The sequence below is a fragment of the Streptomyces sp. NPDC045956 genome (assembly GCF_056430705.1).
The window spans coordinates 1-55,446 of the sequence record NZ_JBWKKZ010000002.1 but is presented as its reverse complement, the minus strand read 5'-3'; the positions used below and the strand labels follow the sequence as shown (position 1 = coordinate 55,446).

Genomic DNA, 55,446 nt, shown 5'->3' with positions numbered 1-55,446 from the left:
GAACCGCTCCCAGGGCACCTGCCGGTCGTCGTCCGGGAACCAGACGCCCCAGGAGTCCGGAGCCGAGCCGACACGGATGCGGTCCAGGGCAGCGGTCATGTCAGGCCTTCCCTTCGGCGGATGCGGTGGAGTCGGCGGCCTCGGTGGAGCCGGCGGCCGCCGCGGAACGGGGGGCTGCCGCGGGACCGGCGGCATCGTGCGCCGCGCCGCCGGGCGCGGGTACCTCCGGCGCCGCCCCCGGCAGCGCGTCGACGTCGACGCCGCCGTCCTGCGCCAGCTCGTGCTTGAGGGCGGCGAGTTCGGCGCCGCCCGCCATGTGGTGGGTGAGCTGTTCGAGGGTGATGTCGGCGCGGGCGGCGCTGAGTTCGAGGGTGCCCAGGCGCAGCACGCCGAAGTGGTCGCCGACCAGGTAGGCGTGGTGGGGGTTGTGGGTGATGAAGATGACGCCGAGGCCGCGTTCGCGGGCGGCGGCGACGTACTTGAGGACCACGCCGGACTGCTTGACGCCCAGGGCGGCGGTGGGCTCGTCGAGGATGAGGACGCGGGCGCCGAAGTGGACGGCCCGGGCGATGGCGACGCACTGGCGCTGTCCGCCGGAGAGGGTGCCGATGGGCTGTTCCAGGTCGTCGAGGACGATGCCCATGGCGCGCAGTTCCTCGTCGGCGGTCCGCTTCATGCGGGCGATGTCGAGGCGGCGGACGGGCCAGGGGCCCTTCGTCATCTCGGAGCCGAGGAAGAAGTTGCGCCACACCGGCATCAGGGGCACCGTCGCGAGGTCCTGGTAGACGGTGGCGATGCCCCGGGCGAGGGCGTCGCGGGGCGTGGCGAAGCGCACCGGTTCGCCGTCGACGAGGAGCTCTCCCTCGGTGTGCTGGTGCAGTCCTGAGATGATCTTGATGAGGGTGGACTTGCCGGCCCCGTTGTCGCCGAGTACGCAGGTCACCCGGCCGGCGTGGACGGCGAGGTCGACGCCGTGCAGCGCGCGGATGTTGCCGTAGGCCTTGCCGGCGCCGCGCAGTTCGACGATCGGCCGGTCCCGCTCGGGCGGGGTGTCCGCGAGGACGGCTCCGTGGGTGCCGGTGGTCTTGCTGGTCATTTCCGATCACCTCCGGGTCGCCGCGCGGCGGACCCACAGATTGATGAGGACGGCGCCGATGAGCATCACGCCGAGGAAGGCCTTGAACCAGTCGGGGTTCCAGCCGGCGTAGACGATGCCCTGGTTCACCATGCCGAACATGAAGGCGCCGAAGACCGGGCCGACGGCGGAGCCGTAGCCGCCGGTGAGCAGGCAGCCGCCGATCACCGCCGCGGCGATGTAGATCAGTTCCTGGCCGACGCCCTCGCCGGACTGCACGGTGTTGAAGGAGAACAGCTGGTGCATGCCGACGAACCAGGCGCCGAAGCCGACCAGCATGAACAGCGTGATCTTGGTGAACCTGACGGGAACGCCCACCGCGCGGGCGGACTCCTGGTTGCCGCCGACCGCGAAGATCCAGTTGCCGTACTTGGTGCGCAGCAGCACCCAGGTGGCCAGCGCGGCGAAGACCAGCCACCACACCACCGTGATCTTCACCTGGACGCCGCCGACCTCGAAGGAGGAGGCGAAGACCGCCTCGGCCTGGTCGAAGCCGTCCATGTCGCTGATGTCGTCGGTGGCGACGTTCCCGGTGACCAGCTTGGTGACCGCGAGGTTGACGCCCTGGAGGATCAGGAACGTGCCGAGCGTGACGAGGAAGCTCGGCAGTCCGGTCTTCATCAGCACCCAGCCGTTGAAGGCGCCGACCGCGAGCGAGACCACGAGGGCGACGATCACGCCCATCCACACGTTCATGGTCAGCTGGTAGCTGAGCATGCCCGCGGTGAGCGCCGAGGCGACCACGGCGACGCCGGCCGACAGGTCGAACTCGCCGCCGATCATCAGCAGGGCCACCGGCAGCGCCATGATGCCGATGGTGGACGACTGGTACAGGACCGTCGCCATGGAGCTGCCCTCGCGGACCGAGGGGGCGGCGATCAGGAAGAAGACGAAGACGGCGACGGCGCCGAGGAAGACCCCGACCTCCGGCCGGGCGAGCAGGCGCAGCGCCATGGAGCGCTGCCGGGTCCGCCCGTCGGCCTCCTGGGGGCCGGGGGCCGGCGGTGGGGTCACCGCCGGCTCGGCCTGCTGGGCCGTGCTCATCACCGGGTGCCCTTCGCGGCGAACTCGGCGACGGCCTTGACGTTGGTCTTGTCGACGAAGGCCGGTCCGGTCAGCACCGGCTGCTCGCCGCCGCCGCTGTAGTTGCCGTTGTTCTTGTAGAGCCACAGGCCGTCGACGGCCAGGTAGCCCTGGAGGTAGGGCTGCTGGTCGACGGCGAACTCGATGTCGCCCTTCTCGATGGCGCCGGTCAGTTCCTTGTTGAGGTCGAAGGTGGCGACCTCGGCCTCGCTGCCGCCCTCGTCCACCGACTGCACGGCGGTCATGGCGAAGGGCGCGCCGAGGGTGACGAGGTGGTCGATGTCGCCGTCCTGCTTGAGCTTGGCGGTGATGGTCGACTTCACCGAGGGCATGTCGGTGCCGTTGACGTAGAGGTTCTCGATCGCGCCCTCGAAGGTGTTCTTCACGCCCTCGCAGCGCTGGGTCAGGCCGACGTTGCCCTGCTCGTGGATCACGCAGACGGCCTTCTTCGCGCCGTCCTCGTTCAGCCGCTTGCCGAGCGCCTCGCCCGCCACGGTCTCGTCCTGGCCGAAGAACTCCATCAGGCCGAGCTTCTTCCAGTCCGCGAGGCCCGAGTTGAGCCCCACGACGGGTATCCCCGCCTTCTCCGCCTTGTCGAGGACGCCGCGCAGGGCGTCCGGCTTGGCGAGGGTGACGGCGATGCCGTCGACCTTCTGGTCGATCGCGTTCTGCACCAGGTTGGCCTGGTTGCCCGCGTTCGGGTCGGCGGAGTAGACGAGCTTGACGTTGTCCTTGGCGGCGGCGGCCTCCGCACCCTTGCGGACGATGTCCCAGAAGGTGTCGCCCGGCGCCTGATGGGTGACCAGGGCGACGGTCATGCGCGGGGTGTTCGCCTTCCCGGCGGAGCCGCCCGAGCCGCCCTCCTCGTCGGCCTTCTTCCCTCCCGAGCTGCTGGAGCAGCCGGCGAGGGTCAGGGCCGCGGCGGCGGCCAGGGCCACGGCCGGGGCGAATCCACGGGAGCGGGCGTGCGAAGAGCGGTCCATCTTTCCTGCACCTCACTGTGCGACTGTGCGACGGGAAGCCGTGTGCCGGGTCAGGCGACGACGTCGGTCGCGCTGGGACGACGTCTGTTGCGCTGGTCCCGGATACAAGCCCTTGAGACGCCCGCTGTCAATACTTTGTCAAGACATCATTTCACGAACAGGTCCGAATGTAAGTACAAACTATTGACACGGTCGCCTCGGAGTCCTACACCTGGGAGGCGGCAGGCCCCCGCCCAGCCCGAGGAGCGTCGCACATGGCCGAGTCAGTCCCGCGTTTCGATCTGATCACGATGGGCCGCATCGGGGTCGATCTCTATCCTCTGCAAACGGGTGTACCCCTGGCGGAGGTGGAGAGCTTCGGGAAGTTCCTCGGCGGTTCGGCCAGCAACGTGGCGGTCGCCGCCGCCCGTCTCGGCCGTGCCGCGGCCGTCGTCACCCGCACGGGCGACGACCCGTTCGGCGCCTACCTGCACCGGGCGTTGCGGGAGTTCGGCGTCGACGACCGCTGGGTCACCCCGGTCGCCGCGTACCCCACCCCCGTCACCTTCTGCGAGATCTTCCCGCCCGACGACTTCCCGCTGTACTTCTACCGCCACCCCAAGGCCCCCGACCTGGAGATCCACCCCGGGGAGCTGGACCTCGACGCGATCCGTGCGGCCCGGGTCTTCTGGGTCACCGGCACCGGGCTCAGCGAGGAACCGAGCCGCACCGCCACCCTGACCGCCCTCGCCGACCGCGCCAAGTCCGGCACCACGGTCTTCGACCTGGACTGGCGCCCCATGTTCTGGGCCGACCCCGACCAGGCCCGCCCGCACTACGCCGAGGCGCTGCGGCACGCGACCGTCGCGGTGGGCAACCTCGACGAGTGCGAGGTCGCCACGGGCCTGCGCGAGCCGCAGGCCTGCGCCGAGGCGCTGCTCGCGGCCGGCGTGGAGCTGGCCGTGGTCAAGCAGGGCCCGAAGGGCGTGCTCGCCGTGCACCGCGACGGCCGCCGGGCCGAGGTGGATCCCGTACCGGTCGAGGTGGTCAACGGGCTGGGCGCCGGCGACGCGTTCGGCGGCGCCCTCTGCCACGGTCTGCTCTCCGGCTGGGAGCTGGAACGGACCGTGCGGTACGCCAACGCGGCCGGCGCCCTGGTCGCCTCCCGTCTCGCCTGCTCCTCCGCGATGCCCACCGAGGCGGAGGTCGACGACCTCCTCGCGCGAGCCACTCCCTGAACGGAGCCACGTCTTGTCCCTCAGCATTCCCGACCTCACCGCGGTCAGAGCCCGGCATCCGGAGGCCATCGCGGAGGCGGCGGCCCGCCGGACGCGCCGCCCGCTGATCGGCGGTTCCGGCCGCCTGATGATCGTGGCCGCCGACCACCCGGCACGCGGCGCGCTCGGTGTCGGCGACCGCGGGCTCGCCATGGCCAACCGGGCCGACCTGCTCGAACGGCTGTGCACCGCGCTGTCCCGGCCGGGCGTCGACGGGGTGCTCGCCACCGCCGACGTGCTGGAGGACCTGCTGCTGCTCGGGGTGCTGGAGAACAAGGTCGTCATGGGGTCGATGAACCGCGGCGGACTCGCGGGCGCGGCCTTCGAGATGGACGACCGCTTCACCGGCCACCGCGCCGAGGACCTCGCCCGGCTGCGCTTCGACGCGGGGAAACTGCTGCTGCGCATCGACTACGACGACCCGGGCTCCCTGGCCACCATGGAGACGGGTGCCCGTGCGGTCGACGCCATGGCCGAGCGGCGGCTGCCGCTCTTCGTGGAGCCGTTCATCTCCCGCCGCGTCGGGGGCCGGGTCCGCAACGACCTGTCCGCCGAGGCCGTCACCCGGTCCGTCGCCATCGCCTCGGGCCTGGGCGGGACCTCCGCCTACACCTGGCTGAAACTGCCCGTCACCCACGACCCCGACGACATGGGCGAGGTCCTGGAGACCTCCACGCTGCCCGCCGTCCTGCTCGGCGGCGACATAGGAGGCTCGCCCGCCGACCAGGCCGCCGCCTACGAACGCTGGCGCAAGGCGCTCAGGTTGCCCACCGTGCAGGGCATGGTGGTCGGCCGCTCACTGCTCTACCCGGCCGAGGGCAGCGTGGAGCAAGCGGTGGACACCGCCGTGGGGCTGCTGTGACGAACCGGGACTTCGGCGGCCGAGGAGACCGAGGGGGCCGGGACAACCGAGGGGGCCGGGACAACCGACGAGAGGACGCGGAGATGACGTACCACCTGCCGGCCGGCCGGGCCGCGAGCGCCGACTGCGCCGTGGACCTGACGCCCGAGAGGGCCGGCTGGGACCACGCCGGTCTGCGCGTGCTGCACCTGCCGCCCGGTGGCGCCCACACCTTCGACAGCGGCGACAGCGAGTGGATCGTGCTCCCCCTGAGCGGCGGCTGCACGGTCGCCACGGCCGACGACTTCGGTCAGGAGACCTTCGAACTCACCGGCCGCACGGACGTGTTCAGCGGCGTGAGCGACTTCGCCTACGTGCCGCGGGACGCCCGTACGACCGTGACCTCCACGGGCGGTGGCCGGTTCGCGCTCACCGGAGCCCGCTGCACGCGCCGTCTGCCCGCGCGGTACGGCCCGGCCTCGTCGGTGCCGGTCGAGCTGCGGGGCACCGGGAACTGCTCGCGGCAGGTCAACAACTTCGGCGCGGCCGGGGTGTTCGAGTGCGACCGGCTGATCGCGGTCGAGGTGCTCACGCCCGGCGGCAACTGGTCCTCCTTCCCCCCGCACAAGCACGACGAGCACCGCCCCGGCGAGGAGTCGGTGCTGGAGGAGATCTACTACTTCGAGTTCGCCGGCCACGACGGCATCCCGGGCCTCGGCTACCAGCGGGTCTCCCCGTCAGGGCGGGGGCGGGGCACGGACGTGCTGGCCGAGGTCCGCGACGGGGACGTGGTCCTCATCCCCGACGGATGGCACGGACCGTCGATGGCCGTCCCCGGTCACGACATGTACTACCTCAACGTCATGGCGGGTCCGGAGCCCGAACGGGCCTGGCTGATCCGCGACCACCCCGACCACGCCTGGATCCGCGACACCTGGCCGGACCGCCCCGTCGACCCCCGGCTCCCCCTCTACACCGCACCGGAGAGGTCCGCATGAGCGCCCCCACCCGCCGACTGACCACCGCCCAGGCCCTGGTGCGCTTCCTGGCCGCCCAGTACACCGAGCGCGACGGCGAGCGGCACCGCCTGATCGCGGGTTGCTGGGGCATCTTCGGCCACGGCAACGTGGCGGGTCTGGGCCAGGCCCTCGTCGAGCACGCCACCGTGCCCGGCGGGGGGACGGCGCCCGCGATGCCGTACCACCAGGGCCGCAACGAGCAGGCCATGGTGCACGCTGCCGTCGGGTACGCCCGGCACCTCGACCGCCTGTCCGCGCAGGCGGTGACGACGTCGATCGGACCCGGCGCCACCAACCTGGTCACCGGCGCCGCCCTCGCCACGATCAACCGCATCCCGGTCCTCCTGCTCCCCGGCGACTACTTCGCCTCGCACGCCGCCGATCCCCTCCTCCAGCAGCTGGAGCACCCCACCGAGGCGGACGTGTCCGTCAACGACACCCTGCGCCCCGTCTCCCGGTACTTCGACCGGATCAGCCGCCCCGAGGCCCTGATCGCCTCGGCGCTGCGGGCGATGCGGGTGCTCGCCGACCCGGCGGAGACCGGCGCGGTCACCCTCGCCCTGCCCCAGGACGTGCAGGTGGAGGCGTACGACTGGCCGGAGGAGTTCTTCGCGGACCGGGTCTGGCCGGTGCGGCGCCCGGCGCCCGACCCGGTGGAGCTGGCCGGGGCGGTACGGGCGGTCCGTGCCGCCGGGCGCCCGCTGATCGTCGCGGGCGGCGGCGTCCACCACAGCCGGGCCGAGGAGGCGCTGCGGGCGCTGGTCGACGCCACCGGCATCCCGGTCGCCTCCACCCAGGCCGGCAAGGGCGCGCTGCCCCACGACCACCCGGCCGACCTGGGCGGCATCGGCCACACCGGCACCGCCGTCAGCGACGACCTCGCCCGCACCGCCGACCTCGTGATCGGCGTCGGCACCCGCTACTCCGACTTCACCACGGCCTCGGGCACCCTCTTCCGGCGACCGGACGTGCGTTTCCTGAACCTCAACATCACGGCCTTCGACGCCCACAAGCTCGCCGCCGCCACCCTGGTCTGCGACGCGAGGGCGGGGCTCACGGCGCTGGCCGGGGAGCTGGCCGCGTACCGGGTCGACGCGGCGTACGAGGCCGAGTACCGGGCGGGGAAGGACCGTTGGGACCAGACGGTCGAGGCGGCCTTCCGCGCGGACGACGACGGCGCCGTACCGACCCAGACGCAGGTGCTGGGCGCGCTGGACGCGGTGGTCGGCGACACGGACGTGGTGATCAACGCGGCCGGTTCGCTCCCGGGCGACCTGCACAAGCTGTGGCGCGCCCGGTCCCCGCGCCAGTACCACCTGGAGTACGGCTACTCGTGCATGGGCTACGAGATCCCGGCCGCGCTGGGCGTCCAGCAGGCCGCGCCCGGCACCCCCGTGTGGGCCCTGGTCGGCGACGGCACGTACCTGATGAACCCGACGGAGATCGTGACAGCCGTCCAGGAGAACCTGCCGGTCAAGCTGGTCCTGGTCCAGAACCACGGCTACGCCTCCATCGGCGGCCTCTCCGAGTCGGTCGGCGCCGAGCGCTTCGGCACCGACTACCGCCACCGCGCCGCCGACGGCACCTTCACCGGCGCCCCGCTCCCCGTCGACCTGGCCGCCAACGCGGCCAGCCTGGGCATGGAGGTGCTGCGCGCCAAGACGGTCCGCGAGCTGCGCGAGGCGCTGGCGGCGGCCCGTGCGGCGACCCGCCCGACCTGCGTCCACGTCGAGACCGATCCGACGCCGACCGCTCCCCCGGCCGAGGCCTGGTGGGACGTACCGGTGGCCGAGGTGTCCGCCCGCGGGCCGGCCACCGACGCCCGCGCGCAGTACGAGCGGGCCGTCGCCGACCGCCGCCACCACCTCTGACCGCCCGTCACCCACTCCTGGGAGGTACGTCCATGGCGAGAACCGGCGACCGCGCGCGAGCCGCGACCGCCTCCGCGCTCGGCGCCCTGGACTTCGCCCTGGACCGCGGCAGCCCCGTGCCGCTCTACCACCAGCTCGCCCAGCAGCTGGAGGCGGCGATAGCGCACGGCGCCCTCGCCCCGGGCGACCTCCTGGGCAACGAGGTCGACCTGTCCGTCCGCCTCGGCCTGTCCAGGCCGACCGTCCGCCAGGCCATCCAGTCCCTGGTCGACAAGGGGCTCCTGGTGCGGCGGCGCGGCGTCGGCACCCAGGTGGTGCACAGCCAGGTCAAGCGGCCACTGGAGCTGAGCAGCCTCTACGACGACCTGTCGGCGGCCGGTCAGGGGCCCTCCACGCGGGTGCTGCGCAACGAGGGTGTCCCGGCCGGCCCCGACGTGGCGGCGGCCCTCGGCGTCCCGGAGGGCACCGAGGTCACCGTGGTGGAGCGGCTGCGCCTCACCCACGGCCGGCCGGTGGCCCTGCTCCGCAACCACCTGCCGTCCGGGCTGCTGGACCTGGACACCGCCCGGCTGGAGTCGACCGGCCTGTACCGGATGATGCGCGCCCGAGGCATCACCCTGCACAGCGCCCGCCAGACCGTCGGCGCCCGCACCGCCGGCCGGGAGGAGGCGGAACGTCTCGACGAGGAGGAGGGCGCCGCGCTGCTGACCATGCGGCGTACGGCGTACGACGACACCGGGCGGCCGGTCGAGTACGGCGATCACCTCTACCGCGCGTCGCGCTACTCGTTCGACTTCCAGCTGCTGGTGCGCGGTTAGCCGGTCCCGTACACCACGGCGGGCTCAGCTTCCCGTGTGCCATCGGTGGTCGGGCAGGAAGGTCACGTCGTACTGCCGCGGCACGTCGGCGAACCGGTGCGGTTCGGGTACGAACGGGCGCCGCGGGAGGCCGAGTTCCCCGGTGTCGGTGCCGAGTGTCTCGAAGAACCGCTCGAAGGTGCCGCCGGGACCGGCCGCGACACCGACGATCTGGCTGTGGTGGCGCTCGATGCGGTAGGCGTGCGGGCAGTTCTTCGGCACGAAGCCGAAGTCGCCGGCGGTGAGCAGCCTCTCCTCCTGCTCGCCCCGCAGGTCCTCCACGAACAGGCGGACCGCACCCTGCGTGACGAAGAAGACCTCGTAGGTGTCGGGATGCGAGTGGGCCGGGATGATGTCGCCCTTGGGGCCTTCGCAGGTGAAGAAGTTGAAGGTGTTCTCGGTCTGCGGGCCGCCCGCGTAGACGGTGACGAGGTCGCCGAAGAGGTGGGCGCGGTCGCCCATGCCCTTCTCGATGAAGTACGGCGTGCCCGGTTCGGCGGGAATGAGGGAGGAGGAGCGCCTGGCGAATTCGATGGTCATGGAAGCCTCCGGCTCGACGCGGCACAGGACAGAAGCGTCAGGCAGGCTGACGCTTCAATGTCAGGTTACCTGACGACTGAGAGGTCGACCGGTCCCCGCACGAAAAGGCCGAGGGCACCGCGCGGCCGCGTCGTAAGCTCATGGCCGAGAAGCCCGAAAAGCCCGAGGAGCCATGACGCGAGCCGAGCGAGCCGAGCGAGCCGCACAACCCGACGCACCCGAGGAAGCGGTGCGGAACCTCCCCCTGCTGCTGGCCGGAGCCAGGCGCTGGTTCGACGACGCCCTGACGGCGAGCATGCGGGCGGCCGGCGAGCAGCCGCTGAGCAGCGCCCAGGGTCAGGTCTTCGCCCTCCTGGACGCCCAGGGCACCACGGTCGCCGAACTGGCCCGGCGCCTCGGCGTCACCCGCCAGACCGCCCACCAGGCCGTACACGGTCTGCTCGCGCTGGGGCTGCTCGAACAGGTCCCCGACCCGGCCTCCGCACGCAACCGTCTGATCCGCATCACCGCGGAGGGGGCCCGCGTCCACCGGCGCGCGCAGGCGACCCTCGCCGTCGTCGAGGAGGTCCTGGCCGACCGCATCGGCTCCCGGGAGGCCTCCGCGCTGCGCGCCGCCCTGACCCTGCCCCGCGGCGAACCGCCGGTCGTGGTGGCCCCGTGACCCGGCGACGCCACAAGAAACTGTCCCGGCGGCTCGTCATCGCCGCGCTGGTCGGCGACCTCGCGGGGGTGCGGGCGGCGCTGCGGGCCGGGGCTCCGGCCGAGACGGCCGACACCGCGGGCTCCACACCGCTGTACCTGGCCTCCGTGAACGGCACCGCCGACATCGTCCGCGTGCTGCTGACGGCGGGCGCCTTCCCCGACACGGAGAGCGGGATCGGCTCGGAGGGCACGCCCCTGTGCGGGGCGGCCGCCTGGGGCCACACCGAAGCCGTACGCGCGCTCCTGGAAGGCGGCGCCGACCCGAATCTCCGGGAGGACCACGGCACCGGCCGCGCGCCGCTCGACTGGGCGTCGAGAGGGCCGTACCCCGAGACGGTCGACCTGCTCGTGGCCGCCGGGGCGCACCCCAGCCGGTGAGCGGCGGGGCACCGGCCCCGCAAACGGCCGAGAGGCCGGTCCAGATTTCTCCGGACCGGCCTCCCACGGCGACTCTTTCGAGTCGGGACGACAGGATTTGAACCTGCGACCCCTTGACCCCCAGTCAAGTGCGCTACCAAGCTGCGCCACGTCCCGGTGTGCTCACGCACGGCGAACCGCGCGATCACGCGGACTGCACTTTACCCCACACTCCGGGGCACGCCTAAGCGGGCCGGACCGGGGGACAATCGGACCCATGAACAGTCCTGCCGACAGCCCCATGGACAGCACGGCCCCGGACCGGCCGCTGGGCGCCCGGGACCGCGACGACGAGGGCCGCGCGCGCAACGCGAGGCCGCGGGACGGGCTGGGACGCCCGCTGCCGTACGGCGCGGACGGCGTCCCCCGCCAGCCCGAGGGGGTGGTACGGCCGCCCGAGGAGACGGTCGCGCAGGCGCAGCGGCTGCTGGACGAGGGGAAGCCGTTCCACGCGCACGAGGTCTTCGAGGACGCCTGGAAGTCGGGGCCCGAGACGGAGCGGGAGCTGTGGCGGGGGCTGGCCCAGCTGGCCGTCGGGCTCACGCACGCGGCCCGCGGCAATGCCACCGGCGGGGCCAGGCTGCTGCGCCGCGGCGCCGGGGCGGTGACGGACTGGTCGGCCTCGGCGGCCGGGCAGCGGCGGCCGTACGGGATCGACCTCGGCGAAGTCGCCGACTGGGCCCGACGGCTGGCGGGGGACGTGGAGGGCGGCGGCGCCGTGGACGCGGGCGCGCGGGCGCCCCGGCTGCGGGGCTGAGCGGGCGGCCGGCGCGAGCGGCACAGGACCCGGCCCGGGCGGCCGGGGCGTCGCGGACGGCCTACGGCAGACTCGTGGCGTGCGGACCATTCATGTGATCGGTATCGGCGCGGGCGACCCCGACCAGCTGACCCTCCAGGCGGTCAGGGCGCTGCGGGCCACGGACGTCTTCTTCCTCCTGGACAAGGGCGAGGTGAAGGCCGGCCTGGTGCGGTCGCGCCGGAACATGCTGGAGACGCACCTGGCGCCGGGGACGTACCGGATCGTCGAGGCACGCGACCCCGAGCGGGACCGGGAGGCGGGCGGCACGGCCTACTCCCCGGCCGTCGGGGACTGGCGCGGCGCCCGGGCCGACGTCTACGAGCGGCTGATCGCCGAGGAGCTGGGCGAGGACGAGAGCGGCGCGTTCCTGGTCTGGGGCGACCCCGCGCTGTACGACAGCACGCTGGGCGTCCTGGAGGAGATCCTGGAGCGCGGCGAGGTCGCCTTCGCGTACGACGTCGTGCCGGGCATCAGCAGCGTCTCCTCACTCGCCGCCCGGCACCGGACCGGGCTGAACCGGGTGGCGCGGCCGGTGCAGATCACCACCGGGCGGCGGCTCGCGGAGGGCCTCCCGGAGGGCGTGGACGACGTGGTCGTGATGCTCGACGCCCACCAGGCCTTCCGGCGGTACGCGGACCAGGACATCGACATCTACTGGGGCGCTTACCTGGGAACCCCGGACGAGATCCTGGCCTCCGGTCCGATCGCCGAGGCCGGACCCCGCATCGAGCGGCTGCGGGCCGAGGCCCGGGAGCGCAAGGGCTGGATCATGGACACGTACCTGCTGCGCCGCAACCCGGGCGACGGCTAGCCGGGTGGCCGGTCCCCGGCGGAGCCGCGCACCCGGGCGGACCGTCCCCGCATGCGTGGCCGCTGCACCGGTGTGATCGTGACCGTGTGACAGTCGCCGAGGGAACGCCACCGACCGCCACCGCCCAGCCGCCCGTGCTGGACCGGCGCCGCCGCAACGTCGTCTTCGTCACGATCATGCTGGGCATGCTGCTCGCGGCCCTGGACCAGACGATCGTCGGCACCGCGCTGCCGACGATCGTGTCGGACCTGGGCGGCGGCGAGCACATGTCGTGGGTGGTGACCTCGTACCTGCTCGCGGAGACCGTGGCGACGGTACTGGTCGGCAAGTTCGGTGACATGTTCGGCCGCAAGGTCGTCTTCCAGGTCTCGGCGGTCGTGTTCATCACGGGCTCGTTCCTGTGCGGGCTGGCGACGAGCATGCCGCTGCTCATCCTCTGGCGCGCGATGCAGGGTGTCGGCGCGGGCGGGCTCATGGTGACGTCGATGGCGCTGATCGCCGACGTCATCCCGCTGCGGGAGCGCGGCAAGTACCAGGGCGCCATCGGCGCGGTGTTCGGCGTGGCCACGGTGGTCGGCCCCCTGCTGGGCGGGCTCTTCACCGACCACCTCTCCTGGCGCTGGGCCTTCTACGTGAACGTGCCCATCGCGATCGTCGTGGTCATCGCCGCCGCCCGCACCATCCCGGTCGTGAAGTCGGCCGCCCGGCCCGTCATCGACTACCTGGGCATCGCGCTGGTGGCGGTCGGCGCGAGCGCGCTGATCCTGGCGACCAGCTGGGGCGGCAACGAGTACGGGTGGGGCTCGGTCGTGATCATCGGCCTGTTCGCGGGCGGGCTGCTCGCGCTGGGGCTGTTCTGCTGGGCGGAGACCCGGGCGGCCGAGCCGATGCTGCCGATGCGGCTGTTCGGCAATCCGGTGTTCCGGGTCTGCTCGATCCTCAGCTTCATCGTGGGCTTCGCGATGCTCGGCGCGCTGACGTACCTGCCGACCTACCTCCAGTACGTCGACGGCGACTCGGCCACCGTCTCGGGCGTGCGGACCCTGCCCATGGTGGCCGGGCTCCTGATCGCGTCGGTCTTCAGCGGGAGCGTGGTCAGCAGGACCGGGCGGTACCGGCTGTTCCCGATCGCGGGAACGCTGGTGATGGGCGTCGGCCTGTACCTGATGTCGCTGATGGGGCCGTCCACGGGTGCCTGGCTGGAGTCGCTGTTCATGTTCGTGCTGGGCACGGGCATCGGCCTGTCCATGCAGGTGCTGACCATCGCCGTGCAGAACACCGTCGACTACTCCGACCTCGGCACCGCGACCTCCGGCGTCACCTTCTTCCGCACGCTGGGCAGTTCCTTCGGCACTGCCGTCTTCGGCACGATCTACGCCAACGCGCTCGGCCCCAACCTGCGCGACGGCGTGTCGGAGGCGGCGCGGACCGGGGCCGCGGATCCGGCGGTGATCAGCGGGGCGGCGAGCAGTCCGGAAGGCGTGCACCGGCTGCCGTCGGAGGCGTCGGCGCCGATCGTCGGCGCGTACGCGGACACCATCCAGACCGTGTTCCTGTGGACGGTCCCGGTCGCGGCCCTCGGTCTCCTCGTCGCCCTGTTCCTCAAGCAGGTCCAGTTGCGCGACAGTGCCCGCGCGGGCTCCACCGACCTGGGCGAGGGCTTCGCCCCACCGCACGACGCCAGCAGCAGGCGGGCGCTGGAGGCCGCCGTCGGGAAGATCATCGGCCGTACGGAGCTGGACACCGCCCTCCGGATCGTGGCCGGCAGCGACACCCGGCTGGACGTCGCCGGCGCCTGGGCCGTCATGCAGGTCGAGCTGTTCACGCGGCTGGTCGGGCACGCGAGCCTCGGTCTGATCGCGGCCCGTCGGCGGATGCCGCCGGAGGTGCTGCTGCCGGTCTTCGACCGCATGGTCGAGGAGGGTTTCCTGACCCGCCACGGCTCGCTCCTCTCCCACACCGACGCGGGTGCCCGCGAGGCCCTGGTGATCGGCCGGGCCTGGTCGACCTGGCTGGAGGACCGGGTGGAGCAGGACATCGGCCGCCCCTCGGACGCGGAGCTGCGGGCGGCGCTCGACGCGATCGCCAAGCGCCTGCTGGTCGAGGACCTCGGCAACGGCTTCCCCGAGCGGGTCCGGCAGGCGGTCGCGACCGGAGCCCGCTGACACGACGCGCCCGGCCGCACCGACGGTCAGCGGTCAGCCCAGCAGCAGTTGGAGGCCGCCCAGCACGGTCGCCGCGATCACCAGGCGCTCGAACAGGACCTGGTCGATCCGGCCCACGGCCCAGGTCCCGAGGAGGGCACCGGGCACCACGAACACCAGGAGCGCCGCGTCGAGCAGCAGCGAACGGCCGTCGATCAGGCCGAGGCCTGCGCTGAAGGGCAGTTTGGCGACATTGACGATCAGGAAGAAGATCGCCGACGTGCCCAGGAAGCCGAGCTTCCTGAAGCCCGCGGAGAGCAGATACATCGACATCACCGGCCCGCCCGCGTTGGCCACCATGGTGGTGAAGCCGCCCAGGACGCCGTAGGCGCGGGCTTTGGCGCGGCCCGCCCTTGAGGTGACCTCCCCCGGTTGCCCGGCCTGGTCCGCCCGCCGCCGGCGCCACAGCGTCACGGCGGCCATCAGCAGCAGGATGGCGCCGATGGACGTGCGTACGATCGCGTCGTCCGCCCACACGAGGAAGACGGTGCCGACGACCACGCCGGCCCCGACCGCCGGGAACAGCCGCCACAGCGTGGGCCAGTGCGCGTGCCGCCGGTAGGTGAGGACCGCCAGGAGGTCGCCCGCGATCAGGACCGGCAGCAGGATGCCGGTCGAGGCGCGGGCGGGCAGGACCATCGCGAAGATCGCGAGGCTGACGGTGTTGGCTCCGCTCACGGCGGTCTTGGAGAAGCCGACGAGCAGCGCCGCGAAGGCGAGCGCGGCGAACTCCCAGCCGGTCAGGTTCCACAGTGTCATCGTGTTCATGGCGAAGATCGATGCTATGCGCACCCGGCCGGTGCCCGGCCCCGGCCCACGCCGAGGGCCCGGCCGGGGCGTCCGGCGACGGTGGGCCACGGCGCGGTGCGACCGATCCGGTGAATTGCGGCGACACACCGACGCCGGTCACTCGGCGTGGCTATATACGTATTATCTGGCACCCCTTCGCCCCTTCTGACTGCATTGCGGCAGATCGGCACACCGGAGGCCGCAGTGAGTACGTTCACCAGGATCGAGCAACGTTTCGAGTCTCTGATCAACGGCACTTTCGCCAAAGTTTTCAAGTCCGCGGTTCAGCCCATGGAGTTCATCGGCGCGCTCCGGCGCGAATGCGACGTCAACGCCAGGATCTGGAACCGGGATTCCACCATCGCGCCCAACAGCTTCATCGTGGAGCTCAGCCCGGGCGACCACGAGCTGTACCGCGCGTGCCTCGTCATGATCGGTGAGGACCTGGTCCAGAGGCTGCGCGAGTACGCCGAGCAGCAGAACTACGCGTTCGTAGGCCCGTTGAAGGTGCAGTTGCAGCGGTCGGAGAGCCTTCGGGCCGGCCAGTTCCGCGTGCGCAGCCGGCTCGAGGTGCCGCCGGACGTCCAGTACACCGTGCGGGCCGGCCGGCTCCACGGCGCGGCGTACTCGATGCCGGTCGGGCTCCGCCCCGACGAGGCCGTGGCCGTGCCCGCGGCGGCGCTCGTCCGGCGCGGGGACAAGCAGGTCCTGACGGCGGCGCAGTTCATATCCATGGGGCTGACGTTCGCCGCGGACGGCACGCTCGTCCGCGCCGACCCGCCGATCGCCCTGACCACGCCGCCCGGGCCGTCGCGGCCCGTCCACCCCGCGGCGGGCCCCGCGGCCCCGGCCGCCCTGTGCCGCGGGGAGCACGAGCCGCTCGCCCTCGCCGCGGGACCGGTCGCGCCTCCCGCGCTCACCCCCCGGGGACACCGGACCCACCGGTTCGGACCCGGTCCCGGCCGCCCGCTGACCGTCGGCTCGCCCGAACCTCCGGTCGCGGACCCGGCCTCGGCCCGCCCCTCGCTCACTCCCGTTCCGGCCGGCGGTCTGCGCCGCGCCGAGGACCCAGGCATCCGGACCGGCGTCCGCACCGGACCGCCGGCCGGCCGGCACGACCCTCGGCGCGTCACCGACCCGGTGCCCGTCGGCTTCACCTTCTTCTCGAAAGGACTCATCGTGACCACCGATCGCGACATCTCCGTCGACAACGCTCCGCCGCCCGGGGCGGAGACGGCGCCGACGGACCCGGCCGCGCACCGGCCGGCCCCCGGCCCGTACACCGCCGACGGTTCCCAGCCGGCCGCACCTGCCGCACCCGGCCCCGGCGTCCCGGCCGCCCACCAGGCCGTGCCGCACCACGGTGCGACGGAGTACCACCCCGCGGCGCCCGTCATGCCCGGACCCGCCGTGCAGCCCCTGTCCACGCCCTACGCACGGCGGGCGCACCTGCCGCAGGGCGCCTCCGCGGCGCCGCACCTGCGTCCGCCGGCGCCCCACAACCCCGCGCTCTGGCCGCCCGCGGACTCCGGCCGCATCGGTCACAGCGCCTCGGTCGAGCTCTCCTCAGAGCGCCTGCTGCGCGGCCGGGCGGGCGAGCGCCGGGGGCTCAGCCGGCTGAAGATCCTCGGCAGGTCCGCGGAGCGGGAACGCGAGCAGAAGCTGGCCATCCTCCGCACGCCGGTGATGAAGTGCCACAAGATCGCCGTCATCAGCCTCAAGGGCGGTGTGGGCAAGACGACCACCACGACCGCCCTCGGTGCCATGCTCGCCACCGAGCGCCAGGACCGGGTGGTCGCCATCGACGCGAACCCGGACGCGGGCACGCTCAGCCGCCGGGTGCGCCGGGAGAGCGGCGCCACGATCCGCGACCTGGTGGCCGAGCTGCCGGCCATCGACAACTACATGGCCGTCCGCCGGTTCACCTCCCAGTCCCCGAGCGGCCTGGAGATCCTCGCCAACGAGGCCGACCCCACCCTGTCCACCGCGTTCAACGACGAGGACTACCGGCAGGTGGTCGGCTGCCTCGGGCAGCACTACCCGATCATCCTGACCGACTCGGGGACCGGCCTGCTGCACAGCGCGATGCGCGCCGTCCTGGACCACGCCGACCAGCTGATCGTCGTCGCCACACCGAGCGTGGACGGCGCCACCAGCGCCAGCACCACCCTGGACTGGCTCAACGCGCACCACTACGAGGACCTGGTGCAGCGGAGCATCACGGTGATCTCCGAGGCCCGCAACAAGAGCAAGATGGTCAAGGTGAACGACGTCCTGGACCACTTCCGGGCCCGCTGCCGGGGCGTGGTCATGATCCCGTTCGACGAGCACCTCGCCACGGGCGCCGAGGTCGACCTGGAGCGGATGAAGCCGCGCACCCGTGAGGCCTACTTCGACCTGGCGACGCTGGTGGCCGCCGACTTCCCCCGCAGCCAGCCCGAGGCCGTGAGCTGGGGCGCCACCTACCCGCACTCGGGATACAACGCGGCCAGCATGTTCGCCGCTCCGGCCTGGGGCTGACCGCCGCGCGCCACGGAGCACCCCGCCCCGCCCCGGCCCCCCGACGGGTCCGGGGCGGGGCGTCCCCGTCTAGCCCGCCGCGTACCGCACGCGCAGTTCCCGCTTGAGCACCTTCATGCTGGGGCCGAGCGGCAGCTCGTCCGCGAACTCCACGCGGCGCGGGTACTTGTACCTGCCGAGGTACCGCTTGGACCACTCGGTGATCCCGTCGGCGTCCCGGGCGGCGTCCGGCGCGGGGACGACCACGGCGCACACCTCCTCGCCGTGCAGCTCGTCCGGCAGCCCGATGACGGCGACCTGCGCGATGCCGGGGTGGCGCATCAGCACCTCCTCGACCTCCCGCGGGTAGACGTTGTATCCGCCCCGGATGATGACGTCCTTCTTGCGGTCGACGATCCTGAGGAACCCCTCGTCGTCCTTGGTGCCGAGGTCCCCGGTGCGGAACCAGCCGTCGACGAGCGCCTCGGCGGTGGCCTCGGGGCGGCCCAGGTAGCCGGAGAACACGTTGTGGCCGCGGACGACGACCTCGCCCAGCTCCCCGGGCGGCAGCAGTTCGACCCGCCCCTCGACCTCGGCCCGGGCGATTTCCACGTCCACGCCCCACAGGGGGTGGCCGATGGTGCCGGGCCGGGCGCCGAACACGGGCTGGTTCACGGCCGCCGCCGGGGAGGTCTCCGACAGCCCGTACCCCTCGTAGATCTTCGCCCCGAACGCCCCCTCGAAGCGCTCCAGCACGGCGACGGGCAGGGAGGCGCCACCGGAGACGCACACCCGCAGGTCGGGCAGGGCGTCGGCACCGCCCGCCGCGGCGGCTAGGGCGACGAACATGGTCGGCACACCGTGGAAGGTGTTGACCTTCTCCTTCACCATCAGCTCGATCGCCCGCGCGGCGTCGAAGCGCGGCAGCAGGACGAGGGTGGCTCCGGCGCGCCAGGTGGAGTTCAGGGAGACCGTCTGCCCGAAGGCGTGGAAGAGCGGCAGCGCGCCGAGCGCGACGTCGTCGGGCCTGATGTCGTTGGCGTCGAAGGCGTTGACGGTCGCGTTCATGACCAGGTTGAAGTGACTGAGCACCGCGCCCTTGGGCACGCCGGTGGTGCCGCTCGTGTAGAAGACGACGGCCGGGTCGTCGGCGTCCCGGGTGACGTACGAGGGCAGCGGCTCGGCGTCCGCCGCCAGCTTCCCGAACTCGTCGCCGAGGGCAACCATCCGTACGCCCGCCTCGCGCGCGGCGGCCGCCCCGGTCTCCGCCTGGGCGGGGTGGCACAGCAGCAGCGTGGCGCCGCTGTCGCGCAGGACGTGCTCGACCTCGCCGGCCGACAGCAGCAGGTGGACCGGCACGACGACACCGCCGGTCGCGGCGATCGCGTAGTACGCCTGCGGGAACTCGGCGGTGTTGGGCGCCATCAGCGCGACCCGGTCGCCCGGCCGCACGCCCAGGCCGGTGAGGGCGCCGGCCTGGGCCCGGGCCCGCCGCCACACCTCGGCGAAGGTCAGCCGCAGGTCGCCCTCGACCAGCGCCTCCTTCTCGGGACGGCGCCGGGCGTTCTCGGCGAGGACGGCGGCGACGGAGAGGGTTGCCATGGAGTGTTGCTCCGTTCCTTGCTGCGGCTGTGCGAGGTGGGGTGGCGTACGGGCCCGGCTCGTCGGGCCGGGCCTAGTGCCGTTCGACGAGCACCGCGCTGCCCTGCCCCACGCCGACGCACATCGTGGCGAGCCCGCGGGCTCCTCCCGTGCGGCGCATGCGGTGGAGCAGCGTGGTCAGGATGCGGGCGCCCGAGCAGCCGAGCGGGTGGCCCAGCGCGATGGCGCCCCCGGTCGGGTTGACCAGGCCGGGGTCGATGCCCAGCTGGTCGACGCAGGCGAGGGCCTGGGCGGCGAACGCCTCGTTGAACTCGGCCTCCGCGAGGTCGCCGACGCTCCAGCCGGCGCGGGCGAGGACCTTGCGGGTGGCGGGGACCGGACCGATGCCCATGACGTCCGGGTGCACACCCGCCGAGCCGCCAGCGACATAGCGGCCGAGGGACTCCAGGCCCAGCTCGTTCAGTGCCTCCTCGCTGACCAGGAGGAGGCCGGCGGCCCCGTCGTTCATCGGGGAGGCGTTGCCCGCGGTGACGGTGCCGCCGGGGCGGAAGACCGGCTTGAGCCGGGCGAGCTTCTCCACGGAGGTGTCCTCGCGGACGCACTCGTCGGCGTCGACGATCACGCCGTCGGGGCGCTCGACCGGCAGCAGCTCGTCCTCGAAGTGGCCGTTCTTCCGGGCCTCGGCGGCCAGGCGGTGGCTGCGCAGGGCGAACTCGTCCTGGCGTTCGCGCGCGATCCCGTACCGCTCGGCGACCTCCTCGGCGGTCTCGCCCATGGCCAGCAGCCCGTGCAGCTCCTTCATCCTCGGGTTGACCAGGCGCCAGCCGAGCCGGGTGTCGGCGGTCTCGATGCGGTGCGGCAGCGCCTCGTCGGGGCGGGGCAGCACGAAGGGCGCGCGGCTCATCGACTCCGAGCCGCCCGCGAGCACGATGTCGGCCTCGCCTGCGGCGATGGTGCGGGCGGCGGTGGTGACGGCCTCCAGCCCGGAGGCGCACAGCCGGTTCACCGTGGCACCGGGCACGCTCTCGGGCAGGCCGGCCAGAAGGGCCGCCATACGGGCGACGTTGCGGTTGTCCTCGCCGGCCTGGTTGGCGGCGCCCCAGTAGACGTCGTCGATCCGGGCCGGGTCGAGCGCGGGCACGTCGGCGATCAGGCCCCGGATCACGGTGGCCGCGAGATCGTCGGGCCGCACGCCGGACAGGGCACCGCGGAGCTTGCCTATCGGGGTGCGGCGGGCGGCCGCGAAATGGACGGGACGCACAAGAGCTCCTGACCGTCGTCGCTCGGTCGCCGGGCGGTACACCACCGTCCGGCGGGTCTCCCCGCGGCCTGACCCGGGTCCCGGGGGGCCGCGGAGGCCGTTAATTAGCACTGCTAGTTTTGGACTATAGACCGTCGGCGCCCTCCCTGGGAAGATCCTCGGGTGACCTTCACCGACCCGGCCGGAGGAGACATGACCGAGGTCCGCGAGTACGTCCTGACCGGAACGCGGGGGCGGCTCGCCACGCGCGAGTGGGCCGCCGGGACGCCCCGGTACGTGGCGCTGCTGGTGCACGGGTACGGCGAGCATGCCGGCCGTTACGACGAGGTGGCGGGCGTCCTGGCGGCGCACGGCGGGGCGGTGTACGGCGTCGACCACACGGGGCACGGGCGGTCGGACGGCGAGCGGGTGCTGATCGAGGACTTCGAGGACGTGGTCACCGACGTGCACACCGTGGCACAGCGGGCCGAGGCCGCTCACCCGGGGCTGCCGGTGGTCGTGATCGGCCACTCCATGGGCGGTCTGATCGCCTCCCGCTACGCCCAGCGCCACGGCGGCGGGCTGACCGCACTGGTGCTGTCGGGGCCGGTCGTCGGCGACTGGGAGCTGCCGCGCCGGCTGCTCGCTCACGACGAGATCCCCGACATCCCCATCAGCCCGGCCGCGCTCTCCCGCGACCCCGCCGTCGGAGCGGCGTACGCGGCGGACCCGCTGGTGTGGCACGGCCCGATGAAGCGGCCGACCCTGGAGGCGTTCGTACGGACCCTCAGGGCCGTGGCCGAGGGCGGTGACGTCGGGCGGCTCCCGATGCTGTGGGTGCACGGCGACGACGACCGGCTGGTGCCGCTGTCCGGCAGCCGCGTCGGCGTCGAAGCGCTCAGCGGCGGTGACCTGACCGAGCGGATCTTCCCGGGCGCCCGGCACGAGGTGTTCCACGAGACGAACCGGGCCGAGGTCTTCGCGGACCTCACGGGCTTCCTGGACGGCGTGCTCGCCCGCTGAGGGCGCACCGGCGTTTGCACCGGCCGCCCCACGGGCACCCGCGCCCCCGTGGAGCGGCCGGACCGTGCCCCGCCTTCGGGGCGCCACGCCCCGGTCCGCTCCGCACGGAGGATCACGGAGTACGCACGTACGCACGACGGAATGAGGGGCCCCGATGGCCGACGCCCTCGAACTCGACGCGCTGTGGGAGGACTTCCACCGCGTGGTGAACATGACCTCCGCGGAACTCGCGGACTGGCTCCGGGTGCGCGACTCCGGCGAACTGGCCGAGCCGCTGCCGGACGACGCCGGCCCGCCGCTCGGCCGGCAGGTCCTGGCGATCCTGCAGAAACGGCGCACCGACCTGACCGACGACGACCTCCGCGCGATGGCCGAGGTCGTGGAGACCGTGACGGCGCAGGCCGACCTGGAGAACGAGCCCCGCGCCGAGGACGCCGTGCTCCGACACCGGCTGATGACGGTCGGTCACGACCCGCTCAAGCCCTGACCGTGAGCCGCGACCCGGGGCGCGTCCTGCGTGAGCTCCTCGACGCGCACGGGCGGACGTACGCCGAGGAGGCGGGCATCCGGCTGCGGGACACCCCGCAGCCGCTGTACCGGCTGCTGGTCCTCGCCCACCTGCTCAGCGCCCGCATCCGGGGATCGATCGCCGTGGCGGCCTCGCACGCCCTGCACGAGGCGGATCTGCGCGACCCGCGCCGCATGGCCCGCGCCGACTGGCAGGAGCGGGTGGACGCCCTCGGCCGCGGCGGCTACCGGCGCTACGACGAGCGGACCGCCACGCAGCTCGGCGAGGCCGCCGAGCTGCTGACCGGGCGGTGGGGCGGGGATCTGCGCCGGCTGCGCGAGCAGGCGGGCGGCGAGATACCCGAAGTGCGGCGGCTGCTCCAGGAGTTCCCCGGGATCGGCCCGACCGGGGCGGACATCTTCCTCCGCGAGGTCCAGCGGGTCTGGCCCGCGGCCGCTCCGTACCTGGACCGCAAAGCCCTTCAGGGCGCGGAACGGCTCGGTCTGCCGGGCGACCCCGACCGCCTGCTCGACCTCGCGGGGCCGGCCGATCCCGCCGTCCTCGCGGCGGCGCTCGTCCGTGCTTCGGTGGACCGCGCCGTCCTGCGGGACGCCCTCGGCCGCGCCGGGTGAGCCGTCGGGGGCGACACGGGCGCACCCCGGCGCGCCGCCGGCCACCGTGGCGCGGGGTCGCCGCGCGCACCTTCGCCGCCGCGCCGGGTCCCGCTCCGGGGCGGTCACCCGGACAGCCCCGTGCGCTGGTGCGCGCGCGGGCGCGCTGATGCGCTGATGCGCTGAGGACACCGTTTCCCGTCCAGGAGGCATTCCCGCGATGAGCCGTCGTCCGCCCCGCCCCGTCCGTCTCCTGGCCTCCGCCCTGGCGGCGGGCGCGCTGCTGACCACAGCGGCGTGCTCGGACGGGGGAGGCGACTCGGAAGCCGCCCCGGACACCGCCGCCGCCCGGGCCGCCGAGCGGGACGCGGCGGAGCAGGCCCCCACCGGCTCTCCCACCGGCTCTCCCACCGGCTCGGCCAGTGCCTCGCCCGCCGCCCTCACCGAGTCCGGCGCCAAGGCCGCCCTGCTCACCGAGGCCGACCTGGAGGGCGGCTGGAACCAGGTGCAGGACGCGGACAGGTGGCGCGACCGGCTGCTCGTCGGAGAGGTCGACGTGTCCGATTTCCTCACCACGAAGACCGACGCCACGGACTGCCAGGAACTGCTCGACGGGCTCTACCGCGACAGCCTGCTGGGCGAGCCGTCCGGACCGTCGGCGCTCACCGGCTTCGAGCAGGGCGCCTCCCGCCTGCTGGAGCAGGTCGCCGGCTACGACCGCGCCGGACTGGACGCCCGTCTGAAGTGGATGGGCGCCCTGCCCGACACGTGCGACCGGTTCACCGCGACCGGCTCGGCGGGCGGGACGCGCACGGTCCAGGTGACCGAGGCGTCGGTGCCCGGGACCGGCGACGCCCGGCAGGGCCTGCGCGTGACGGTGCGGGGGGACGCCGCCGACGACCCGGCCACGCTCACCCTGGACATCGCCGCCGTGCGCGTCGGCACCTCGGCCCTGACCGTCACCGGCGGCGGCCTGGACGGCGGCCAGGAGTCCTCCGTGGAGCAGGCGGTGCGCCAGGGCACCGAGCGGCTGAAGACCGTCCTGGACGGCGGGACCCCGTCGCCGCAGCCCACCCCCATGGACTGACCGCCCGCGCAGCCGGCCCCGCCACCGGGCTCCGCGGCACACCGCCCGATCCCCCGCGATGTGCGCTTCTCGGCCGAAACCCGGACAGGACGATCACCGAACGGCACAATGGAGCGCGTCGGACGGCGCACGCGCGAAGGAGCCGAGACGTGAGCGAGAGCGACCCCGTCCCCGGCGGACGCCCGGGTGAGGTCGAGCGGGCCACCGCACTCGGCGGGGAGCTGTCCGGGCAGGGCGTGCACGGTGTCGTGCTGGCCTACGTGGACACGGCCGGGATCGCCCGGGTGAAGACCGTGCCCACCGCGAAGCTCGCCTCGACCGCGGCCTGGGGCGTCGGCATGTCACCGGTGTTCGACACGTTCCTGGCGCACGACGCGATCGTCGCCACGGACGTCCTCGGCTCCCCCGACGGCGATCTGCGCCTCTATCCCGACCTCGACCGGCTGACCGTCCTGGCGGCGCAGCCCGGCTGGGCGTGGGCGCCCGTCGACCGGATCACCCAGGAGGGCGAACCGCACCCGGCGTGCGGCCGCACCCTGCTGCGCCGGACGGTGGCGCGGGCCGCCGAACGGCACGGGGTCGCCTTCAAGGCGGCCGTCGAGATCGAGTGGGCCGTGGGCCGGGGGGACACGGACGGCGACGCCTTCGTCCCGGCGGTGTCGGGGCCCGCGTACGGTGCCACCCGGCAGATCGAGCTGAGCGACTGCGCCGCCGACCTGCTGGCGGCGCTCGCGGCGCAGGGCGTGGAGGTGGAGCAGCTGCACCCCGAGTACGCGGCGGGGCAGTTCGAGATCTCGGTGGGCGCGCTCGACCCGGTGGCGGCGGCCGACCGCAGCGTGCTGGTGCGGCAGACGATCCGGGCGGTCGCCCGGCGGCACGGACTGCGGGTCTCCTTCGCCCCGGCGGTCCTCGGGCGGGGCGTCGGCAACGGCGGGCACCTCCACCTCTCCGCCTGGCGCGACGGACGGAACCTGCACGCCGGCGGCCCAGGCCGGTACGGCATGACGGCCGACGCCGAGTCCTTCGTGGCCGGCGTGCTGAACCACCTGCCGGCGCTCACGGCGTTGACCGCGCCAAGCCCGGCCAGCCGTCTGCGGCTGCGCCCCTCGCAGTGGGCGGGGGTCTTCACCGCCTGGGGCCGGGAGACGCGCGAGGCCGCCCTGCGCGTCGTCACCGGCACCGCCGGGGTGCGCGAGCGGACGTCGAACCTGGAGGTGAAGCCGGTCGACCTCGCCGCCAACCCCTATCTCGCGCTCGCCGCGGTGATCGCCGCCGGACTGGACGGGCTGGCCTCGTCGGCGTCGCTGCCCGAGGAGATCACCGGCGACCCGGCCCGGTACGACGCGGCCGAGGCCGCGGCCCGGGGGGTGCGCCGACTGCCGGTGTCGCTGGCGGAGTCGGTCGAGGCGTTCGGCGCCGACGAGGTGCTGCGGGCCGCGCTGGGCCCGGTCCTCGCCGACGCCGTGACCGCCGTGCGGCGCGGTGAGATCGACGCCGTCGACGGGCTGGACGACGACCGGGTGGCGGCGGCCTACCGCTGGACGTACTGACATGGCCGCCGGAGCCGTCGGGGAACCGCTCGCCGCACTGGACCTGGTGGACCACCACTGCCACGGCGCCGTCACCGGCGACCTGGACCGGGCGGGCTTCGAGTCCCTCCTCACCGAGGGCGAGGCGTGGCCCGGCGTCTCCCCGTTCGACACGCCCGTCGGCCTCGCCGTCCGCCGCCACTGCGCTCCCCTGCTCGGCCTGCCGCGGCACGCTCCCGTCGACGCGTACCTGGCCCGCCGGGCGGAGCTGGGCGCCGCCGAGGTGAACCGGCGCTTCCTGCGCGCGGCGGGCACCGGCGTGTTCTGCGTGGACACCGGATACGCGCCGCACCGGGTGACCGCGCCCGGGGAGCTGGCCCGGGCGGCGGACGCGGTGGCCTGCGAGGTGGTCCGGCTGGAGACCGTCGCGGAGGCGGTGGCGGCCGGGGGCGTCGAACCGGACGCGTACGCCGAGGCGTTCCGCACGGCCGCCGCGGAGGCGGTGGCACGACCGGGCGTCGTGGGCGTGAAGTCGGTGGCGGCCTACCGCACCGGTTTCGACCTGGACCCGGCCCGCCCCTCGCCCGACCGGGTCACCGAGGCCGCCCGGCGGTGGTTCGCCCGCGGCGGCCGGCTCGACGACCCGGTGCTCGTGCGGCATCTGCTGTGGACCGCGGTGGACCTGGGGCGGCCGCTGCAACTGCACACCGGCTTCGGCGACCGCGACCCGCGCCTGCACCGCGCGGACCCCGCCCGCCTCACCGACTGGCTCCGGCTGACCGCCGGCACGATCCCGGTCCTGCTGCTGCACTGCTGGCCCTACCAGCGCCAGGCGGCCTATCTGTCGGCGGTCTTCGAGGGGGTCTACCTCGACGTGGGGCTCACCCTCCACCACGTCGGCCCCGCCCGAGCGGGCGCGGTCCTGGCGGAGGCCCTGGAGATCACGCCCTTCCGCAAGCTCCTGTACAGCTCCGACGCCTACGGCCTGGCCGAGTTCCACCACCTGGGAGCGCTGGCCTTCCGCCGGGGCCTGTCCGGACTGCTCCAGGAGCGGCTGGACGCCGACGAGATGTCCCTGCCGGACGCGCTGCGCCTGGCCCGCTGGGCGGGGCGCGACAACGCCCGCCGGGTCTACCGGCTGCCCGGCGGCCCGGCCGACGACGGCTGAGCGGCGTGGGACCCGTCACAGTCCCGGAGCGCCGCCCGGGAAGCAGGAACGGCTGAAAGTATGATCAAGCGATGTCTGACATGACCGAAACCACGCCGGGCTGGCTGACGACCGACGAGCTCGAGATGGCCCGCGCACGCATGCCGATCCTGTACGTCGAGGCCGTGCCCGTGCGCGTCGACGACAGCGGAGAAGTCACGAGCGTCGGCCTGCTCCTGCGCATCGGGCCGGACGGGACGGTCAGCCGGACGCTGGTCTCCGGCCGGGTGCTGCACCACGAGCGGGTCCGGGACGCCCTGCTGCGCCACCTGGAGAAGGACCTCGGCCCGGTGGCGCTGCCCCGGGTGCCGTCCTCGCTCCAGCCCTTCACGGTGGCCGAGTACTTCCCCACGCACGGTGTCACGCCGTACCACGACCCCCGCCAGCACGCGGTCTCGCTCGCCTACGTCGTGCCGGTGACCGGTGACTGCCGTCCCCGCCAGGACGCGCTGGACCTGGTGTGGTTCAGCCCCCAGGAGGCGCTGTCCCCGGCGGTGCAGAGCGAGATGCCCGGCGGGCACGGGGTGCTGCTCAAGCAGGCGCTGGCGCACGTGGGCTGCGTGCTCTGAGCTACTCCTCGGGCCGCTCCCCGGGGCTCAGCTGGGGGTCGAGGTCGTCCCGCAGCAGGCCCCGGGACCCGGTCTGCCCCGTGCGGTAGGCGGAGCGTGCCACCAGGTGCGAGGCGACCGGGCTGGTCAGGAACTGGAAGAACACGATGAGGGCGAGGGTGCCCAGGTCGATGCCGTGCCGCAGCCGCAGCGCCACGCCGGTCAGCACCAGGAGGATGCCCAGGGTCTGCGGTTTGGTGGCGGCGTGGCTGCGGGAGAGCACGTCGGGGAAGCGCAGCATCCCGATCACGCCGACCAGGCACTGGAGGCAGCCGAGCAGCAGCAGCGCCGCCCCGACCAGGTCGGCGGCCTCGGCCCAGGCGCTCACCGGTGGTCCTCCGTGCCGTCCGCCCGCACCGAGGGCCGGTCGCGTACGGCGATGAAACGGGCGATGCCCACGGAACCGGTGAAGCCCAGGAAGGCGAGCACCAGCATCACCGGGAAGTAGAAGGAGTCACCGTCCTGGGCGGCCTTGACGCCGATGCCGGCGATGATGAGGGCCGCCGCCACGTCGAGGGCGACGGCGCGGTCCAGCATCGACGGCCCGTACCAGATGCGGTACAGCAGCAGGGCCCCGGCGACGAGGATCATCACCACGGAGGCGGCCAGCATGGCGTCCTCCACGGCGTTCAGGGTGGTCACGGTGAGGCGTCCCCTTCCGGTACGGGCCGGGCGGCGTGGGCGATGTCCTCGGCGGTGCCGAAGGCGCGGGCGACCAGCTCCTCCATGCGCCACACCGACCGCCGGGCGCTCTCGATCTCGCCGGGGTCGTCGGCGTCGAGGACGTGCAGGAACAGGGTGGCCGTCGACCGGCGCACCTCGATCACGGAGCCGCCGGGGACGTTGGATACGGCGACGGCGGTGGCGGTGAGCATGAGGTCGCTGCGCACCCGCAGCGGGACGGCGACGACGGCGGCGTGGTACGGGCCCTTGGCGAAGATCTGCCGGGTGACCTCGACGCTGGAGGAGAACATGTCGTACAGCAGGTAGGCCACCAGCCGCAGGATGCCCAGCGGGCGCAGCCGCAGGCCGATGTCCACGGCGGGCAGCGGGAAGGCGAGGCACAGGCACACCGCGACGAGGACGCCGTTGACGAGGTTGGCCCAGGACGGGGTGCCCCACAGCAGGGCCCAGACGACGGCGAGCCAGGCGACCAGGGGCAGGTCGAGGATGCGCCGACCGCGGCCCAGGCGGAAGGACCAGCTGTACGGGGAGCGGTCGCGGAAGAGGTTGCTCACCGGCCGAGCACCGCCTCGATGTAGGGGGTGCGGGCGAGGAGTTCGGCGGCGGCGGCCTCGGTGAACGTGGTGAGGGGGCCGCCGAGCACGGTGTAGAGCAGGCCGAGGGAGACGGCGGCACCGGTCGCCACCAGCATCGGCCAGGGCAGTCGCTTGGTGGTGGTGATGGACTGCCCGAGGAAACCGGCGGGGACCACCGCGCCCGCGGGCACCGGCAGTCCGGAGCCGGCCGCCGCGCCGTGCCCGCCCGTCGCCTTCCCGGCCGCCCCGGCCTCGCCGCCATGGCCGCCCTTGCTGTCGTCGCTGCCGTCGTCACCGTCGTCGTCCGGCTCGTCCTCCGCGGACTCCAGCACCACGCCCTCGTGCTCGGCGCCGGGCGGCGCGTCGCGCCAGAACGCGAGGTTCCAGACCTTCGCCATGACGTAGAGGGTGAGCAGGCTGGTGGCGGCCGACCCGGCGACCAGCGCCCAGGCCCAGCCGCCGCCGTTGTCGACGCCCGCCCGCATCAGGCCGAGCTTGCCGATGAAACCGGAGAGCGGCGGGATGCCCGCGAGGTTCATGGCGGGCACGAAGAACAGCACGGCGAGCAGCGGCGCCGTCCTCGCCAGACCGCCGAGGCGGGTGAGTTCCGTGGTGCCGTCGCGCCGCTCGATGAGCCCGGCGACGAGGAAGAGGGTGGTCTGCACGGTGATGTGGTGGGCCACGTACACGATCGCCCCGCTGATCGCTCCGCGCCCCGCGAGCGCGATCCCGAAGACCATGTAGCCGATGTGGCTGATGAGGGTGAAGGAGAGCACACGCTTGAGGTCGGTCTGGGCCACCGCCCCCAGGATGCCGATCACCATGGAGGCGAGCGCGGCGAGCATCAGCAGGTCGCCGAGGCGGTGGCCGGGGAAGAGCAGGGTCTGGGTGCGCAGCATCGAGTACACGCCGACCTTGGTGAGGAGGCCCGCGAAGACGGCGGTGACCGGCGCGGGCGCGGTCGGGTAGGAGTCGGGCAGCCAGGCCGCGAGCGGGAACACCGCCGCCTTGATCGCGAAGACCGTCAGCAGCATCGCCTCCAGCAGGGTGCGCACCCCGACCGGTACTTCCTGGAGCCGCACCGCGAGCTGGGCGAAGTTCACCGTCCCCGCCACCGCGTAGGTCATGGCGATGGCGACGAGGAAGAGCACCGAGGAGAACAGCGAGATGATCACGTACGTCGATCCGGCCCGGATGCGGGTCGCGGTTCCGCCGATGGTGAGCAGGACGAAGCTCGCCACGAGCATGATCTCGAAGCCGACGTAGAGGTTGACGAGGTCTCCGGCCAGGAAGGTGCAGGAGACGCCCGCCACGAGGATCAGGTAGGCGGGGTGGAAGACGCCCACCGGCGTCCGGTCGTCCCGGTCGGCCATGCCCTGGCCCAGCGAGTACAGGTTGACGAGCAGGGTGACGGCGCTGGACACGGTCAGCATCAGCCCCGCGAGCCGGTCGGCGACCAGGGTGATGCCGACCGGCGGTGCGAAGTCCCCGAGGTGCACGGTGAGCGGGCCGTGGCGGTCGGCGGCCACCATGAGGAGTACGGAGAGCACGAGGACCGCACCCAGCACGGCGAGGGTGATGAAGCGCTGGAACCGCTGGAGCCGGGGGCCGATGGCCAGCTTCAGGCCCGTGACGAACAGCGGCAGCAGGACGGGGAGCGGGACGAGCGCGTTCACCTGGGGTCCTCCGTGCCTTCCGTGCCGCCGGTGCCTTCCGTGCCCTCGGTGCCCTCCGTGCCCGCGCCCTCGGGGTCGTCGGGCTGGTCGGGCACCGGGTGGCAGGAGTCCTCGCCGGGGTGCGAGTCGGGTTCGCGGCCGGTCTCCTCGGGGTCGTTGGAGGGCCCCGCGTCGCGGGCCGGAGCCGGCCCCGGCCTGCCCGCCGCGTCGGTGGAGCCCAGCTCCCGGCCCTCGCGGTAGTCCTCCGGGTCGGCGCCGAGGATGTCGTTCCACAGGTTTCCGGAGACGTCGTTGGCGCGGGCCTGGTAGGCGCGTTCCTCCCGGACCCGCCTGCGCAGCCGTTTGCGGGCGGCGCGGTAGCGGGCGTCCAGCTCGGGGTCGGTGCCGGGCTCGGCGCGGGCCTCGCGGTAGCGGTCGCGCAGTTCGCTGCGCCGGTCGAGGAACTCGGCGCGCAGGGCGACCAGCCGGTCCTCGGTGTCGTCGCTGATCTCGTCGGAACCGGTGACCTGGTGGCTGCGGTAGGCCATGGCGAGCAGAAACGCCGTGGTGGCGAGGGTGATGACGATCGCGGTCAGGGCGATGGCCTGGGGCAGCGGGTCGGTGACCCGGTTGCGGATGACGTTCGGGTAGAGCAGCGGCGCCTCGCCCGCGCTGCCGGTGGAGGCGAGCACCAGCAGGTTGACGCCGTTGCCGAGGACGACCGCGCCGAGCAGGATCCGGGTCAGGGACCGGGTCAGCAGCAGGGTGGCGCCGACGGCGGCGAGGACGGCGGCGGTCACCAGCAGGGCGAGGCTGACGGTCATGCGGGGCCCGCCTCTCCGTGCGGGGCGCTGCGCGCGGCGGCCCGTTCGATGTGCCGGTCGATGCGTCCGCCGAGGGCCCGGACGATGTCCAGGACCACGCCGAGGACGAGGAGGTAGACGCCGCAGTCGAAGAGGACGGCGGTGGACAGGTGGGCGTCGCCCCACACGGGCAGGTGGCCCTTCCAGGTCCAGCCGTGCAGCACCGTGCCCTCGGCGAGGCCGCCCAACGCGACGCCGGTCGAGACGAACAGGCCGAGCCCGGTGAACAGGCCCGGTTTGAAGGGCACGGCGTCGGCGAGTTCGTGCCGGCCGCCCGCGAGGTAGCGGGTGATGAAGGCGACGCCCGCGGTCAGGCCCGCGACGAAGCCGCCGCCCGGCAGGTTCTCCGCGCACATCAGCAGGTAGACGGAGAGGACCAGGATGGGGTGGAAGATCAGCCGCGCGACCACCTCCAGGACGAGGGAGCGGCGCTCGGGGGCCAGCGTGGCACTGGCCGCGAGCCAGGTCCGCTCCGGCCCGCCCTCGTCACCGCTGGGCAGGCCCGCCGATTCGTACGGGGTCGCCCGCCATGCGGTGCGCAGGCCGGCGTGCGGGTGGTCCCCGGGCAGGGGCAGCACGGGCTGCTCGGCGCCCTCGGTGCGGCGGTGCAGGTAGATGAGGCTGGTGACGCCGATCGCGGCGGCGGCGAGCACCGCGGACTCCCCCATCGTGTCCCAGGCCCGCAGGTCGACGAGGATCGTGGCGACGACGTCCTTCAGACCGTGGTGGGCGGTCTCCTCGACCATCGCCGCCCCGGCGCTGTCGGCCCGGCGGTGCCCCGCCATGATCCAGACGACGACGGCGACGCAGGCGCCGCCCGCGAGCGCCACCGGCATCCGCAGCAGGCGCCGCGACCGGCTGTAGCTCTCCTCGAAGAGCACCGGCATGCGGCGCAGCACCAGCACGAAGACGATCATCGAGACGGTCTCCACGCAGAACTGGGTCAGCGCGAGGTCGGGGGCGCCCTGCAGGACGAAGAGCAGCGCGGTGCCGTAGCCGGTGAGCCCGGCGAGCACGACGGCCTTCATCCGGCGCCGTACGCCCAGGCACAGCAGGGCCGCCGCACAGGTCAGCACCGCGACGCCGGCCTGGGCCGGGTGGTCCCACCCGCGCGGGGTGGGCACCGAGGTCCAGGGCTCGTCCGCGAGGAGCACGGCGAGCTGACCGGCGAGGACCACGCTCATGGTCGTCACCAGGTACACCGACAGCGAGCCGCGCTGCACGAAGCCGGTGCACTGAAGGGCGGTGCGCTCCAGGGCCAGCAGGCACCGTCCGAAGACCCGGTCGGCGGAGCGCCAGGCGAGGACCTGTCCGGCCCGCAGGACGGGGCGCGCGGCGAGGAAGAGCAGGACACCGCCGGCCCAGGCCGCGCAGGACAGACCGAGGGCGAGGCCCGGCCCGTGCCACAGCGCCAGGTGGTAGGGGTGGTCGGGCGCGGGGAACTGCCCGGCGTAGGTGCCGAGGAGGCCCTGGAGCCAGGAGGTGCCGGGTCCGAGGACGAGGCAGGCCAGGGCCAGGACGGCGGGCGGCGCGAGGAAGGCCGCCGGGACGGCGTGCGCCTGCGTGTCCGGGACGCCGGGTTTGCGGGCGAAGGCGCCCCAGAGGTAGCGCAGGGTGTAGGCGGTGGTCAGGGCGGAGCCGACGACGGTCGCGGCGAGCGCCCAGCGGTCGGCGGTGTCTCCGTCCAGGAGGGACTGGAAGGCGGCCTCCTTGGCGGTGAAGCCGAGCAGCGGCGGAACGGCGGCCATGGACAGTGCGGCGGTCACGGCCACGGCGCACACGGCGGGCAGCCGGCGGCCGAGCCCGGAGAGCCTGCGCAGGTCGCGGGTGCCGGTGGCGTGGTCGATGATCCCGGTGACCAGGAACAGCGGGGCCTTGAACAGGGCGTGGCCGAGGATCATGGCGGTGGCCGCCAGGCCGGTGTCGTGGCGGCCCGCGCCGGTGAGGACGGTGAGGAAGCCGAGCTGGCTGACGGTGCCGTGGGCGAGGACGAGCTTCAGGTCGTTGAGGCGCAGCGCCCGCCAGCCGCCCAGCAGCATCGTCGCGGAGCCGAGGACGAGCAGCAGCGGCCGCCAGGGTGTGACCTCCGCGAACGCGGGGGCGAGCCGGGCGATGAGGTACACGCCGGCCTTCACCATCGCGGCGGCGTGCAGATAGGCGCTGACCGGGGTGGGGGCGGCCATGGCGTTGGGCAGCCAGAGGCTGAACGGCCAGATCGCGGACTTGGAGAGGGCGCCGACGAGGATCAGCACGATCGCCGTGGACAGCGCGGCCGACGCGGCGGGCGGGTCGGCGAGGATCTCGGAGATCCGGTAGGTGCCCGCCTCGTGACCCAGGATCAGGAACCCGACGAGCATGGTCAGTCCGCCGAGTGTGGTGACCGTCAGGGCTTGCAGGGCGCTGCGCCGGTTGCGTTTGTGGTCGCTGCTCTGGCCGATCAGCAGGTAGGAGAAGACGGTCGTCAGTTCCCAGAAGATGTAGAGCAGGACGAGGTCGTCGGCGAGGACCAGGCCGAGCATGGCCCCGGCGAAGGCGAGGAGGTTCCCGGCGAACCTGCCGAGGTGCCGCGACCGCTCGTCGAAGTAGGAGGCGCAGTAGAGCAGGACGAGCGTGCCCACTCCCGCGGCGAGCAGCACCATGAGTTCGGCGAGGGCGTCCAGTCGCAGCGCCCAGTCCACGCCGTAGGCGGGCAGCCAGGCCCAGTCGGTGGTGTCGGCGCCGCCCGCGGCCGTCGTGCTCCACCGGGTGGCCGCCCAGAGCGCCGCCGCCGCGGGGGGCAGGGCCAGTACGAGGAAGGCCCGCGTTCCCCAGCGCCTGACCAGCGGCGCGGCGAACAGGGCCAGCCCGAAGTGGCACAGGACGAGCGCGGTCATGCGGGTCCGTGCGAGGGCGGGGGCACGCGGGGTGAAGGATCAGGCCAGGGGCGACAGCAGGGACAGAACACCTGACAGTGATATATCGGGCACTCCGGTTGGGCGCCCAGGCACGCCGCAGCGGCGGCACGACACCTGTCCGCACGGTCGGCTCACCGGCTGCCGCGCCCCGGGAGAGGCACCGGCGGCGGAAAACGGTCGAGGGCGGTTCCGGATCTCTCCGGAACCGCCCTCGACCCGCGACTGTCTCCAGTCGGGACGACAGGATTTGAACCTGCGACCCCTTGACCCCCAGTCAAGTGCGCTACCAAGCTGCGCCACGTCCCGTTGCCCGTCTGACCTGGGGTTTCCCCCGGTCGAACGCGCAGGAAAACCATACCGCACTCGGGCCCGTGGTCGCGCATCGCTTTCCGGGCTCCTCGGCTCCGCCGGACGGTCTCGAGCGGTTCTCCGGCGGGCCTCAGCCCCCGCTCGGCAGTCCCAGCCGGGGATGCGCGTCCAGCAGCCGCGTCGGGGCCGCCTGGCGCCAGGAGTCGGCGAGGATGTCGCGCAGCTCCTCCTCGCCCTCCAGGACGGCGAGCCGGGCCCGTACCCAGGCGAACTGGGCCTCGTGGCCGGCGATCCAGAACTTCTCCGGCTCGGCCAGCACCAGCTCGTCGCGCTCCTCCTTGGGGCACCGCACCGCCAGGGAGGTCTCGTCCTCGGGCAGGGTGGCGAACATCTTCCCCGACACCCGGAAGGTGGGCATGTTCCAGGCGGTCTTCTCCGACGTGTCCGGCAGGGACAGGGCGATACGGCGTACGTCTTCTGCGTCCGGCATGTCAGGCACCGTAGCCGTCGCCACTGACAATCACCCGGCGGTCGCGGGCGTGCCGATCCGCTTGAAGTAGACGGTCGTGGGGCGCAGTTCCCCGTGCGGGTCGGCCGCGTAGTCGGGAATGGTTCCGGCGCGGGTCCATCCGGCGGACCGGTAGAGGTGTTCGGCGGGGCTGCCGGTCTCGGTGTCGAGGTGCAGCAGGGTGAGGCCGGCGGCCGCGGCCGCCTCCTCGGCGGTGGTCAGGAGCCTGCGGCCGAGGCCCAGGCCGCGCGCCTCCCGGCCGACCATGAGCTTGACCAGCTCGGCACGGTGCCGGCTGTTGGGCTTGTCGGGCAGGGCGAGGCTCACCGTCCCGGTCACCCGCTCCCCCTCGTGCGCCACCCAGACGGCGAGGTGCCCGGCGGCCACCGCGGCGGACCGGTCCCGCCACCAGGCGAGGGCCTCCGCCCGGCCGAGCGGGGCGAGGAAGCCGACGGAGGCGCCGCTCGCGACGGTGTCGGCCAGCAGGCCGGCCAGGGGCGCGAGCAGTGCCGTCAGCCGGTCGGCGTCGACGCGGGACACGGTCACGGCAGCACCACCGCCAGCGCGTAGCGCGCCCCCTCGGGTCCGGCGCACCGGAACCTCGTCGGCCCCCACACCCGCATCCGCAGGCAGTCCCCGGTGCCGAGGTGGTGCTCGACGTCCTGGGCCGTCACCTCCAGGGCTCCTTCGAGCACCCAGACGTGCTGCTCCAGGCCCGGCACGGGGGGCCGGTCGTAGGCGAGGTCGCCGCCGGCGGCGAGGCGGCCCTCGACGAGTTCGCCGCGCAGCCCGGGGTGCGGCGGGGAGACCGAGCGGCGGACGAACCCCGCGGACCGGTCCTCCCACCGCGGCTGCTCGGCCGCGCGCACCAGCAGGGCGGGTTCCGCCTCGACCTCGCTGAGCAGCCGGGACATGGTCCGCCCGTAGACCGCGCACAGGCGGTTGAGGAGGGAGGCGGTCGGGCTGGTCTCCGCTCGCTCGGCCCGCGACAGGGTGGACCGGCTCACCCCGCTGCGCTCCGCCAGCTCCCCCAGCGACCATCCGCGTTCGGCCCGCAGCTCGGCCAGCCGGGCGGCGAGCCGGGCGTCCACGGGGTCGGGGGCATCGTCCGTGTCTCTCATGTGCGGCACGTTATCCCGTATATGAGACGCCGCTGTTACGGAAGGCTCACGCCCGGGCGGCCCGGTCGAGTGCGTCCAGGACGGGACGGATCAGGGGGTGCTCCTCGGCCCCCCGGCGTACGGCGGCGAAGACGCGGCGGGTGGGCGCCACGCCGTCGACCGGCCGGACGACCACGCCCGTGAGGTCCGTGCCGTGCAGCGCCGAACGCGGGACGAGTGCCACGCCGACGTCGGCCGCGGCGAGGGAGACCACCGCGCGGAAGTCGTCCGAGGAGTGCTCCATGCGCGGCTGGAAGCCGGCGCTCTCGCAGGCCAGGACCACCACGTCGTGGCAGGGGTTGCCCGGGTAGGGGCCGATCCACGGGTCCTTGGCCAGCTCCGCGAGCGGCACCTCGGCGGCGTCCGCGAGACGGTGGGCGACCGGGACGACCGCGTCGAAGGGCTCGGCGTACAGGGGTACGTGGGTCAGGCGCGGGTCGTCGGCGGGGGGCGCCCCGCGGTACTCGACGGCCACGGCCACGTCGACCCGCCGGTCGAGGACCATCGGCAGGCTGGCGTCGCCCTCGGCGTCCTGGACGCGGATGCGGATGCCGGGCGCCGACTCGGCGAGGCGGCCCAGCGCGGGCGCCACGACCAGGGCGATGCCGGTCGCGAAGGAGGCCACCGTCACCGTCCCGGCGGCGCCCGAGCCGTACGCGGCGAGTTCCGCCTCGGCCCGCTCCAGCTGGGCGAGTACGGCGTTGGTGTGGCTGAGCAGGATCTCGCCGGCCGGGGTCAGCCGGACGCCCCGCGCGCCGCGCTCGACCAGGCGGTGGCCGGTCTCCTGCTCCAGGGCGGCCAGCTGCTGGGAGACCGCCGACGGGGTGAGGTACAGCGCGGCGGCAGCCGCCGTCACGGTGCGGTGGTCCGCCACCGCCCGGAGGATGTGCAGCCGCCGCGCTTCGATCACGGGATCGATTCTCTCAGGTCAGGCGGGGGTGGGCCCGACGCGGTCGGGGCCGGGCCCGACCCGGGCGGGTGTCACGCGTCCAGCTCCGCGCGCGCCGCCACGAAGGCGTCCACCGCGCGGTCGACGTCCTCGGTGGAGTGGGCGGCGGACAGCTGGACGCGGATGCGCGCCTGCCCCTGCGGGACGACCGGGTAGGAGAAGCCGATCACGTACACCCCGCGCTCCAGGAGCAGCTCCGCCATGCGGCCCGCCCGCGAGGCGTCGCCGATCATCACCGGTGCGATGGCGTGGTCACCGGGGAGGATGTCGAAGCCCTCCTCCACCATCCGGCGGCGGAACAGGGCGGTGTTCTCGGCGAGCCGCACCCGCAGGTCGTCGGCCGACTCCAGCAGGTCGAGCACCTTGAGGGACGCGGCGGCGATGACCGGGGCGAGGGTGTTGGAGAACAGGTACGGCCGGGAGCGCTGGCGCAGCAGGGCGACGATCTCGGCGCGGGCGGCGACGTAGCCGCCGGAGGCGCCGCCGAGGGCCTTGCCCAGGGTGCCGGTGATGATGTCGACGCGGTCCATGACGCCGTGCAGCTCGGGGGTGCCGCGCCCGCCGGGGCCGACGAAGCCGACGGCGTGCGAGTCGTCGACCATGACCATGGCGTCGTAGCGGTCGGCCAGGTCGCAGATCTCGCGCAGCGGGGCGACGTAGCCGTCCATGGAGAAGACGCCGTCGGTGACGATCAGGCGGCGGCGGGCGTCGGAGGCGTCCTTGAGCTGCCGCTCCAGGTCGGCGAGGTCGCGGTTGGCGTAGCGGAGGCGGCGGGCCTTGGAGAGCCGGATGCCGTCGATGATCGAGGCGTGGTTGAGCGCGTCGGAGATCACCGCGTCCTCGGGGCCGAGGAGGGTCTCGAACACGCCGCCGTTGGCGTCGAAGCAGGAGGAGTAGAGGATCGTGTCCTCCTGCCCGAGGAACGCGGAGAGGCGGGCCTCCAGCTCCTTGTGCACCTCCTGGGTGCCGCAGATGAAGCGCACGGAGGCCATGCCGTAGCCCCAGCGGTCCAGGGCCTGGTGGGCGGCGGCGACGACCTCGGGGTGGTCGGCGAGGCCGAGGTAGTTGTTGGCGCAGAAGTTGAGGACCTCGCCGGGGCGGCCGCCGGCCGTGACGGCGACGGTGGCGGACTGCGGGGTGCCGATCACGCGCTCGGGCTTGTGCAGGCCGGCGGCGCGGATCTCGTCGAGGGTGGCGCGCAGGTCGTCGCGCACGGAGTCGAACATCTCAGAAGCTCCTAGGAAAGCTGATGGCTCGCGCGTGACTCACGCGGTCCAGTCGAGGATGACCTTGCCGCCCCGGCCGCTCGCCGCGTCGGCGAAGGCGGCCTCGTGGTCGCGGTGGCTGTAGCGGCCGGTGATGACGGGGGCGAGGTCGAGGCCGCCTTCGAGCAGCACCGACATGGCGTACCAGGTCTCGAACATCTCGCGGCCGTAGATGCCCTTGACGGTGATCATCGAGGTGACGATCCGGGCCCAGTCGACGGGGAACTCCTCGGACGGCAGGCCCAGCATCGCGATCCGGCCGCCGTGCGTCATGTTGGCGATCATGTCGCGCATGGCCTCGGCGCGGCCGGACATCTCCAGGCCGATGTCGAAGCCCTCGCGCAGGCCGAGTTCGCGCTGCCCGTCGGCGATGCTCGCCTTCGACACGTCGAGGGCGAGGCTGACCCCGACCTTGAGGGCCAGGTCCAGGCGTTCCTGGCTCACGTCGGTGATCACGACGTTGCGGGCGCCCGCGTGCCGGGCCACCGCGGCGGCCATCAGGCCGATCGGTCCGGCGCCGGTGATCAGGACGTCCTCGCCGACCAGCGGGAAGGACAGCGCGGTGTGCACGGCGTTGCCGAAGGGGTCGAAGATCGCGGCGACGTCGAGGTCGACGGGCACCCGGTGCACCCAGACGTTGCCGGCGGGCAGGGCGACGTACTCGGCGAACGCCCCGTCGCGGCCGACGCCGAGCCCGACCGTGGCGCGGCACAGGTGGCGCCGGCCGGCCAGGCAGTTGCGGCACTTGCCGCAGACCAGGTGGCCCTCGCCGCTGACCCGGTCGCCGGCCTTGATGTCGGTGACGTCCCGCCCGGTGTCGACGACCTCGCCGACGAACTCGTGCCCGACGACGAGCGGGGTGCGGATGGCCTGCCGCGCCCAGCCGTCCCACGCCCGGATGTGCAGGTCGGTGCCGCAGATGCCGGTGCGCAGCACCTTGATGAGGACGTCACCGGGTCCGATGACCGGCTCGGGGACGTCCGCGAGCCACAGCCCGGGCTCCGCCTTCTCCTTGACCAGCGCCTTCAACGCTACGGCTCCTGACGGGTGAGGTCCCGGCACCGGGCATGCCGAGGCAGCCCGCGTCCGGGGAGGGGAGGGGAATCGCACAGCAATCTGCCGTACGACACCGCCCCCGGTCCATCGAGCCTTTCTTAAGCCCGGCCGCAGCTTTCCTTCACGCCCCGCTGCCCGTCCCGCGCGCCCGCACCGCGCGCCCGTCTCCGGGCCGGCCCGCCGGTGACCGGCGGCTCACAGCGGAAGCCCGTCCTCCGCGCTGCGTTCGATGCGCCGTACCAGGTCGGCCGCCGTCGACTTGATCGTCGCGAGGCCCGCCTGCCCCCAGGCCCGGGGCCGTACGTCGGACGCGGCCACCGTGCCCAGCACGGTGCCCGTGCTGTCGATGAGCGGGGCGCCTAGGTAGGAGCGGATGCCGAACTCGTCGACGACCGGGTTGCCCGCGAAGCGCGGGTAGTCGCGCACGTCCTCCAGGACCAGGGCCTTGCCCCGGACCACCACGTGCGGGCAGAAGCCGTGGTCGCGGGGCTGGACGCGGCCGAACCTCGGGCTGGTGCCGTCCCCCCGCACCACCGGCGGGAACTCCGGCACCCGCAGGCCCGCGAAGAACTGCCCGCCCTCGACGAGGAAGTTGACCATCGCGTACGGCGACTCGGCGAGCCCGGCGAGCTGTGCCGCGAAGGCGTCGAGGGCCGGGTCCGGGCGCTGCGCCAGGCCGAGCCGGCGCAGCGCCCGGACCCGGGCGGGAGCCTCCCGGTCCTCGGGCGTGAGCAGCAGACGTCCGGCCAGGCGCGGCGGGTCGTAGCTCATGGGCGGGCTCCGTCGCTGTGGACGTGCGTCATGTGCGGCTCCAGGGCGGTGCGGGCGTGGGTCACCTGGGAATCACCGGGATTCACCTGTGGGCGCCGAACCCCGTCGTGGGGGCCGGAGTGTGGGCGATGAGATGGCGTACGAGGGTGAGCAGCGTCTGTACGCCGGAACTGGAGATCCGGGCGTCGCAGCGCACGATGGGGATCTCGGGGTGGAGGTCCATGGCGGCCCGCACCTCCTCGGGGTCGTAGCGGTAGGCGCCGTCGAACTCGTTGACGGCGACGACGAATCCGAGTCCTCGTTCCTCGAAGAAGTCGACGGCGGCGAAGGACTCCTCCAGCCGCCGGGTGTCGGCGATGATCACGGCGCCGAGGGCGCCCTCGCACAGTTCGTCCCACATGAACCAGAACCGTTCCTGGCCGGGTGTCCCGAAGAGGTAGAGCACATGCTGCGGGTCGAGGGTGATGCGGCCGAAGTCCATGGCCACGGTCGTCTCGAGTTTGTTCTCGATTCCGTCGAGGTTGTCGGTCGCGGCGCTGACCGTGGTGAGCAGTTCCTCCGTGCTCAGCGGCGCGATCTCGCTCACCGCGCCGACGAAGGTCGTCTTGCCCACTCCGAATCCGCCGGCCACGAGGATCTTCAGCGCGGTGGGGAACGGATCGGTGCCGGCGGCGTGGCCGTAGTCAGAGCTGTCGTCGTAGTCCATCGAGCACTGCCTCCAGAAGGGCCCGGTCCGTGGGGTTGTGGTGGAACGCGGCGGGGGGTTTCGTGGTCAGCGCGCCGCAGTCCACCAGGTCCGACAGCAGCACCTTGGTGACTGCCACCGGAAGCCTGAGATGAGCGGCGAGCTCGGCGACCGGGAGGGGCGCCCTGCACAGGTCCAGTGCCTGCGCGTGCTCGGGGCCCAGATAGCCGAGGGGGGTCGCCCCGGTGGCCATCACCTGGGACATCAGGTCGAGCGCGACGGTCGGCCGGGTACGGCCGTTGCTCACGGTGAAAGGGCGCACCAGCCGCCCGGCCGCGTCGTCGAGCCAGGGCCCGTCGCCGGCCGCGGCCACCCTCAAGGCCTCATCGCCGGGGGTTCGACGGCGTACTGCCGGGGCGCGGTGACCAGGTACGGGCGGACGCTCTTGACGAGCATCGCCATCTCGTAGCCGAGCACGGCGGCGTCGGCCTCGCGGCCGGCCAGCACGGCGAGGCAGGTGCCCGAGCCTGCGGTGGTGACGAAGAGCAGGGTCGAGTCGAGTTCGACGACGACCTGCCGTACGTCGCCGCCGTCGCCGAAGCGGACGCCGGCGCTGCGGCCGAGGGAGTAGAGGCCGGAGGCCAGGGCGGCCATGTGGTCGGCACTGTCCGCGTCGAGGCCGTGGACGGACTTCACCAGTCCGTCGCAGGACAGCAGCACCGCGCTGGTCGTGTGCGGTACGCGCTGCACGAGGCCGCTCATCAGCCAGTCGAGGTCGGACACGTGGCCGGTCGGCGCATCGCTCGCCATGGTGGATCGACTCCTTGGGGTACGAAGGTCTGCGGGAGCGCGGGTCGTGGTGGTGGGGGTGGGGGTGGGGGAAGGGCTCGGGGCGGTCGTGGGGGTGGCGGTGGGGGTGGTCATCCGGCCGGGTCCCGGTGGTTCCGCTCCGCGGGGTGCAGCTCCGTGTACCGGGGCACCGGCTCGTCGTGCGCCGGCTCGGCCCGGGTCGGCTCGGGGAACGCCGACTCCACGGGCGTCGACTCCAGGTGCTGCTGGGCCTCCGCGAGTCCGATGCCGCGCTGGAAGGCGGCCATCAGTCCGGGGTCGTGCCCGGTGTGCTGCTCGGGTTCCTGGCGGGGTGCGGGGCCGCCGCGGAGCTGGGGCGCGATGTGCTCCTGGGCGCGGCGCCGGGGCAGGTGGGGCTTGCCCATGGTGCCGCGCACCGCGCTGTGGCGCGGCACGGGCGGGGCGGCCGCGTGCTCGGCGATCACGCCCCGGTCCTCGGGCCGGACGCCGGGCACCGCGGCGGCCGGCGTGGGCCGGTCCACGCGGGCGCCGCGCACGGGCAGCGGTACGGGTCCGCCGTCGAGCCGGTGGGAGGGGGCCCGCACGGGCTCCTCGGGGGCTGGGGGCGGGGCGAAGGGCTCGGGCGGGGCGGGAACGGCGGCGGGAGCGGCCGGGACGGGAGTGTCGAGGGCGGCTCCGGTGGGCGCCGGCGGCGTCGCGTCGCCCGTGGGGCGCGGCTGCTGCCGGGGCGGGGGCGGCAGGGGCACCGGCCCGGTCCCGGTGACCTGGTCCGGCCGGGCCTCGCCCCCGGGGGCGGCGCCCGGCTCCGGTCCCAGCAGGGCCTGCGGCACGACCAGCACGGCCTGGACACCGCCGTAGATGTTGGTCTGGAGCCGGACGGTGATGCCGTGCCGCTTGGCGAGCTGCGAGACGACGAACAGCCCGATGCGCCCGTCCGCGAGCAGGCGGGCGACGTTGACCTGGTCGGGGTCGGCGAGCAGCGCGTTCATGCGGCTCTGCTCGGCGACGGGCATCCCGAGTCCGCGGTCCTCGACCTCCACGGCGAGGCCCGAGGTGACGAGGTTGGCCCGCATCAGCACCTGGGTCTGCGGGGCGGAGAACAGGGTGGCGTTCTCGACGAGTTCGGCCAGCAGGTGGATGACGTCGGCGACCGCGTGGCCGCGCAGGGTGCCGTCGATCGGGGGGACGAGCCGGACCCGGGAGTACTGCTCCACCTCGGCGATGGCCGAACGCAGCACCTCGGTCATGTCGACCGGGTTGCTCCACTGCCGGCGGGAGACGGCACCGCCGAGCACGGCGAGGTTCTCGGCGTGGCGGCGGATGCGGGTGGCGAGGTGGTCGACGTGGAAGAGGCCCTTGAGGAGGTCGGGGTCCTCGATCTCGTTCTCCAGCTCGTCCAGGATGGAGATCTCGCGGTGCACCAGGGACTGGAGGCGCCGGGCGAGGTTGACGAAGACCTCCAGCTTCTGTTCGCTGCCCGCCTGGCTGGAGAGCTGGGCGGCCCGGACGACCGCGGTGACGGCGCCGTCGTGAGCGCGCGACAGGTCGGCGGCGAGCAGGTCGAAGTCGTCGGCGCCGTCCGGCGGTCCGCCCGGGGGTGTGCGGTGCGGCGGGGTCTCACCGCGGCGCAAGGCCTCGACGACGCCGCGCAGTTCGCCCTCGCCGCGCGCGGTGCTGCGGCGCAGGGCGCCGACCCGGTCGTGCACGGACCGCGCGGCGCGGTCCGCCGCGACGGCCGCGATGGCGACGGCCGCGAGGGTCACCGAGACCGCCCCGGCGAGGACGGCCCACAGCACGGGACCGGGGCGGGCGCCGGTCGACCGGACGGTGAACAGGACGACCGCGCAGGCGCTGAGGGCGACCGCGACGGGCGGCAGCACGGCCAGACGCAGCAGTTGGGGCCGTATGTGGGTCTCGGGCAACGCGAGGGCGGCACGGGAGGCCGGCCGGCCGTGCCGCCCGCCCTCGCGGCGGTCTGCTCGCGCGGCCGGGGCGCGGAGGTGAGACATCGGGGGTCCTCGTACTGGTCCGTTGGCCCGTCGGGCCTGGGTGCTCGCGCGTGGTGGCGGACGCCACGCGGGCACACGACGCCACGCGGGCGCGCGCCGTCGCGACGTCGGCCGAGCGGACCGGGGGTCCGGTCTACGTCGCCCGACGGACACTGACAGTAGTCGCCTGTGCATCATGTGCGGTGGGCAGTTGCCAAAGTCCCTCGGTCAACGTCCCGCTCTGGTATGAGGCCTCGTACGACAGACCGATAAGCCGGTGAAGCACCCGTTCCGCAGGGACGGGAGACCGATCGGAACCGATCAGAAACGGTCACTGTCAGTGAAGGTGCCGCCGTGCGGTGCGGTCCGAGCCGGTTCACCCGCGTGACGTGGGCATCGCCGCCCGGCTCGTGCGGGAGGACCGAAGGCGGGAGGCCCGGCGTGAGGTGGCCGTGCAGCCGCGGACCCGGCGGATGCGTCACTCCGGGAGACACCGGGGTACGTCGTCCCAGGCCATGGAGGACATCCTCCAGCCTGCCCGGGTGCGCAGGAACTGGGTGGTCTTGTGGCCGTGCCCCTCGAAGCGCGCTCCGTCCCGGACACCCGACTTGCGGTACTCGCTGAACCGGTGGGCGACGGATCCGGAGATCTGCGTCCGCGCGGAGACCTCCCACTCGGAGAACTCCGTCAGCGTCCCGTCAGTGAGCATCTTCTGACGCGGCCCGACGAACGCGTCCAGATCCATGATCACCGGGTCGTCCCCGATGTTCGAGATGATCCTTCCCTCCGGGACGTTCAGGCTCTCTTCGACCCCGGACGGTTTCCCGTGGACGTGCAGATCGCCATGGTCGGCGACTTCGTCGCCGGGCTCGCGGGGCCGGGGCCCGGCACGACCCCGGGAGCCGTACGGGACACCTCGCCGGACGGTGATCCCCCGCAACCGTTCCCGACGCCTCCGTCGCCCGGCGCCTGAGGCGGGCGGTCGTGCGGAGCCGCCCCGGCTTCAGGGGACGGCGGCGCCGGTCGCCCACGGACACATCGTGAGGGCCATCGATCGAGGAGACCTCACTCGCGGTCCTTCCCCGCCCTGCCCGTTCGGCAGGGTGCTCTCCGCACCGGCCTTCCCCTCTCGTCCCCGCCCGACGTCACCGCTCCCCCGCGAGGTCGAGATCACCCCTGTTCGTCCCGGCAGCGCCCTCGGTGCTCCGGGGACGCCGCCACGGGTGCGCGATCGGGCCCGACACCGCCCGCCACCACGCCTCCACCGGCAGCTTCCCCGCCGGCTCGAACGGCTCCCCCGGCCGCGGGAACGCCATCGCCTGACCGACCTCCTCGGCCGCGTCGTTCGTCCACTCCCCCGGCTCCGCCCACGCGTGCGGTGCCAGGTTGAAGGTCCCCCAGTGGATGGGCAGCAGCACGCCGCCGGGGCGGCCCCCTTGCAGGTCGAGGTGGGCGCGTACGCCTTCCTCGGGGGTCATGTGGATGTCCGGCCAGAAGTCGGAGTACGCACCCAGTTGGATCATCGTGGCGTCGAAGGGGCCGTGCGCGGCGCCGATCTCCCGGAAGCCGTCGAAGTAGCCCGTGTCCCCGCTGTGGTAGATCCGGTGCTCCTCGCCGGCGACCACCCAGGAGGCCCACAGGGTGTGCTGGGTGTTGCGCAGGCCGCGTCCGCAGAAGTGGCGGGCCGGGGTGGCGGTGAGGGTGAGTCCGCCGACGCGCGTCGACTCGTGCCAGTCCAGTTCGCGCAGCCGGTCGGCGGACACGCCCCAGCGTTCGAGGTGCGCGCCGACGCCGAGCGGCACGGCGAAGAGGGTGTCCGTGCCCGCCAGCGCCTTGATCGTGGGCATGTCCAGATGGTCGTAGTGGTCGTGGGAGATCACGACCACGTCGACCGGGCCCAGCGCGGCCAGGGGCACCGGGACCGGATGCAGTCGCTTGGGGCCGGCGAAGGGGAACGGGGAGCAGCGCTCGCCCCAGACGGGGTCGAAGAGCACCCGCTGCCCGTCGATCTCGGCGAGCACGCTGGAGTGCCCCGTCCAGGTCAGCCGCAGCCCGGTGGCGGGCGGGCGGGCGAGGTCGGCCAGTGTGGTGGCGTGCACCGGGACCGTGCCCCGCGGGGCGCGCTTGACCCGCGACTCCCGGTCGAAGTAGGTCTTCGCGAACTCGCGGGCCGATCCGGAGGGGCGGGTCCGGGCGGTGCCGCCGGGATTCTGGAAGACGCCGTCGCGAAAGTGCGGCGATCTGCGGATGCGCGCCATACGCTCACCACTCGGGTCCGCGCCGAAGGCGGCGGGCCGCGGTGCGCTGAGCCCGCTCGGGGAACGGAAACCGGCCACGGTACCTCCAGGTGGAATAGGTCAGGCTCTCATTATCGTCTCGTCCGACATCACACGAACGCCGGATGTCACATCAGCGTTCCCTCCGTCCGTCGTACCGGTGAGGGCGCCCCGCCGGAGCGCCCGCCGCACAGCGGCACGACCGACGGTCAGGAAGGCGGCCCCCATGGCCCGCGTATCGCTCACCCCTCCCCGGACCCTGCTCCTGCGCTTCGCGGAGTGGTACTCCCGGCGCACCTACGGCAAGGTCCTCGACCCCGCCAGGGCGCTCGCCCACAACCCGCGTGTGCTCCTCGGCGACCTGCGTTTCGAGCAGTCCGTGGCCAAGTGGAACAAGCTGGACCCCGACCTCAAGGCGCTCGCGGTGATGGCCTCGGCGGCCTCGATCGGCTGCTCCTGGTGCATGGACTTCGGCCACTGGGAGAACGCCGAACGGGGCATGGACCGGCGCAAGCTCCACGACGTGCCGGTGTGGCGGGAGAGCGACGCCTACACGCCGGCGGAGCGGGACGTCATGGAGTACGCCGAGGCGATGACGGCGACCCCTCCCACCGTCGACGACGGCCTCGCCGCGCGGCTGCGGACCCGGTTGGGGGAGCCCGCGTTCGTGGAGCTGACGGCGATGGTCGCCGTCGAGAACCTGCGCTCCCGGATCAACGCGGCGCTCGGCCTGACCAGCCAGGGCTTCAAGGACTCCTGCGACGTTCCCGATGCGGGGCGCGGGGGCGTGGCCGGGGCCGCCGCCGGCTGACCGGCCGGAGCCGCGGCCCTCACCGCACGTCCGGGGCCTGTATAGGGTGACGGCGTGGCGAGAGTCCGGTTGAGTGTGGCGGAGCGGCGCGAGGAGTTGCTGCGCGCGGCCATCGAGCAGATATCGGCGCGGGGGGTGGCGGCGCTGCGCATCGCCGACGTGGCCGCCGCGCTCGGCGTCAGCAACGCGCTGGTGCTCTACCACTTCTCCACCAAGGAGAGGCTGGTCGCCGCCGCGTTCACCCACGCCGCCGAGGACGATCTCGCTCATCTGCGCAGGCTGCTGGGCCGCCGCACGTCGGCGCTGCGCCGGCTGCGGGCGGCCGTGCGGTGGTACGCCCCCACCGGGCAGGCCAAGGGCTGGCGGCTGTGGATCGAGGGCTGGGCGGTGGCGCTGCGCGAGCCCGCGCTGCGGAGCGTCACGCTGGAACTCGACCGCCAGTGGAAGGCGGCGATCGCCGCGGTCATCGCCGAGGGTGTGGCCGCCGGCGAGTTCCACTGCTCCGCGCCCGACGCCGCAGCGCTGCGCCTGACCGCGCTGCTGGACGGACTGGCGGTGCAGCTGACCTCCTACGGGGGCGCGGTGTCGCGGGCCCGGGCCCAGGAGTGGATGGACGAGGCCCTCGCCCGGGAACTGGGTCTGGAGCGGGCGGCCTTGACGACACCCCGGCGCCGGCCCGGCCCGTCCCCCGCCGACGCGACCGTCGGCCCCGTGGCCCGCCCCCGCCGGAAGCCATAGACCCCGCCCGGACCCGGGCCGGGGCCCACGGACCCCGTAGCCCGGGACCACCGGACGCCGGACGCCGTTCCTCCGCCGTCAGGCCACCGCCGCGATCCGGCCCCTGATGTCCTCCGCCGAGAGCGTCCCCTTGGCGATCACGTGGTCGCCCGAGGACTCGCCGCGCAGCCGGCGGCCGATCCACGGGACCAGGAACTCGCGGGCCCAGTGGACGTCGTCCCGGCGGACGTTCAGGGCGCCGCGCGGCGGCAGCGGCGGCCAGGGCTGGTCGGGGTCGGCCGGGACGGGCAGGCCGAGGACCTGGCCCGCGCGCAGCGCCACGCGCGTGTGTCCCTCCGGCGACAGGTGCAGCCGGTCGGCGTCCCACGCCCTGCGGTCCTGCACGGTCCGGAGCGACCACAGGTCGAGCACGGGACAGCCGTACCGGTCGGCGATGGCCCGGACGTGCCCGTTGTACGTGGCGATCTTGCCGCGCAGGCGCCTGAGGACGGGCACCTCGCGGGTGTCGAAGCCGGTCGTCACCAGCACGGTGCCGGCCGCGGCCGTCAGCGCGGCCACCGCCCGCTCGAACCGCTCGGCCACCTCGTCGGGGTCGGTGCCGGGCCGGATGATGTCGTTGCCGCCCGCACAGAACGAGACCAGGTCGGGGGCGAGTTCGACGGCCCGCGGCACCTGCTCGGCCACGATCCGGTCGAGCAGCCTGCCGCGTACGGCGAGGTTCGTGTACGTGAAGTCGCCCTCGGGGCGCCGGTCCGCGAGCAGGACCGCGAACCGGTCGGCCCAGCCGACGAACGACCCGTCGGGGCCCCGGTCTCCGACGCCCTCGGTGAAGCTGTCCCCCAGCGCCACGTACGACCCGATCACTGTTTCGTTGTCACTCTTCGAATCGTCTGCCACGTCGGCCCATGATTCACCTTCGAATGTGACCTACGCGACCGTAGGAAAGGGTTGACGGGCGGTGAGAAAGACCACGCCTAAAGTGTTCGCCAATTCAGGAATACGCCCGGTCCGGAAAACACAGAACACCGAAGGCCGGACCCGGCGATCGGGGTCCGGCCTTCGGTGGCGCGGGAGGGCGCGTCAGTTCCTCGTCAGAGGGAGACGCCGTGGGAGCGCAGGTACGCGACCGGGTCCACGTCCGAGCCGTAGTCCGGGGAGGTGCGGATCTCGAAGTGCAGGTGCGGGCCGGTCACGTTGCCGGTGGCACCCGAGAGGCCGACCTGCTGACCCGCCGTCACGGACTGGCCCGCGGAGACGGAGAGGGAGGACAGGTGGGCGTACTGGGCGTAGTGGCCGTCGGCGAGCTGGATGACGACCTGGTTGCCGTACGCGCCGCCCCAGCCCGCGGAGACGACGGTGCCCGCACCGACGGCCTTGAGGGAGGTGCCGGTCGGGACGACGAAGTCCGTGCCGGTGTGGTAGCCGCTGGACCACATGCTGCCGGTCTGGTGGTACGGGGTGCCCAGGGTGCCGCTCGGGACGGGCGAGACGAAGCCGCTGCCGGCGGACTGGGGGCTCGTGTTCGAGGAGTCGGCGGAGTCGGCGGAGCTGTTCGCGGCATCCGAGGTCTTCTCGGCCGGCTCGGCCTTCGCGGGGGCCGGCTTCTCGGCCGCGGCGGGCTTCTCGGTGGCCGGCTTCTCCGACGGGGCGGAGGAGGACGGGGCGGAGGACTGGGCGGCCCGGCCGTCGACGGCGAGCTTCAGACCCGGGTGGATCAGCGACGGGTCCGAACCGACGGCCTCGCGGTTGTCCGCGTAGAGCTGCTTCCAGCCGCCGTCGACGTCCTGCTCGTCGGCGATCTTCGAGAGGTAGTCACCGCTCTTCACGGTGTACGTCCGCGCGTCGCCGTTCTTCTCCGCGCCGGCGGCCTTCTTCGCCGAAGCGGTGACCGACTGCACGGACTGCACGGGCTTCTCGGAAGCGGACTGCGCGGGAGCGGCGTGGGCCCCGGCGGCGCCCATCAGCGGGAGCGCGAGCGCGGCGCCACCGGTTCCGGCGACGGCGATGGCGCGGGTCAGGCGCATGGCCCTGGTACGGCGGTGCTTACCCTTCGCGGGCATGGCGAATTCCTCTCCGGCGCCTGCGAGGTGAGCTGTCGGGTGCGAGCTGGAGATGCCCGGCCGCGTCGGGACGCGGCTTTACCCCAAGCCGTTCCGGGAACCGGAACAGGCAGTCATACCTGTGGGTCCCCCGCTCCTGCCGTGTACGGGTGGTCGATGAGTGCGGGCTCCGGTCGGCGGCAGGATTAGGCGTCCGTCCGGATCGGTGGTGAACGTAAGCGACCGGGACGCGCAGCGACAAGCGCCGGGTTGCGCCGACCGGTGTTCCAAATGATCCTTTATGGGAATCGCCGGTCACCCTCCGTCGAAGCGCGACAGGTCGACGCGGGTAAAGGTCCTTGAAAACCGGCCGCATTACGTGGACATGACGAGCAACGCACCGTCACGGGTATGACGCTGCTCACGCGCCGCCCCTCCAGCCCCTTTTATTTCCGCACCAGTTGGAACCAACACACCAATACGGACAGAAGGCCCAGGTAGTCCACTGTCGGACGTCTCGGCCACCGATGGCGCGGGCCCGTGCCGTATCTTCGAGTGGAGCCCGGCGGCGAGCAGCGCCGACGGGGCGGAGTGGGAGGAGCCCTCGTGACGCAGCAGGTCCCGTCGACCGAACCCGAGCTGGCCGGTGTGCGCAACTTCCGTGACGTGGGCGGCCTGCCGACCGTGGACGGACGGCGGGTGCGACAGGGAGTGCTGTTCCGCAGCGGTCACCTGGCACACGCCACCGGAGGGGACGCCGCGTTCCTGGCCTCGCTGGGCCTGCACACGATCTTCGACTTCCGCAACGCGGCCGACCAGAAGCTCGAAGGGCCGGACATCGAGCTGCCGGGCGTGCGCAATGTCAACCTGCCGCTGAGCGACCCGGCCGACGGCGCCGAGTTCTGGAAGATGGTCCGCGACGGCGACCTGGACCAGCTCCGCGAGATCCTGGCCGGCGACAAGGGCGCCGAGCGGATGATCGGCTCCTACCGCCTGATCATCAAGGAGCGCACGGCGGAGCACTCACGGGTGCTGCACGCGCTCGCCGAGGACAGCGTCCCGGCCCTGATGCACTGCGCGGCCGGCAAGGACCGCGCGGGCCTGTCGATCGCGATCACCCTCCTCGCCCTGGGCGTCGAGCGGGACGCCATCGTCGAGGACTACCTGAAGTCGAACGCCACGCACCGCCGCTACAAGGTGCGGCGCAGCAGCTCCGCCGCCTCCGCCTACTCCCCCGAGGTCATGGAGCTGCTCAGCCCCCTGTTCGACGCGCGCGCCGAGTACCTCGCGGCGGCCCTGGAGACCGTCGAGCAGACCTGGGGCGGAGTCGACGCCTACCTGGAGCAGGGCCTGCGGGTCACCCCGGAGACCCGGGAGCGGCTGCGCGAGCGGATGCTGGACTGAGGGCTCCCCTCACCGGCTGCCGGCCCCCACCTCGAAGAGCAGGTAGATGAAGGCCGCGAAGAGGTGGCCCACCACCAGGTAGATGAAGAGCCGCACCCACACGGCCCGCGGAAACCTGTCCTGCATCTTCATGGCGTCTCTCCAGGGGTGGGGTGGGGCGGCGCGGCGGCCGGGCCCAGGCAGAGCGCCGTGGACGGGCTCTGCAACAGCGTGTGGACGAAGAGCAGCTCGACCCCGTCGGCGTCCTGGGCGGCGATCCGGTGCGGGGTCAGCGAGTCGAAGTGCGCGCTGTCGCCCGGACCGAGCCGGTGCACGGTCTCCCCGAGGCGCAGCCGCAGCCTGCCCCGCAGCACGTGGAGCCACTCCTCCCCGGGGTGCACCCGCACGATGTCGCCCTGCGACCCGTGCGGCACGCGGACCCGCAGGGCCTGCATGGCCCGGCCGGACCCACCGGCCTGCCAGTACGTCCAGCCGCCGGCGGACGTCGGTTCCATCGCCTCGGCGCGCACGACGGCGTCCCGGTCCGCGGCCGTCTCGCCGAGCAGTTCCGAGACGGTCGTACCGTAGACACGGGCGAGGGAGAGCAGCATCGGCAGCGAGGGCTGACGCTGCCCGGTCTCCAGCCGGGAGAGGTGGGCGGGCGACAGCCCGGCGGCACGGGCCGCCGCCTCCAGGGTGAGGGCGGCCCGCCGCCGCAGCTCGCGCAGCCGGGGTGCGACGGCGGCGACCGATCCCTCGGCCGGGTCCGTCGCCTCGGAGGAGTTCATGCTCCCATTCAGCCGGAGAATTGCCTCACGGACAAGTTTGTTGCCCCTGAGGCAAAAGCCGGGCTCAGCGGTTGGCCACCGCCTGCCGGACCAGGGTCTTGCCGAAGTCCCACATCAGGCCGCCGCCGTTGTGCGCGTCCTCCATCACCTCGGTGAAGGCGTCGACGAACCGGTCGGCGTCCGAGGTGTCGATGATCAGCGGCGGAATCAGCTTGATCACCTCCAGGTGGTCGCCGGACACCTGGGTGAGGATCCGGTGCCGCTGCAACAGCGGCACCACCACCATCTGTGCGAACAGCCCCTTCCTGGCCGTCTGGAGCATCGTCCAGCGGCTGCGCAGCCTGAGTGACCTGGGGCGGCCGAACTCGATGCCGATCATCAGTCCCCGGCCGCGCACGTCGGCGAGCAGCTCGTAGCGGTCCACCAGCGCCGCCAGCCGGGACTTCAGCCGCTCCCCCACCGCGGCGGCGTTCGCCACGATCTCCTCGTTCTCCATCACGGAGAGCACCGCGAGTCCGGCCGCCATGGCCTGCGCGTTGGACCCGAAGCTCGCCGAGTGGACCTGCACCCGGTCCATCGAGGAGTAGACCTTCTGGAAGATCCAGTCCTTGCCCAGGGTGGCGCCCACCGGCACGTAGCCGCCCGACAGCGCCTTGGCCACGCACACCAGGTCGGGCTCGACGCCGTCCTCGTGCTGGAAGGCGTAGAACGTGCCGGTCCGGCCCAGGCCGGTCTGCACCTCGTCGGCGATCAGCAGTGCCTTGTGCCGGTGCAGCAGTTCCTGCGCGGCGCGCAGGTAGCCGGGGGGCGCCTCGTGCACGCCCTTGCCCTGGATCGGCTCCACGATGAGCGCGGCCACGTCACCCCGCCGCAGTTCCCGCGCCAGGGCGTCCAGGTCGCCGAGCGGGACGGCGGTGTCGGGGAGCAGCGGCGCGAAGCCGTCGCGGAAGCCGCTCTCGCCGTTGACGGAGAGCGAGCCGGTGGTCAGCCCGTGGAAGGCGTGCGTGCAGTACAGGACCCTCGGCCTGCCGGTGGCGTACCGGGCGAACTTCAGCGCGGTCTCCACCGCCTCCGTGCCGCTGTTGCCGAAGAAGACCCGGTCCAGGTGCGGGCTGTAGGAGAGCAGCCGCTCGGCCAGCAGTCCGGGCAGCGGCGGGCAGTCGAAGCGGGTGAGGTCGGCCAGCGAGGCGTCGAGGACGTCGTGCAGCGCCTTGCGGACGACGGGGTGGTGGCGTCCGAGGCCCATCACCGCGAACCCGGCGAGCATGTCGAGGTAGTCGTTGCCGTCCGCGTCCCAGAAGTGCGCGCCCTCGGCCCGCTCGTAGACCTTGTCGAAGCCGATGGTGTGCAGCATCCGCGGCAGCTGGTGGTTGAGGTGCCTGGCGTGCAGCTCGTACCGCTCGGCTCCGCGCTCGGCCAAGAGCGCGGCGAGGTCGAACTCCTTGGTCATTCAGTTCTCTCCTTGCGCTGGCGGGACGGTCCGCCCGTCGCCGGCGGGTTCTTCGGCACGTTCTCCGGGCTCGGCCGCGACGGCCAGGCTCGCGCTGATCCGGCCGGCGATGTCGACCGGCGTCAGCCCGATGTCGGCGAGCACCTCGGCGCGCTTGGCGTGCGCGAGGAACTGCTCGGGGATGCCGAAGCGGCGTACGGGCACGTCGACGTCCGCGTCTCCCAGGGCCAGGGCCACCGCCGAACCGACCCCGGCCGCACGGCTGTTGTCCTCGACGACGGCCACCAGGCGGTGCCGGGCGGCGAGCGGCGCGAGCGCCGGGTCCACGGGCTTGACCCAGCGCGGGTCCACCACCGTGCACCCGATGCCGCGGGCCTCCAGGAGGTCGGCGGCCCCCAGGCAGACGGGCGCCATCACGCCGACGGACACCAGCAGCACCTCGGGCCGGTCCGGGGCGCGCAGCACGTCCATGGAGCCGGCCCGGCCGACGGCGGGGACGGCGGGGCCGACGGACTCTTTCGGGAAGCGCACCAGGGTCGGCGCGTCGTCGACGGCGACCGCCTCGCGCAGCTGGGCCCGGAGCTGGTCGGCGTCGCGCGGCGCGGCGATGCGCAGTCCCGGGACGACCTGGAGGACGGACAGGTCCCACATGCCGTTGTGCGAGGCCCCGTCGGCTCCGGTCACACCGGCCCGGTCGAGGACGAAGGTGACCCCGCAGCGGTGCAGGGCCACGTCCATCAGAAGCTGGTCGAAGGCCCGGTTGAGGAAGGTGGCGTAGACGGCGACGACCGGGTGCAGGCCGCCGGTGGCGAGGCCGGCGGCGGACACGGCGGCGTGCTGCTCGGCGATACCGACGTCCCAGACCCGGTCGGGGAAGCGTTCGGCGAAGGCGGCGAGGCCGACGGGGTGCAGCATGGCCGCGGTGATCGCCACGACGTCGTCGCGCTCCTCGCCGATCCGGACGATCTCCTCGCCGAACACGGAGGTCCAGGAGGGCCCCGGGGAGGGTGTGAGCGGCGCGCAGGTGAGCGGGTCCATCGCGCCGACGGTGTGGAAGTGGTCCTCCTCGTCGCGCAGCGCGGGCTCGTAGCCGCGGCCCTTCTCCGTGAGGCAGTGCACCAGCACCGGCCCGTGGAAGCGCGCCGCGCGCCGCAGTGCGGACTCGACGGCCCCGATGTCGTGCCCGTCGATCGGGCCCAGGTACTTCAGCCCCAGGTCCTCGAAGAGCCCCTGCGGGGCGAAGGCGTCCTTGAAGCCCTTCTTGGCGCCGTGCAGTGCCTCGTAGACGGTGCTGCCGACCACGGGGGTGCGCTGGAGCACGTCCTTGCCCCAGGCCAGCACCCGCTCGTAGCCGTCGGTCGTGCGGAGCGTCGCGAGGTGGTCGGCGAGGCCGCCGATGGTCGGCGCGTACGAGCGTTCGTTGTCGTTGACGACGATGATCAGCGGCCGGTCCCGGGCGGCCGCGATGTTGTTCAGGGCCTCCCAGGCCATGCCGCCGGTGAGCGCGCCGTCGCCGATGACCGCGACGACACGGCCCCGCCGGCCGAGGACCTGGTCGGCCTTGGCGAGGCCGTCGGCCCAGCCGAGGACGGTGGAGGCGTGGCTGTTCTCGATGACGTCGTGCTCGGACTCCTGGCGCGACGGATAGCCGGACAACCCGCCCTTGCCGCGCAGCTTCGAGAAGTCCTGACGCCCGGTCAGGAGCTTGTGCACGTACGTCTGGTGGCCGGTGTCCCACAGGATGCGGTCGGCCGGTGACTCGAAGACCCGGTGCAGGGCGACGGTGAGCTCCACCACCCCCAGGTTGGGCCCCAGGTGACCACCGGTGCGGGCGACCGCGTGCACCAGGAAGTCCCTCGTCTCGCGGGTCAGTTCGCCGAGTTCGGTCTCGGACAGTGCCTTCAGGTCGCGTGGTCCCCGGATGTTCTCCAGCATCGTCACGCTCGGGCCCCCTTCGGTCCCTGCTGTTCAGTTCACGGTGACGGCCGGCTCCCCCGACGCGCCGTCCTTCTCCATCTGCTCGGCGATCTTCAGGGCCTCCTCGATGAGGGTCTCCACGATCTTGGACTCGGGGACGGTCTTGATGACCTCGCCCTTGACGAAGATCTGCCCCTTGCCGTTGCCCGAGGCGACACCCAGGTCCGCCTCGCGGGCCTCCCCCGGACCGTTGACCACACAGCCCATCACGGCCACCCGCAGCGGCACCTCCATGCCCTCCAGACCGGCGGTGACCTCCTCCGCCAGCTTGTAGACATCCACCTGCGCCCGGCCGCACGAAGGACAGGAGACGATCTCCAGACCCCGCTGCCGCAGGTTCAGCGACTCCAGGATCTGGATACCGACCTTGATCTCCTCCACCGGCGGCGCGGACAGCGAGACCCGGATGGTGTCACCGATGCCCTGCGACAGCAGCGCCCCGAACGCGACCGCCGACTTGATCGTGCCCTGGAAAGCCGGACCCGCCTCCGTCACACCCAGATGCAGCGGATAGTCGCACTGGGCGGCGAGCTGCCGGTAGGCCTCCACCATCACGACCGGGTCGTTGTGCTTCACCGAGATCTTGATGTC

56 protein-coding genes, 2 tRNA genes and 1 riboswitch (1 of these 59 only partly in view) are annotated in these 55,446 nt (G+C 73.3%); of the genes, 22 read left to right on the top strand and 36 right to left on the bottom strand.

Annotation, left to right across the window (positions count from 1 at the left end):
* The 4 genes in view from AC07FV_RS06025 to AC07FV_RS06010 are tightly spaced (at most 6 nt apart) and all read right to left on the bottom strand, a layout consistent with a single transcriptional unit that may run on beyond the window.
* Window positions 1–99: the 5' portion of a sugar phosphate isomerase/epimerase family protein gene (locus AC07FV_RS06025; RefSeq protein WP_479084979.1), read on the bottom strand. The gene continues 804 nt to the left of window position 1, outside the view; only the first 99 of its 903 coding nucleotides appear in the window; its start codon is at window positions 97–99; the stop codon falls past the left edge of the window.
* Between the two features lies 1 nt (window position 100).
* Window positions 101–1,096: an ATP-binding cassette domain-containing protein gene (locus AC07FV_RS06020; RefSeq protein ID WP_479084977.1), complete on the bottom strand. Its 996-nt coding sequence runs from the start codon at window positions 1,094–1,096 to the stop codon at window positions 101–103.
* Between the two features lie 6 nt (window positions 1,097–1,102).
* Complete coding sequence (locus AC07FV_RS06015) at window positions 1,103–2,179, bottom strand: ABC transporter permease (protein WP_479084976.1); 1,077 nt, start codon at window positions 2,177–2,179, stop codon at window positions 1,103–1,105.
* Entirely contained in the window at window positions 2,179–3,201 is a 1,023-nt protein-coding gene (locus AC07FV_RS06010; RefSeq protein WP_479084974.1) for a sugar ABC transporter substrate-binding protein, read from the bottom strand. The genes AC07FV_RS06015 and AC07FV_RS06010 overlap by 1 nt, the downstream gene beginning before the upstream one ends.
* A gap of 254 nt (window positions 3,202–3,455) precedes the next feature.
* On the opposite strand from AC07FV_RS06010, the gene iolC reads away from it, so the two are divergent.
* The 5 genes from iolC (at window position 3,456) to AC07FV_RS05985 (ending at window position 9,006) form a co-directional block, all read left to right on the top strand.
* Window positions 3,456–4,418: a 5-dehydro-2-deoxygluconokinase gene (gene iolC / locus AC07FV_RS06005; RefSeq protein ID WP_479084973.1), complete on the top strand. Its 963-nt coding sequence runs from the start codon at window positions 3,456–3,458 to the stop codon at window positions 4,416–4,418.
* Between the two features lie 13 nt (window positions 4,419–4,431).
* On the top strand, window positions 4,432–5,319 hold the full coding sequence (locus tag AC07FV_RS06000) for a Cgl0159 family (beta/alpha)8-fold protein (RefSeq protein ID WP_479084971.1): 888 nt from the start codon (window positions 4,432–4,434) through the stop codon (window positions 5,317–5,319).
* A gap of 83 nt (window positions 5,320–5,402) precedes the next feature.
* Window positions 5,403–6,296 carry a 5-deoxy-glucuronate isomerase gene (gene iolB / locus AC07FV_RS05995; RefSeq protein WP_479084969.1) on the top strand — a complete coding sequence of 298 codons (894 nt, stop codon included), beginning with the start codon at window positions 5,403–5,405 and terminating at the stop codon, window positions 6,294–6,296.
* On the top strand, window positions 6,293–8,188 hold the full coding sequence (gene iolD, locus AC07FV_RS05990) for a 3D-(3,5/4)-trihydroxycyclohexane-1,2-dione acylhydrolase (decyclizing) (protein WP_479084967.1): 1,896 nt from the start codon (window positions 6,293–6,295) through the stop codon (window positions 8,186–8,188). Before iolB ends, iolD begins: the two co-directional genes overlap by 4 nt.
* A 32-nt stretch (window positions 8,189–8,220) precedes the next feature.
* Window positions 8,221–9,006, top strand: a complete 786-nt coding sequence (locus tag AC07FV_RS05985) for a GntR family transcriptional regulator (RefSeq protein WP_479084966.1) — start codon at window positions 8,221–8,223, stop codon at window positions 9,004–9,006.
* Between the two features lie 24 nt (window positions 9,007–9,030).
* Here AC07FV_RS05985 and AC07FV_RS05980 read toward each other — a convergent pair whose 3' ends face one another.
* Window positions 9,031–9,585, bottom strand: coding sequence for a quercetin 2,3-dioxygenase (locus AC07FV_RS05980; protein WP_479084964.1), 555 nt, complete (start codon window positions 9,583–9,585; stop codon window positions 9,031–9,033).
* Between the two features lie 172 nt (window positions 9,586–9,757).
* Here AC07FV_RS05980 and AC07FV_RS05975 point away from each other — a divergent pair, with 172 nt between their 5' ends.
* The gene (locus AC07FV_RS05975; RefSeq protein WP_479084962.1) at window positions 9,758–10,246 is read left to right on the top strand and encodes a MarR family winged helix-turn-helix transcriptional regulator; all 489 of its coding nucleotides are present in this window, start codon (window positions 9,758–9,760) and stop codon (window positions 10,244–10,246) included.
* Complete coding sequence (locus AC07FV_RS05970) at window positions 10,243–10,665, top strand: ankyrin repeat domain-containing protein (protein WP_479084961.1); 423 nt, start codon at window positions 10,243–10,245, stop codon at window positions 10,663–10,665. Before AC07FV_RS05975 ends, AC07FV_RS05970 begins: the two co-directional genes overlap by 4 nt.
* A gap of 82 nt (window positions 10,666–10,747) precedes the next feature.
* On the opposite strand, the gene AC07FV_RS05965 is transcribed toward AC07FV_RS05970, so the two are convergent.
* Window positions 10,748–10,821: transfer RNA gene (locus AC07FV_RS05965), tRNA-Pro, on the bottom strand.
* 100 nt (window positions 10,822–10,921) lie between these two features.
* On the opposite strand from AC07FV_RS05965, the gene AC07FV_RS05960 reads away from it, so the two are divergent.
* From AC07FV_RS05960 to AC07FV_RS05950, 3 genes are all read left to right on the top strand, one after another.
* Window positions 10,922–11,461, top strand: a complete 540-nt coding sequence (locus AC07FV_RS05960) for a DUF309 domain-containing protein (RefSeq protein ID WP_479084960.1) — start codon at window positions 10,922–10,924, stop codon at window positions 11,459–11,461.
* Between the two features lie 79 nt (window positions 11,462–11,540).
* Window positions 11,541–12,314 (top strand): precorrin-6A synthase (deacetylating), encoded by a 774-nt coding sequence (gene cobF, locus AC07FV_RS05955; RefSeq protein ID WP_479084958.1) that lies wholly within the window; start codon window positions 11,541–11,543, stop codon window positions 12,312–12,314.
* An 86-nt stretch (window positions 12,315–12,400) separates the two neighbouring features.
* A complete protein-coding gene (locus AC07FV_RS05950; RefSeq protein ID WP_479084956.1) occupies window positions 12,401–14,479 on the top strand; it encodes an MDR family MFS transporter in 2,079 nt (692 codons plus the stop codon).
* Between the two features lie 33 nt (window positions 14,480–14,512).
* On the opposite strand, the gene AC07FV_RS05945 is transcribed toward AC07FV_RS05950, so the two are convergent.
* Window positions 14,513–15,286, bottom strand: coding sequence for a sulfite exporter TauE/SafE family protein (locus tag AC07FV_RS05945; protein WP_479084954.1), 774 nt, complete (start codon window positions 15,284–15,286; stop codon window positions 14,513–14,515).
* A 225-nt stretch (window positions 15,287–15,511) separates the two neighbouring features.
* Between AC07FV_RS05945 and AC07FV_RS05940 the strand changes: the two genes are divergently transcribed.
* Complete coding sequence (locus tag AC07FV_RS05940) at window positions 15,512–17,827, top strand: FhaA domain-containing protein (RefSeq protein WP_479084952.1); 2,316 nt, start codon at window positions 15,512–15,514, stop codon at window positions 17,825–17,827.
* A gap of 69 nt (window positions 17,828–17,896) precedes the next feature.
* On the opposite strand, the gene AC07FV_RS05935 is transcribed toward AC07FV_RS05940, so the two are convergent.
* The gene (locus AC07FV_RS05935) at window positions 17,897–19,408 is read right to left on the bottom strand and encodes a long-chain-fatty-acid--CoA ligase (protein ID WP_479084950.1); all 1,512 of its coding nucleotides are present in this window, start codon (window positions 19,406–19,408) and stop codon (window positions 17,897–17,899) included.
* A 73-nt stretch (window positions 19,409–19,481) separates the two neighbouring features.
* Complete coding sequence (locus tag AC07FV_RS05930) at window positions 19,482–20,669, bottom strand: thiolase family protein (RefSeq protein WP_479084949.1); 1,188 nt, start codon at window positions 20,667–20,669, stop codon at window positions 19,482–19,484.
* A gap of 192 nt (window positions 20,670–20,861) precedes the next feature.
* On the opposite strand from AC07FV_RS05930, the gene AC07FV_RS05925 reads away from it, so the two are divergent.
* The 7 genes from AC07FV_RS05925 (at window position 20,862) to AC07FV_RS05895 (ending at window position 27,182) form a co-directional block, all read left to right on the top strand.
* Window positions 20,862–21,671 (top strand): lysophospholipase, encoded by an 810-nt coding sequence (locus AC07FV_RS05925; protein ID WP_479085759.1) that lies wholly within the window; start codon window positions 20,862–20,864, stop codon window positions 21,669–21,671.
* Between the two features lie 154 nt (window positions 21,672–21,825).
* Window positions 21,826–22,158 carry a DUF3140 domain-containing protein gene (locus AC07FV_RS05920; protein WP_479084948.1) on the top strand — a complete coding sequence of 111 codons (333 nt, stop codon included), beginning with the start codon at window positions 21,826–21,828 and terminating at the stop codon, window positions 22,156–22,158.
* A 2-nt stretch (window positions 22,159–22,160) separates the two neighbouring features.
* On the top strand, window positions 22,161–22,811 hold the full coding sequence (locus tag AC07FV_RS05915; protein WP_479084946.1) for an HhH-GDP family DNA glycosylase: 651 nt from the start codon (window positions 22,161–22,163) through the stop codon (window positions 22,809–22,811).
* A gap of 199 nt (window positions 22,812–23,010) precedes the next feature.
* Window positions 23,011–23,877 (top strand): hypothetical protein, encoded by an 867-nt coding sequence (locus AC07FV_RS05910; RefSeq protein ID WP_479084944.1) that lies wholly within the window; start codon window positions 23,011–23,013, stop codon window positions 23,875–23,877.
* Window positions 23,878–24,026: 149 nt separating this feature from the next.
* Entirely contained in the window at window positions 24,027–25,427 is a 1,401-nt protein-coding gene (locus tag AC07FV_RS05905; protein WP_479084942.1) for a type I glutamate--ammonia ligase, read from the top strand.
* A gap of 1 nt (window position 25,428) precedes the next feature.
* Window positions 25,429–26,574 (top strand): amidohydrolase family protein, encoded by a 1,146-nt coding sequence (locus AC07FV_RS05900; protein ID WP_479084940.1) that lies wholly within the window; start codon window positions 25,429–25,431, stop codon window positions 26,572–26,574.
* An 80-nt stretch (window positions 26,575–26,654) separates the two neighbouring features.
* Window positions 26,655–27,182: an NUDIX hydrolase family protein gene (locus tag AC07FV_RS05895; RefSeq protein ID WP_053140042.1), complete on the top strand. Its 528-nt coding sequence runs from the start codon at window positions 26,655–26,657 to the stop codon at window positions 27,180–27,182.
* Between the two features lies 1 nt (window position 27,183).
* Here the strand turns inward: AC07FV_RS05895 and mnhG are convergent, their stop codons facing one another.
* The 19 genes from mnhG to AC07FV_RS05800 form a co-directional block, all read right to left on the bottom strand.
* The gene (gene mnhG, locus AC07FV_RS05890; RefSeq protein WP_479084938.1) at window positions 27,184–27,549 is read right to left on the bottom strand and encodes a monovalent cation/H(+) antiporter subunit G; all 366 of its coding nucleotides are present in this window, start codon (window positions 27,547–27,549) and stop codon (window positions 27,184–27,186) included.
* Window positions 27,546–27,863: an MrpF/PhaF family protein gene (locus tag AC07FV_RS05885; RefSeq protein ID WP_479084936.1), complete on the bottom strand. Its 318-nt coding sequence runs from the start codon at window positions 27,861–27,863 to the stop codon at window positions 27,546–27,548. Before AC07FV_RS05885 ends, mnhG begins: the two co-directional genes overlap by 4 nt.
* Window positions 27,860–28,459 carry a Na+/H+ antiporter subunit E gene (locus AC07FV_RS05880; RefSeq protein ID WP_479084934.1) on the bottom strand — a complete coding sequence of 200 codons (600 nt, stop codon included), beginning with the start codon at window positions 28,457–28,459 and terminating at the stop codon, window positions 27,860–27,862. The genes AC07FV_RS05885 and AC07FV_RS05880 overlap by 4 nt, the downstream gene beginning before the upstream one ends.
* Window positions 28,456–30,156, bottom strand: coding sequence for a Na+/H+ antiporter subunit D (locus tag AC07FV_RS05875; protein ID WP_479084933.1), 1,701 nt, complete (start codon window positions 30,154–30,156; stop codon window positions 28,456–28,458). Before AC07FV_RS05875 ends, AC07FV_RS05880 begins: the two co-directional genes overlap by 4 nt.
* Window positions 30,153–30,959: a Na(+)/H(+) antiporter subunit C gene (locus tag AC07FV_RS05870; protein WP_479084931.1), complete on the bottom strand. Its 807-nt coding sequence runs from the start codon at window positions 30,957–30,959 to the stop codon at window positions 30,153–30,155. The genes AC07FV_RS05875 and AC07FV_RS05870 overlap by 4 nt, the downstream gene beginning before the upstream one ends.
* Window positions 30,956–33,871 (bottom strand): Na+/H+ antiporter subunit A, encoded by a 2,916-nt coding sequence (locus AC07FV_RS05865; protein ID WP_479084929.1) that lies wholly within the window; start codon window positions 33,869–33,871, stop codon window positions 30,956–30,958. The genes AC07FV_RS05870 and AC07FV_RS05865 overlap by 4 nt, the downstream gene beginning before the upstream one ends.
* Before the next feature lie 253 nt (window positions 33,872–34,124).
* Window positions 34,125–34,198: transfer RNA gene (locus AC07FV_RS05860), tRNA-Pro, on the bottom strand.
* Between the two features lie 133 nt (window positions 34,199–34,331).
* A complete protein-coding gene (locus AC07FV_RS05855) occupies window positions 34,332–34,691 on the bottom strand; it encodes an MmcQ/YjbR family DNA-binding protein (protein ID WP_479084927.1) in 360 nt (119 codons plus the stop codon).
* A 30-nt stretch (window positions 34,692–34,721) separates the two neighbouring features.
* Entirely contained in the window at window positions 34,722–35,255 is a 534-nt protein-coding gene (locus tag AC07FV_RS05850) for a GNAT family N-acetyltransferase (protein WP_479084925.1), read from the bottom strand.
* On the bottom strand, window positions 35,252–35,830 hold the full coding sequence (locus AC07FV_RS05845) for a helix-turn-helix domain-containing protein (protein WP_479084923.1): 579 nt from the start codon (window positions 35,828–35,830) through the stop codon (window positions 35,252–35,254). The genes AC07FV_RS05850 and AC07FV_RS05845 overlap by 4 nt, the downstream gene beginning before the upstream one ends.
* Window positions 35,831–35,876: 46 nt before the next feature.
* A complete protein-coding gene (locus AC07FV_RS05840) occupies window positions 35,877–36,779 on the bottom strand; it encodes a LysR family transcriptional regulator (protein ID WP_384699855.1) in 903 nt (300 codons plus the stop codon).
* 71 nt (window positions 36,780–36,850) lie between these two features.
* Complete coding sequence (locus AC07FV_RS05835; RefSeq protein ID WP_356611912.1) at window positions 36,851–38,044, bottom strand: glycine C-acetyltransferase; 1,194 nt, start codon at window positions 38,042–38,044, stop codon at window positions 36,851–36,853.
* Between the two features lie 39 nt (window positions 38,045–38,083).
* On the bottom strand, window positions 38,084–39,112 hold the full coding sequence (tdh, locus tag AC07FV_RS05830) for an L-threonine 3-dehydrogenase (RefSeq protein ID WP_383637535.1): 1,029 nt from the start codon (window positions 39,110–39,112) through the stop codon (window positions 38,084–38,086).
* A 222-nt stretch (window positions 39,113–39,334) separates the two neighbouring features.
* Entirely contained in the window at window positions 39,335–39,910 is a 576-nt protein-coding gene (locus AC07FV_RS05825; protein ID WP_479084921.1) for a GAF domain-containing protein, read from the bottom strand.
* Between the two features lie 82 nt (window positions 39,911–39,992).
* Window positions 39,993–40,616: a GTP-binding protein gene (locus AC07FV_RS05820; protein WP_384699859.1), complete on the bottom strand. Its 624-nt coding sequence runs from the start codon at window positions 40,614–40,616 to the stop codon at window positions 39,993–39,995.
* Complete coding sequence (locus tag AC07FV_RS05815) at window positions 40,594–40,968, bottom strand: DUF742 domain-containing protein (RefSeq protein WP_356611918.1); 375 nt, start codon at window positions 40,966–40,968, stop codon at window positions 40,594–40,596. Before AC07FV_RS05815 ends, AC07FV_RS05820 begins: the two co-directional genes overlap by 23 nt.
* Window positions 40,969–40,970: 2 nt before the next feature.
* Window positions 40,971–41,405 carry a roadblock/LC7 domain-containing protein gene (locus AC07FV_RS05810; protein ID WP_053140002.1) on the bottom strand — a complete coding sequence of 145 codons (435 nt, stop codon included), beginning with the start codon at window positions 41,403–41,405 and terminating at the stop codon, window positions 40,971–40,973.
* Window positions 41,406–41,515: 110 nt separating this feature from the next.
* Window positions 41,516–43,414 (bottom strand): sensor histidine kinase, encoded by a 1,899-nt coding sequence (locus AC07FV_RS05805; RefSeq protein ID WP_479084919.1) that lies wholly within the window; start codon window positions 43,412–43,414, stop codon window positions 41,516–41,518.
* Window positions 43,415–43,871: 457 nt separating this feature from the next.
* Complete coding sequence (locus AC07FV_RS05800) at window positions 43,872–44,138, bottom strand: hypothetical protein (protein WP_479084917.1); 267 nt, start codon at window positions 44,136–44,138, stop codon at window positions 43,872–43,874.
* 81 nt (window positions 44,139–44,219) lie between these two features.
* Here AC07FV_RS05800 and AC07FV_RS05795 point away from each other — a divergent pair, with 81 nt between their 5' ends.
* Window positions 44,220–44,366 (top strand): hypothetical protein, encoded by a 147-nt coding sequence (locus AC07FV_RS05795; protein ID WP_479084916.1) that lies wholly within the window; start codon window positions 44,220–44,222, stop codon window positions 44,364–44,366.
* 172 nt (window positions 44,367–44,538) lie between these two features.
* Here the strand turns inward: AC07FV_RS05795 and AC07FV_RS05790 are convergent, their stop codons facing one another.
* Entirely contained in the window at window positions 44,539–45,729 is a 1,191-nt protein-coding gene (locus tag AC07FV_RS05790) for an MBL fold metallo-hydrolase (protein WP_479084914.1), read from the bottom strand.
* 166 nt (window positions 45,730–45,895) lie between these two features.
* On the opposite strand from AC07FV_RS05790, the gene AC07FV_RS05785 reads away from it, so the two are divergent.
* A complete protein-coding gene (locus AC07FV_RS05785; RefSeq protein ID WP_479084913.1) occupies window positions 45,896–46,480 on the top strand; it encodes a carboxymuconolactone decarboxylase family protein in 585 nt (194 codons plus the stop codon).
* A 54-nt stretch (window positions 46,481–46,534) separates the two neighbouring features.
* Window positions 46,535–47,218, top strand: coding sequence for a TetR/AcrR family transcriptional regulator (locus AC07FV_RS05780; RefSeq protein WP_479084912.1), 684 nt, complete (start codon window positions 46,535–46,537; stop codon window positions 47,216–47,218).
* Window positions 47,219–47,296: 78 nt separating this feature from the next.
* Here the strand turns inward: AC07FV_RS05780 and AC07FV_RS05775 are convergent, their stop codons facing one another.
* Complete coding sequence (locus tag AC07FV_RS05775) at window positions 47,297–48,082, bottom strand: SGNH/GDSL hydrolase family protein (RefSeq protein WP_479085757.1); 786 nt, start codon at window positions 48,080–48,082, stop codon at window positions 47,297–47,299.
* A 227-nt stretch (window positions 48,083–48,309) separates the two neighbouring features.
* The gene (locus AC07FV_RS05770) at window positions 48,310–49,278 is read right to left on the bottom strand and encodes a M23 family metallopeptidase (protein WP_479084910.1); all 969 of its coding nucleotides are present in this window, start codon (window positions 49,276–49,278) and stop codon (window positions 48,310–48,312) included.
* Window positions 49,279–49,280: 2 nt separating this feature from the next.
* A riboswitch (cyclic di-AMP (ydaO/yuaA leader) is annotated at window positions 49,281–49,440 on the bottom strand.
* 423 nt (window positions 49,441–49,863) lie between these two features.
* On the opposite strand from AC07FV_RS05770, the gene AC07FV_RS05765 reads away from it, so the two are divergent.
* A complete protein-coding gene (locus AC07FV_RS05765) occupies window positions 49,864–50,661 on the top strand; it encodes a tyrosine-protein phosphatase (RefSeq protein ID WP_384699877.1) in 798 nt (265 codons plus the stop codon).
* A 9-nt stretch (window positions 50,662–50,670) separates the two neighbouring features.
* Here the strand turns inward: AC07FV_RS05765 and AC07FV_RS05760 are convergent, their stop codons facing one another.
* The 5 genes from AC07FV_RS05760 to AC07FV_RS05740 form a co-directional block, all read right to left on the bottom strand.
* Window positions 50,671–50,793, bottom strand: coding sequence for a DUF6126 family protein (locus tag AC07FV_RS05760; protein ID WP_356611941.1), 123 nt, complete (start codon window positions 50,791–50,793; stop codon window positions 50,671–50,673).
* Window positions 50,790–51,428, bottom strand: a complete 639-nt coding sequence (locus AC07FV_RS05755) for a helix-turn-helix domain-containing protein (RefSeq protein ID WP_479084908.1) — start codon at window positions 51,426–51,428, stop codon at window positions 50,790–50,792. Before AC07FV_RS05755 ends, AC07FV_RS05760 begins: the two co-directional genes overlap by 4 nt.
* Window positions 51,429–51,492: 64 nt before the next feature.
* Window positions 51,493–52,878, bottom strand: a complete 1,386-nt coding sequence (locus tag AC07FV_RS05750; RefSeq protein ID WP_479084907.1) for an aspartate aminotransferase family protein — start codon at window positions 52,876–52,878, stop codon at window positions 51,493–51,495.
* Window positions 52,879–54,819 carry a 1-deoxy-D-xylulose-5-phosphate synthase gene (gene dxs / locus AC07FV_RS05745; protein WP_479084906.1) on the bottom strand — a complete coding sequence of 647 codons (1,941 nt, stop codon included), beginning with the start codon at window positions 54,817–54,819 and terminating at the stop codon, window positions 52,879–52,881. It lies immediately after the preceding gene.
* A 27-nt stretch (window positions 54,820–54,846) separates the two neighbouring features.
* Window positions 54,847–55,446, bottom strand: a 600-nt coding sequence (locus AC07FV_RS05740; RefSeq protein WP_479084904.1) for a flavodoxin-dependent (E)-4-hydroxy-3-methylbut-2-enyl-diphosphate synthase, incomplete at its 5' end; no start/stop codon positions are given.

What these genes read in the sequence shown, in the direction of transcription:
- AC07FV_RS05910 (WP_479084944.1), top strand. Translation starts at nt 23,011, where the DNA reads ATGAGCCGTCGTCCGCCCCGCCCCGTCCGTCTCCTGGCCTCCGCCCTG.
- AC07FV_RS06015 (WP_479084976.1), bottom strand. Translation starts at nt 2,179, where the DNA reads ATGAGCACGGCCCAGCAGGCCGAGCCGGCGGTGACCCCACCGCCGGCC.
- AC07FV_RS05865 (WP_479084929.1), bottom strand. Translation starts at nt 33,871, where the DNA reads ATGACCGCGCTCGTCCTGTGCCACTTCGGGCTGGCCCTGTTCGCCGCG.
- AC07FV_RS05855 (WP_479084927.1), bottom strand. Translation starts at nt 34,691, where the DNA reads ATGCCGGACGCAGAAGACGTACGCCGTATCGCCCTGTCCCTGCCGGAC.
- AC07FV_RS05935 (WP_479084950.1), bottom strand. Translation starts at nt 19,408, where the DNA reads ATGGCAACCCTCTCCGTCGCCGCCGTCCTCGCCGAGAACGCCCGGCGC.
- AC07FV_RS05920 (WP_479084948.1), top strand. Translation starts at nt 21,826, where the DNA reads ATGGCCGACGCCCTCGAACTCGACGCGCTGTGGGAGGACTTCCACCGC.
- AC07FV_RS05755 (WP_479084908.1), bottom strand. Translation starts at nt 51,428, where the DNA reads ATGAACTCCTCCGAGGCGACGGACCCGGCCGAGGGATCGGTCGCCGCC.
- AC07FV_RS06010 (WP_479084974.1), bottom strand. Translation starts at nt 3,201, where the DNA reads ATGGACCGCTCTTCGCACGCCCGCTCCCGTGGATTCGCCCCGGCCGTG.
- AC07FV_RS05900 (WP_479084940.1), top strand. Translation starts at nt 25,429, where the DNA reads ATGGCCGCCGGAGCCGTCGGGGAACCGCTCGCCGCACTGGACCTGGTG.
- AC07FV_RS05810 (WP_053140002.1), bottom strand. Translation starts at nt 41,405, where the DNA reads ATGGCGAGCGATGCGCCGACCGGCCACGTGTCCGACCTCGACTGGCTG.
- AC07FV_RS05895 (WP_053140042.1), top strand. Translation starts at nt 26,655, where the DNA reads ATGACCGAAACCACGCCGGGCTGGCTGACGACCGACGAGCTCGAGATG.
- AC07FV_RS05945 (WP_479084954.1), bottom strand. Translation starts at nt 15,286, where the DNA reads ATGAACACGATGACACTGTGGAACCTGACCGGCTGGGAGTTCGCCGCG.
- AC07FV_RS05760 (WP_356611941.1), bottom strand. Translation starts at nt 50,793, where the DNA reads ATGAAGATGCAGGACAGGTTTCCGCGGGCCGTGTGGGTGCGGCTCTTC.
- iolD (WP_479084967.1), top strand. Translation starts at nt 6,293, where the DNA reads ATGAGCGCCCCCACCCGCCGACTGACCACCGCCCAGGCCCTGGTGCGC.
- AC07FV_RS05835 (WP_356611912.1), bottom strand. Translation starts at nt 38,044, where the DNA reads ATGTTCGACTCCGTGCGCGACGACCTGCGCGCCACCCTCGACGAGATC.
- AC07FV_RS05800 (WP_479084917.1), bottom strand. Translation starts at nt 44,138, where the DNA reads ATGGATCTGGACGCGTTCGTCGGGCCGCGTCAGAAGATGCTCACTGAC.
- AC07FV_RS05820 (WP_384699859.1), bottom strand. Translation starts at nt 40,616, where the DNA reads ATGGACTACGACGACAGCTCTGACTACGGCCACGCCGCCGGCACCGAT.
- AC07FV_RS06020 (WP_479084977.1), bottom strand. Translation starts at nt 1,096, where the DNA reads ATGACCAGCAAGACCACCGGCACCCACGGAGCCGTCCTCGCGGACACC.
- AC07FV_RS05825 (WP_479084921.1), bottom strand. Translation starts at nt 39,910, where the DNA reads ATGAGCTACGACCCGCCGCGCCTGGCCGGACGTCTGCTGCTCACGCCC.
- AC07FV_RS05845 (WP_479084923.1), bottom strand. Translation starts at nt 35,830, where the DNA reads ATGAGAGACACGGACGATGCCCCCGACCCCGTGGACGCCCGGCTCGCC.
- iolC (WP_479084973.1), top strand. Translation starts at nt 3,456, where the DNA reads ATGGCCGAGTCAGTCCCGCGTTTCGATCTGATCACGATGGGCCGCATC.
- AC07FV_RS05870 (WP_479084931.1), bottom strand. Translation starts at nt 30,959, where the DNA reads ATGACCGTCAGCCTCGCCCTGCTGGTGACCGCCGCCGTCCTCGCCGCC.
- iolB (WP_479084969.1), top strand. Translation starts at nt 5,403, where the DNA reads ATGACGTACCACCTGCCGGCCGGCCGGGCCGCGAGCGCCGACTGCGCC.
- AC07FV_RS05750 (WP_479084907.1), bottom strand. Translation starts at nt 52,878, where the DNA reads ATGACCAAGGAGTTCGACCTCGCCGCGCTCTTGGCCGAGCGCGGAGCC.
- AC07FV_RS05785 (WP_479084913.1), top strand. Translation starts at nt 45,896, where the DNA reads ATGGCCCGCGTATCGCTCACCCCTCCCCGGACCCTGCTCCTGCGCTTC.
- AC07FV_RS05980 (WP_479084964.1), bottom strand. Translation starts at nt 9,585, where the DNA reads ATGACCATCGAATTCGCCAGGCGCTCCTCCTCCCTCATTCCCGCCGAA.
- AC07FV_RS05960 (WP_479084960.1), top strand. Translation starts at nt 10,922, where the DNA reads ATGAACAGTCCTGCCGACAGCCCCATGGACAGCACGGCCCCGGACCGG.
- AC07FV_RS05975 (WP_479084962.1), top strand. Translation starts at nt 9,758, where the DNA reads ATGACGCGAGCCGAGCGAGCCGAGCGAGCCGCACAACCCGACGCACCC.
- AC07FV_RS05925 (WP_479085759.1), top strand. Translation starts at nt 20,862, where the DNA reads ATGACCGAGGTCCGCGAGTACGTCCTGACCGGAACGCGGGGGCGGCTC.
- AC07FV_RS05770 (WP_479084910.1), bottom strand. Translation starts at nt 49,278, where the DNA reads ATGCCCGCGAAGGGTAAGCACCGCCGTACCAGGGCCATGCGCCTGACC.
- AC07FV_RS05805 (WP_479084919.1), bottom strand. Translation starts at nt 43,414, where the DNA reads ATGTCTCACCTCCGCGCCCCGGCCGCGCGAGCAGACCGCCGCGAGGGC.
- AC07FV_RS05985 (WP_479084966.1), top strand. Translation starts at nt 8,221, where the DNA reads ATGGCGAGAACCGGCGACCGCGCGCGAGCCGCGACCGCCTCCGCGCTC.